This is a genomic window from Mycobacterium tilburgii (genome assembly GCF_902168065.1).
Taxonomy (GTDB): Bacteria; Actinomycetota; Actinomycetes; order Mycobacteriales; family Mycobacteriaceae; genus Mycobacterium; species Mycobacterium tilburgii.
Window position 1 is genome coordinate 1 of sequence record NZ_LR655691.1, and the last position, 57671, is coordinate 57671.

At 66.7% G+C, this 57671-nt stretch carries 42 protein-coding genes and 21 pseudogenes (1 of these 63 running past the window's edge); 37 read left to right on the plus strand and 26 right to left on the minus strand.

The window, feature by feature from the left end:
- The 5 genes and pseudogenes from FQ389_RS02535 to FQ389_RS17655 form a co-directional block, all read right to left on the minus strand.
- A partial coding sequence (locus FQ389_RS02535; RefSeq protein WP_144205913.1) for a 4Fe-4S dicluster domain-containing protein occupies positions 1-2643 on the minus strand: 2643 nt, incomplete at its 3' end.
- A 135-nt stretch (positions 2644-2778) separates the two neighbouring features.
- Positions 2779-4141, minus strand: a pseudogene (locus tag FQ389_RS02530) (LuxR C-terminal-related transcriptional regulator); the annotation flags it as partial.
- A 22-nt stretch (positions 4142-4163) separates the two neighbouring features.
- Positions 4164-4742 carry a hypothetical protein gene (locus FQ389_RS02525; RefSeq protein WP_144205914.1) on the minus strand — a complete coding sequence of 193 codons (579 nt, stop codon included), beginning with the start codon at positions 4740-4742 and terminating at the stop codon, positions 4164-4166.
- A gap of 280 nt (positions 4743-5022) precedes the next feature.
- The gene (locus FQ389_RS02520) at positions 5023-5709 is read right to left on the minus strand and encodes an amidohydrolase family protein (protein ID WP_260860407.1); all 687 of its coding nucleotides are present in this window, start codon (positions 5707-5709) and stop codon (positions 5023-5025) included.
- A gap of 138 nt (positions 5710-5847) precedes the next feature.
- Complete coding sequence (locus FQ389_RS17655; protein WP_407662722.1) at positions 5848-6162, minus strand: hypothetical protein; 315 nt, start codon at positions 6160-6162, stop codon at positions 5848-5850.
- Between the two features lie 277 nt (positions 6163-6439).
- Here FQ389_RS17655 and FQ389_RS02510 point away from each other — a divergent pair, with 277 nt between their 5' ends.
- Positions 6440-7333, plus strand: coding sequence for a LysR family transcriptional regulator (locus tag FQ389_RS02510; protein WP_144205916.1), 894 nt, complete (start codon positions 6440-6442; stop codon positions 7331-7333).
- 84 nt (positions 7334-7417) lie between these two features.
- Here FQ389_RS02510 and FQ389_RS02505 read toward each other — a convergent pair.
- Positions 7418-7600, minus strand: a pseudogene (locus FQ389_RS02505) (sulfotransferase family protein); the annotation flags it as partial.
- A 129-nt stretch (positions 7601-7729) separates the two neighbouring features.
- Between FQ389_RS02505 and dnaK the strand changes: the two are divergent.
- Genes dnaK through FQ389_RS02485 form a run of 4 tightly spaced genes read left to right on the plus strand, consistent with a single transcriptional unit; the run spans position 7730 to position 11889 of the window.
- Positions 7730-9601, plus strand: a complete 1872-nt coding sequence (gene dnaK, locus FQ389_RS02500) for a molecular chaperone DnaK (protein WP_144205917.1) — start codon at positions 7730-7732, stop codon at positions 9599-9601.
- Positions 9598-10266 carry a nucleotide exchange factor GrpE gene (gene grpE, locus FQ389_RS02495; RefSeq protein WP_144205918.1) on the plus strand — a complete coding sequence of 223 codons (669 nt, stop codon included), beginning with the start codon at positions 9598-9600 and terminating at the stop codon, positions 10264-10266. Before dnaK ends, grpE begins: the two co-directional genes overlap by 4 nt.
- A 49-nt stretch (positions 10267-10315) precedes the next feature.
- The gene (dnaJ, locus tag FQ389_RS02490) at positions 10316-11503 is read left to right on the plus strand and encodes a molecular chaperone DnaJ (protein ID WP_144205919.1); all 1188 of its coding nucleotides are present in this window, start codon (positions 10316-10318) and stop codon (positions 11501-11503) included.
- Positions 11503-11889 (plus strand): heat shock protein transcriptional repressor HspR, encoded by a 387-nt coding sequence (locus tag FQ389_RS02485; RefSeq protein WP_144205920.1) that lies wholly within the window; start codon positions 11503-11505, stop codon positions 11887-11889. Before dnaJ ends, FQ389_RS02485 begins: the two co-directional genes overlap by 1 nt.
- 54 nt (positions 11890-11943) lie before the next feature.
- On the opposite strand, the pseudogene FQ389_RS02480 reads toward FQ389_RS02485, so the two are convergent.
- The 3 genes and pseudogenes from FQ389_RS02480 to FQ389_RS02465 form a co-directional block, all read right to left on the minus strand.
- Positions 11944-12822 (minus strand): annotated as a pseudogene (locus FQ389_RS02480) (aldose 1-epimerase).
- A gap of 78 nt (positions 12823-12900) precedes the next feature.
- Positions 12901-14067, minus strand: coding sequence for an FAD-binding oxidoreductase (locus tag FQ389_RS02475; protein WP_144205921.1), 1167 nt, complete (start codon positions 14065-14067; stop codon positions 12901-12903).
- Positions 14068-14612: 545 nt separating this feature from the next.
- Positions 14613-14963 carry a hypothetical protein gene (locus FQ389_RS02465; protein WP_144205922.1) on the minus strand — a complete coding sequence of 117 codons (351 nt, stop codon included), beginning with the start codon at positions 14961-14963 and terminating at the stop codon, positions 14613-14615.
- Between the two features lie 167 nt (positions 14964-15130).
- Between FQ389_RS02465 and clpB the strand changes: the two genes are divergently transcribed.
- Entirely contained in the window at positions 15131-17683 is a 2553-nt protein-coding gene (gene clpB / locus FQ389_RS02460) for an ATP-dependent chaperone ClpB (RefSeq protein WP_144205923.1), read from the plus strand.
- An 85-nt stretch (positions 17684-17768) separates the two neighbouring features.
- On the opposite strand, the gene FQ389_RS02455 is transcribed toward clpB, so the two are convergent.
- Positions 17769-18170, minus strand: coding sequence for an enoyl-CoA hydratase/isomerase family protein (locus FQ389_RS02455; RefSeq protein WP_260860409.1), 402 nt, complete (start codon positions 18168-18170; stop codon positions 17769-17771).
- A 174-nt stretch (positions 18171-18344) separates the two neighbouring features.
- On the opposite strand from FQ389_RS02455, the gene ttfA reads away from it, so the two are divergent.
- Genes ttfA through FQ389_RS02435 form a run of 4 tightly spaced genes read left to right on the plus strand, consistent with a single transcriptional unit; the run spans position 18345 to position 21342 of the window.
- Positions 18345-19199, plus strand: coding sequence for a trehalose monomycolate transport factor TtfA (gene ttfA / locus FQ389_RS02450; RefSeq protein ID WP_144205924.1), 855 nt, complete (start codon positions 18345-18347; stop codon positions 19197-19199).
- Positions 19200-19245: 46 nt separating this feature from the next.
- Positions 19246-19785, plus strand: coding sequence for an orotate phosphoribosyltransferase (gene pyrE / locus FQ389_RS02445; protein ID WP_144205925.1), 540 nt, complete (start codon positions 19246-19248; stop codon positions 19783-19785).
- 13 nt (positions 19786-19798) lie between these two features.
- Complete coding sequence (locus tag FQ389_RS02440; RefSeq protein ID WP_144205926.1) at positions 19799-20698, plus strand: hypothetical protein; 900 nt, start codon at positions 19799-19801, stop codon at positions 20696-20698.
- A complete protein-coding gene (locus FQ389_RS02435) occupies positions 20695-21342 on the plus strand; it encodes a TrmH family RNA methyltransferase (RefSeq protein ID WP_144205927.1) in 648 nt (215 codons plus the stop codon). Before FQ389_RS02440 ends, FQ389_RS02435 begins: the two co-directional genes overlap by 4 nt.
- 7 nt (positions 21343-21349) lie before the next feature.
- Here the strand turns inward: FQ389_RS02435 and FQ389_RS18705 are convergent.
- Positions 21350-21684 (minus strand): annotated as a pseudogene (locus FQ389_RS18705) (LysR substrate-binding domain-containing protein); the annotation flags it as partial.
- On the opposite strand from FQ389_RS18705, the pseudogene FQ389_RS02430 reads away from it, so the two are divergent.
- Together FQ389_RS02430 and FQ389_RS02425 are read left to right on the plus strand one after the other, a co-directional pair.
- A pseudogene (locus FQ389_RS02430) lies at positions 21680-22279 on the plus strand (XdhC/CoxI family protein); the annotation flags it as partial. The pseudogenes FQ389_RS18705 and FQ389_RS02430 sit on opposite strands and share 5 nt — an antisense overlap.
- A gap of 67 nt (positions 22280-22346) precedes the next feature.
- A pseudogene (locus FQ389_RS02425) lies at positions 22347-23005 on the plus strand (FAD binding domain-containing protein); the annotation flags it as partial.
- On the opposite strand, the pseudogene FQ389_RS02420 reads toward FQ389_RS02425, so the two are convergent.
- Positions 22987-24310 (minus strand): annotated as a pseudogene (locus FQ389_RS02420) (ethanolamine ammonia-lyase subunit EutB); the annotation flags it as partial. The pseudogenes FQ389_RS02425 and FQ389_RS02420 sit on opposite strands and share 19 nt — an antisense overlap.
- A 157-nt stretch (positions 24311-24467) precedes the next feature.
- Here FQ389_RS02420 and FQ389_RS02415 point away from each other — a divergent pair.
- The 3 genes and pseudogenes from FQ389_RS02415 to FQ389_RS18715 all read left to right on the plus strand — a co-directional run bounded on the left by FQ389_RS02415 (position 24468) and on the right by FQ389_RS18715 (position 26753).
- Positions 24468-25598: a glycoside hydrolase family 76 protein gene (locus FQ389_RS02415; protein WP_144205928.1), complete on the plus strand. Its 1131-nt coding sequence runs from the start codon at positions 24468-24470 to the stop codon at positions 25596-25598.
- Positions 25595-26288: pseudogene (locus FQ389_RS18710) on the plus strand (CoA transferase subunit A); the annotation flags it as partial. The gene FQ389_RS02415 and the pseudogene FQ389_RS18710, both read left to right, overlap by 4 nt.
- Positions 26289-26327: 39 nt before the next feature.
- Positions 26328-26753, plus strand: coding sequence for a CoA-transferase (locus FQ389_RS18715; protein ID WP_313901942.1), 426 nt, complete (start codon positions 26328-26330; stop codon positions 26751-26753).
- Here FQ389_RS18715 and FQ389_RS02405 read toward each other — a convergent pair.
- Positions 26674-27291 carry a DedA family protein gene (locus tag FQ389_RS02405; RefSeq protein ID WP_144205929.1) on the minus strand — a complete coding sequence of 206 codons (618 nt, stop codon included), beginning with the start codon at positions 27289-27291 and terminating at the stop codon, positions 26674-26676. The genes FQ389_RS18715 and FQ389_RS02405 overlap by 80 nt on opposite strands.
- A gap of 121 nt (positions 27292-27412) precedes the next feature.
- Between FQ389_RS02405 and fbaA the strand changes: the two are divergent.
- A pseudogene (gene fbaA, locus FQ389_RS02400) lies at positions 27413-28439 on the plus strand (class II fructose-bisphosphate aldolase).
- Here the strand turns inward: fbaA and FQ389_RS02395 are convergent.
- A complete protein-coding gene (locus tag FQ389_RS02395; protein ID WP_144205930.1) occupies positions 28436-29254 on the minus strand; it encodes an Rv0361 family membrane protein in 819 nt (272 codons plus the stop codon). The pseudogene fbaA and the gene FQ389_RS02395 sit on opposite strands and share 4 nt — an antisense overlap.
- 45 nt (positions 29255-29299) lie before the next feature.
- On the opposite strand from FQ389_RS02395, the gene FQ389_RS02390 reads away from it, so the two are divergent.
- On the plus strand, positions 29300-29713 hold the full coding sequence (locus tag FQ389_RS02390) for a DUF3151 domain-containing protein (RefSeq protein WP_144205931.1): 414 nt from the start codon (positions 29300-29302) through the stop codon (positions 29711-29713).
- A 16-nt stretch (positions 29714-29729) separates the two neighbouring features.
- Here the strand turns inward: FQ389_RS02390 and FQ389_RS02385 are convergent.
- The 3 genes and pseudogenes from FQ389_RS02385 to FQ389_RS02375 all read right to left on the minus strand — a co-directional run bounded on the left by FQ389_RS02385 (position 29730) and on the right by FQ389_RS02375 (position 32110).
- A pseudogene (locus FQ389_RS02385) lies at positions 29730-30626 on the minus strand (cation diffusion facilitator family transporter).
- A 32-nt stretch (positions 30627-30658) separates the two neighbouring features.
- Complete coding sequence (locus FQ389_RS02380) at positions 30659-31441, minus strand: site-2 protease family protein (RefSeq protein WP_144205932.1); 783 nt, start codon at positions 31439-31441, stop codon at positions 30659-30661.
- A 9-nt stretch (positions 31442-31450) separates the two neighbouring features.
- The gene (locus FQ389_RS02375) at positions 31451-32110 is read right to left on the minus strand and encodes a peptidase M50 (protein WP_144205933.1); all 660 of its coding nucleotides are present in this window, start codon (positions 32108-32110) and stop codon (positions 31451-31453) included.
- Positions 32111-32193: 83 nt separating this feature from the next.
- On the opposite strand from FQ389_RS02375, the gene FQ389_RS02370 reads away from it, so the two are divergent.
- From FQ389_RS02370 to FQ389_RS02350, 5 genes and pseudogenes are all read left to right on the plus strand, one after another.
- Positions 32194-33492: an adenylosuccinate synthase gene (locus FQ389_RS02370; RefSeq protein WP_144205934.1), complete on the plus strand. Its 1299-nt coding sequence runs from the start codon at positions 32194-32196 to the stop codon at positions 33490-33492.
- Positions 33489-34128: pseudogene (locus FQ389_RS02365) on the plus strand (PaaI family thioesterase). Before FQ389_RS02370 ends, FQ389_RS02365 begins: the two are co-directional and overlap by 4 nt.
- 25 nt (positions 34129-34153) lie before the next feature.
- Positions 34154-35280 (plus strand): annotated as a pseudogene (locus FQ389_RS02360) (ATP-grasp domain-containing protein).
- A gap of 10 nt (positions 35281-35290) precedes the next feature.
- The gene (locus FQ389_RS02355) at positions 35291-35701 is read left to right on the plus strand and encodes a rhodanese-like domain-containing protein (RefSeq protein ID WP_144205935.1); all 411 of its coding nucleotides are present in this window, start codon (positions 35291-35293) and stop codon (positions 35699-35701) included.
- A 7-nt stretch (positions 35702-35708) separates the two neighbouring features.
- On the plus strand, positions 35709-36929 hold the full coding sequence (locus FQ389_RS02350; protein WP_144205936.1) for an O-succinylhomoserine sulfhydrylase: 1221 nt from the start codon (positions 35709-35711) through the stop codon (positions 36927-36929).
- 41 nt (positions 36930-36970) lie between these two features.
- Here FQ389_RS02350 and FQ389_RS02345 read toward each other — a convergent pair.
- A pseudogene (locus tag FQ389_RS02345) lies at positions 36971-37585 on the minus strand (NAD(P)/FAD-dependent oxidoreductase); the annotation flags it as partial.
- A 168-nt stretch (positions 37586-37753) separates the two neighbouring features.
- On the opposite strand from FQ389_RS02345, the pseudogene FQ389_RS23030 reads away from it, so the two are divergent.
- The 3 pseudogenes from FQ389_RS23030 to FQ389_RS02335 form a co-directional block, all read left to right on the plus strand.
- Positions 37754-37913 (plus strand): annotated as a pseudogene (locus tag FQ389_RS23030) (CDGP domain-containing protein); the annotation flags it as partial.
- Between the two features lie 218 nt (positions 37914-38131).
- A pseudogene (locus tag FQ389_RS18720) lies at positions 38132-39000 on the plus strand (MsnO8 family LLM class oxidoreductase); the annotation flags it as partial.
- Positions 38979-39709: pseudogene (locus tag FQ389_RS02335) on the plus strand (LLM class flavin-dependent oxidoreductase). The pseudogenes FQ389_RS18720 and FQ389_RS02335, both read left to right, overlap by 22 nt.
- On the opposite strand, the pseudogene FQ389_RS02330 reads toward FQ389_RS02335, so the two are convergent.
- Both FQ389_RS02330 and FQ389_RS02325 read right to left on the minus strand, forming a co-directional pair.
- A pseudogene (locus FQ389_RS02330) lies at positions 39684-40019 on the minus strand (YnfA family protein). The pseudogenes FQ389_RS02335 and FQ389_RS02330 overlap by 26 nt on opposite strands.
- Positions 40016-40780, minus strand: a complete 765-nt coding sequence (locus FQ389_RS02325; protein ID WP_144205937.1) for an MBL fold metallo-hydrolase — start codon at positions 40778-40780, stop codon at positions 40016-40018. The pseudogene FQ389_RS02330 and the gene FQ389_RS02325 overlap by 4 nt, the downstream one beginning before the upstream one ends.
- A gap of 122 nt (positions 40781-40902) precedes the next feature.
- Between FQ389_RS02325 and fgd the strand changes: the two genes are divergently transcribed.
- The 4 genes and pseudogenes from fgd (at position 40903) to FQ389_RS02305 (ending at position 46029) form a co-directional block, all read left to right on the plus strand.
- The gene (gene fgd / locus FQ389_RS02320) at positions 40903-41913 is read left to right on the plus strand and encodes a glucose-6-phosphate dehydrogenase (coenzyme-F420) (protein WP_144205938.1); all 1011 of its coding nucleotides are present in this window, start codon (positions 40903-40905) and stop codon (positions 41911-41913) included.
- Positions 41906-43876: pseudogene (gene pta / locus FQ389_RS02315) on the plus strand (phosphate acetyltransferase). Before fgd ends, pta begins: the two are co-directional and overlap by 8 nt.
- Positions 43869-45029 (plus strand): annotated as a pseudogene (locus FQ389_RS02310) (acetate kinase). Before pta ends, FQ389_RS02310 begins: the two co-directional pseudogenes overlap by 8 nt.
- Positions 45030-45170: 141 nt before the next feature.
- Positions 45171-46029, plus strand: a pseudogene (locus FQ389_RS02305) (hypothetical protein).
- Between the two features lie 81 nt (positions 46030-46110).
- Here the strand turns inward: FQ389_RS02305 and FQ389_RS02300 are convergent.
- The 3 genes from FQ389_RS02300 to glnX are packed head-to-tail and all read right to left on the minus strand — an operon-like array spanning position 46111 to position 50665.
- The gene (locus tag FQ389_RS02300) at positions 46111-48366 is read right to left on the minus strand and encodes a serine/threonine-protein kinase PknG (protein WP_144205939.1); all 2256 of its coding nucleotides are present in this window, start codon (positions 48364-48366) and stop codon (positions 46111-46113) included.
- Positions 48366-49346 carry a glutamate ABC transporter substrate-binding protein gene (locus FQ389_RS02295; RefSeq protein WP_144205940.1) on the minus strand — a complete coding sequence of 327 codons (981 nt, stop codon included), beginning with the start codon at positions 49344-49346 and terminating at the stop codon, positions 48366-48368. The genes FQ389_RS02300 and FQ389_RS02295 overlap by 1 nt, the downstream gene beginning before the upstream one ends.
- Entirely contained in the window at positions 49346-50665 is a 1320-nt protein-coding gene (glnX, locus tag FQ389_RS02290) for a protein kinase G-activating protein GlnX (protein ID WP_144205941.1), read from the minus strand. Before glnX ends, FQ389_RS02295 begins: the two co-directional genes overlap by 1 nt.
- Before the next feature lie 131 nt (positions 50666-50796).
- Here glnX and FQ389_RS02285 point away from each other — a divergent pair, with 131 nt between their 5' ends.
- Positions 50797-51438, plus strand: a complete 642-nt coding sequence (locus tag FQ389_RS02285; RefSeq protein ID WP_144205942.1) for an NUDIX hydrolase — start codon at positions 50797-50799, stop codon at positions 51436-51438.
- On the opposite strand, the gene thiE is transcribed toward FQ389_RS02285, so the two are convergent.
- Positions 51410-52102, minus strand: coding sequence for a thiamine phosphate synthase (gene thiE / locus FQ389_RS02280; RefSeq protein WP_144205943.1), 693 nt, complete (start codon positions 52100-52102; stop codon positions 51410-51412). The two genes, FQ389_RS02285 and thiE, sit on opposite strands and share 29 nt — an antisense overlap.
- Positions 52103-52257: 155 nt before the next feature.
- Here thiE and thiO point away from each other — a divergent pair, with 155 nt between their 5' ends.
- The 3 genes from thiO to thiG are packed head-to-tail and all read left to right on the plus strand — an operon-like array spanning position 52258 to position 54231.
- Positions 52258-53274: a glycine oxidase ThiO gene (thiO, locus tag FQ389_RS02275; protein ID WP_144205944.1), complete on the plus strand. Its 1017-nt coding sequence runs from the start codon at positions 52258-52260 to the stop codon at positions 53272-53274.
- Positions 53271-53468 carry a sulfur carrier protein ThiS gene (gene thiS, locus FQ389_RS02270; RefSeq protein WP_144205945.1) on the plus strand — a complete coding sequence of 66 codons (198 nt, stop codon included), beginning with the start codon at positions 53271-53273 and terminating at the stop codon, positions 53466-53468. The genes thiO and thiS overlap by 4 nt, the downstream gene beginning before the upstream one ends.
- Positions 53461-54231 (plus strand): thiazole synthase, encoded by a 771-nt coding sequence (gene thiG, locus FQ389_RS02265; RefSeq protein ID WP_144205946.1) that lies wholly within the window; start codon positions 53461-53463, stop codon positions 54229-54231. The genes thiS and thiG overlap by 8 nt, the downstream gene beginning before the upstream one ends.
- A 421-nt stretch (positions 54232-54652) precedes the next feature.
- Here thiG and FQ389_RS17645 read toward each other — a convergent pair whose 3' ends face one another.
- Positions 54653-54814: a hypothetical protein gene (locus FQ389_RS17645; protein ID WP_186296234.1), complete on the minus strand. Its 162-nt coding sequence runs from the start codon at positions 54812-54814 to the stop codon at positions 54653-54655.
- Positions 54815-55240: 426 nt separating this feature from the next.
- Between FQ389_RS17645 and FQ389_RS02260 the strand changes: the two genes are divergently transcribed.
- From FQ389_RS02260 to FQ389_RS02250, 4 genes and pseudogenes are all read left to right on the plus strand, one after another.
- Positions 55241-55660, plus strand: coding sequence for a DUF2752 domain-containing protein (locus tag FQ389_RS02260; protein ID WP_144205947.1), 420 nt, complete (start codon positions 55241-55243; stop codon positions 55658-55660).
- A gap of 20 nt (positions 55661-55680) precedes the next feature.
- Positions 55681-56762 (plus strand): annotated as a pseudogene (locus FQ389_RS02255) (M28 family peptidase); the annotation flags it as partial.
- Positions 56654-57094: an oxygenase MpaB family protein gene (locus FQ389_RS21890; protein ID WP_407662725.1), complete on the plus strand. Its 441-nt coding sequence runs from the start codon at positions 56654-56656 to the stop codon at positions 57092-57094. The pseudogene FQ389_RS02255 and the gene FQ389_RS21890, both read left to right, overlap by 109 nt.
- 28 nt (positions 57095-57122) lie before the next feature.
- Positions 57123-57311 (plus strand): hypothetical protein, encoded by a 189-nt coding sequence (locus FQ389_RS02250; RefSeq protein ID WP_144205948.1) that lies wholly within the window; start codon positions 57123-57125, stop codon positions 57309-57311.
- A 3-nt stretch (positions 57312-57314) separates the two neighbouring features.
- Here FQ389_RS02250 and FQ389_RS02245 read toward each other — a convergent pair whose 3' ends face one another.
- Positions 57315-57671, minus strand: the 3' portion of a protein-coding gene (locus FQ389_RS02245; protein WP_144205949.1) for an alpha/beta hydrolase family protein. The gene runs 264 nt beyond the window's last position; the window shows 357 of its 621 coding nt (coding positions 265-621); its start codon lies beyond the right edge, outside the window; it ends in the stop codon at positions 57315-57317.

A 57671-nucleotide genomic window follows, 5' to 3' on the forward strand; every position in this document is an offset into this window, starting at 1 on the left:
GGGTTTCGGCGCAGCGGGCGCGGCCGCTGCCTTGGTCGCGGTCGCCGCGTCAGCCTTCGGTTCGGTGTCGGTGGCCGGGGCCGTTTCCGTCGTGGCCTCGGTTGCCGGCTTAGCGGCCGGAGCCTTCTTGGCGCCGGGTCGCTTGGCACCGGCGGCCAACCCCAGGCCCTTAACGGGCGCTGCGGGTGCCTTGGGTGCCTCGGCCTCGGGGCTCGGCTGCGCCGCCGGGGTCTCCGCCGCGGGCGCTGTGGTCTCCGCGGCCGCCTTCTTGGCGCCCGGCTTCTTGGCACACCCTGCGATCCCTAGGCCCTTGGCGGGAGCCGGGGCCGCCTTGGCGGCTTCGGTCGCCGCGGGGGCTTCCGCCGGAGCCGTCACGGCGGTGGCCTTGGGCTCGGCTTTCGCGGCCCGTTCCTCCGCCCGCTTCGCGGCGGTGCCCTTCTCCGGCAGCGTCGCCTTGTCGTACTCGAGCGATCCCAGCAGGATCTGGGCGACGTCAAGCACTTCGACCCCGCTGCGGCCGGCCTCTTCCTGTCGGTCGTTGACCCCGTCAGTGACCATCACCCGGCAGAACGGGCAACCGGTCGCGATCGTCGCGGTGTTGGTGGCCAGCGCCTCGTCGACGCGTTCGTGGTTGATGCGCTTGCCGATGTGTTCTTCCATCCACATCCGCGCGCCCCCGGCGCCGCAGCAGAAGCTGCGTTCGGCGTGGCGCGGCATCTCAGTGAGGTTCGCCCCGGCGAAGCCGATCAGCTCGCGCGGCGCCTTGTACACCTTGTTGTGCCGGCCCAGGTAGCACGGGTCGTGGTAGGTGATGTCCTGCGAGACCGGCGTCACCGGCACCAGCTTCTTGTCCCGCACCAACCGGTTGAGCAGCTGGGTGTGGTGCAACACGGTGTAGTTGGCGCCGAGCTGGCGGTACTCCTTGCCGAGGGTGTTGAAGCAGTGCGGGCAGGTGACCACGATCTTGCGGTCGACGGTCTCCACACCTTCGAACACCCCGTCCAGGGTTTCGACGGCCTGCTGGGCCAGCTGCTGGAACAGGAACTCGTTGCCGGAACGGCGGGCTGAGTCACCGTTGCAGGTTTCGCCGGTGCCGAGCACCAAATACTTCACCCCGGCGATGGCCAGCAGCTCGGCCACCGCCTTGGTGGTCTTCTTGGCCTTGTCGTCGTAGGCGCCGGCGCAGCCGACCCAGAACAGGTACTCGAAGCCATCGAAGCTGTCCACGTCTTCGCCGTAGACCGGAACGTCAAAGTCGACCTCGTCGATCCAATTGGTACGGTCACCAGCGTTCTGGCCCCACGGATTGCCTTTGTTCTCAAGGTTTTTGAACAGCACCAAGAGTTCCGACGGGAACTCCGACTCCATCATCACTTGGTAGCGACGCATGTCTACGATGTGATTGACGTGTTCGATGTCGACCGGGCACTGCTCGACGCAGGCGCCGCACGTCACGCACGACCACAGCACGTCGGGATCGATCACGCCGCCCTGCTCGGCAGTCCCGACCAGCGGGCGCGCCGCCTGCTCGGGTCCATGTCCGGGCACCCGGCCAAAGCCGGATTCCGGGACATGGTGGCCCTTCTCGTGGGTGGTCTCGAGATCCAGGCCCTCCAGCGGCTCGGCCTTCTTCTCGCCAAGGATATAGGGCGCCTTGGCCATCCAGTGGTCGCGCAGGTCCATGATGACGAGCTTGGGCGACAGCGGCTTACCGGTATTCCAGGCCGGACACTGCGACTGGCAGCGTCCGCACTCGGTACAAGTGGCGAAGTCGAGGTTCGCCTTCCAGGTGAAGTCCTCGATCTTGCCGCGGCCGAAAACGTCGTCCTCGCCGGGATCTTGGAAGTTGATCGGCTTGCCGCCGGACTCCATCGGAAGCAGCGGGCCCAGGCCGTCGGGCAGGCGTTTGAACGTGACGTTGATGGGCGCCAGGAAGATGTGCAGGTGCTTGGAGTGCAGCACGATCAGCAGGAAGATCAGCGCGACCGCGATGTGGGCCAGCAGCGCGAGGGTTTCGACCCACTCGTTGACCGTGGGGCCCAGCGGCTGCATCAGCGCGCCCATCGCGTGGGAGAAGAAGGCCCCGTGGCCGTAAGGGAAGTCGCCGGTGTTGACGGCGGCGCCGCGGAAGATGGCGTAGCTCAAGATGACCAGGAAGATCATGAACAGGATCAGCCAGGCGCCGCCGATGTGCGAACCATAGAAGCGTGACGAGCGGCCGTGTTCCTTTGGCTCGCTGCGCAACCGGATGATGGTGAAGGTTGTGATGCCGGCCAGCACCGCCAGGGCGATGAAGTCCTGCAAGAAGCCCAGGGCGTTCCAGCGGCCGACGATCGGGATGTGGAAGTTGGGCTGGAACAGCGTGCCGTAGGCCTCGATGTACACAGTGATGAGGATGAAGAAGCCCCACATGGTGAAGAAGTGGGCGAGGCCGGGAACCGACCACTTGAGCAGCTTGCGCTGACCGAACACCTCGGAGACCTGCGCCCAGATGCGCGAACCGATGTTGTCGGTGCGGCCGGTCGCGGGCTGGCCCGCCATGACCAGCCGGTACAGCCACCAGACGCGTTTGAGTGCCAACGACACCACTACCGCGGTCAAGCCCAGGCCTAGCACCAGTCGTATGAGCGTCTGTGTGGTCACAGAAGGTCTCTCCCCACGCCTCGTCACCCAGCGAAAATTCGTTCGACCTTTGCTAGCTCATAGTGACATCTGCACCGTTACCGTCGCGAGAAAGGCTGACCTAACCGCCGTTGTTGCAGGTCGTTGACCAGCGGCTTAGCCGTTCGGAGCAAGCATCGCACGGATCATTAATAGAGCATCTCTGAGCGCGGCCCGGCGCCCAGTCGGCGGCGTATCCGGGCCACGTGATGCTCAACCGTTTTCGCCGAGATGAAAGTTGCGTGCCGATGTCCCGGTATGGCATACCCAGCAGCAGGAGTTCGGCAACCTCGCGTTCGCGCTGCGTCAGCGCAGACCCTGACGGCGGCTGCGCTGACGGCGAAGCCGCGCTGTGCGTTTGGTCACCGGGGGCCTCGTCCGGGGTGGCTCCGACCTTCAGGTCGCGGGCGAGCTGCAGCATCGCACCGGACACCTTGCCATCGGGTGTCTGCAGCGCGGCCTGACCAGTCAGCCGGGTGGCGTCGGAAGTCAGGCCATACGTGCGCGAGCGCGCGCCGCCGCGGTGACCTCGTCGACGTCGACCTGGATGGCCAGTACCCGCAGCCAGGTGCGGCCCGCGCCCGACAGGGTGTGCGCCAGCGTGCTGACCGCGGCCGCCGCGCCGAGGGCCTGACCGTGCGGCGCCACCAGCTCCGGCGCGTTGGCGAGGATCCCGGCGTGCACGCCCGCCAATGCAGGGGGTGGACCACAGTGCTGGATTGCCCAGCGAATCCAGCAGGGCGAACGCCCGCTCCAGGGTGTGGCGCAGCTGCTCGACCTGGCGCATGCGCACGGCCGCGACCCACAACTCGCCCAATGGCAGCAGGGCGAACAGATCGACGGAGTGCTCGGCGAGCACTTCCATGCCCGCGTACCAATGCTTGTGCAGCGCACCGGCATCCCCGCTGCGACGGGCGATGGCGGTCTGCAGCGTCGCTGCTCACAATGCGTCACGGCGGTGCAGCTGGACGGAACCGGCTGCGACGACATCCGCGCCGGCCGCTGCCAGCTGCCCGTCCTGCATTTTGATCCAGGCCCCCAGCAGTGTGTGCCGAGAGTGGAACACCGCGTCGCTGTCGGCGTGCACCGCGCGGCCGATCACGCTGCGGGCCCGGACCGGATCGCCGGCATGTATCGCGGCCAGGGTGACCAGCCTGGTGGGGCTGTCGAGCAGGACTTCGGTCATGGGTTGCGCGGACGCGATGGCCTGGCCGAGTCGCGCGATCGCTGCCGGGTAGGGCTGATCCATGGTCAGCAGCAGTCCCTCGGCGAGACCGCGCGCGGTCCGCGCGGCCATGGTTGGAGGCCCGGAATCCTTGATCTGAAAGGCATTACGTGTGGCGGCGAGGTCTCCGGTCGCGGAGAACACGATCGCTGCGGACGCGCCGGCCACAGCGTCCGGTTGCGGGCCTAGCCAGCCGAATAATTCCGCCGCTTGCGCCGCGTTGCCGTCATGTGTGGCGACGCTGGCCGCGCCACGGCACCGACCATACTGACCCGCGTCAGAACGTGGTGACCTTCTCTACGCTGACGAACATTCCGTGTCCGGTGCGCCTGTTGGTGAACTTGGTGCCGGCTTCGGAAGCGTCGATGGTCCAGCCCTGCGCGTCGTAGATCTTGTAGTCGATCGTGACGGTGGGGATCGCCCCCAAGTTGCCCAATATCCACTGCACCGTGCCGCCAGAGGTGATGTGGACGCCGTTGGCGTGTTCACCGTCCTGCATAGGTGAGTTGGTGAATGGTGCCTCGCACCCCACGCTGTCCTTGTTGATCTGGCAACGGGTTGTGCCGGACTTGGTTTCGATGAAGACGTAGCCGTTCTGGTCGGGTGGCAGCGGAATGGCGCTGGCCGGGGTGGTGGGGCTCGCCGGTGGCGCCGGAGTTTGGCTGGACGGCGGTAGGGCGCCGCTCGGCCGGGGTGTCGGGAACGCGGGCTCGGTCGGCCCGGTGCCCGGCGTGGCAACCGGCCTGCCCTCGATGACGGAGCTGCAGCCGGACGTCAGCGCGGGGCCCGCCAGCACGGCCACCAGTAGCAGCGAGCCGCCGGCCAAGCCCCGCCGTGCCTTGTGGTATAACCGCACGCGTCGCTCCCCGAAGATCTGAGATGTCAGACGTAGAGTACGCACGAGGAGGGGAAAGCTGCGGTGGCGACGCGCCCTTGAGACGCCGATGATAACGAAGCGTTATCGTCGAATCCGGGCTCGATTGCCGCGGGCCAAGCCCACTCAGAGACCGAGCAGCCGCTCGGCGTTGCGGTGGCTGATGCGCGCACGCTCGTCATCACTGAGCGGGAGGCCGTCCAGGAACGCACGGGCGGCCTTCATCGACCCGAACGGGATAGTCGGCGGAAACGCTCACCGGTCAATGCCGACCTGTGAGACCAGGTTGGCCGTAGGTGGCCTCGTTGTTGAAGTTGGCAAAGGTGTAGTTGACGTTCTTTCGCAGGTACCAGCTGACCAGGTGCTTGAGGCCGGTCAGTTCCGGCCTGAGTGTTGCGTCGAACCGCGGCAGCATGAACGACATTCCCTTGCCCATGTGGCCGATGATGATCTGCAGGTCCGGGTAGGTGTCGAATACCCCGCCGAGATTCATGCGCAGCACGCGCGTGGAGGTGTTGATGTGCCAGCCCCACCCCACGGTCGCCAGCGCGAACGTCACCTCGGGCGCGAACCCGGCGTAGCAGGACTCGATGACGCCCGCCGGCGGGATCGTCGTGTGCAAGTAGATGGGGGCCTTGAGCGTCGCCGCGCGATCGAAGATCGGCTCGAAGAACGGGTCATCCAGGTAGCGACCCTGGCTGTGCCCGTTGATGACCGCGCCGAGGAAACCGAGCGTACCTATCGCCTGCTCGACTTCCTCGGCCGCGGCATCTGGTGCACTCGTCGGCATCGTGGCGAAACCCGCCAGCCAGTCGGGGTAACGCCCGATCGCGGCGGCGAGTTCATCATTGCATTCCCGGTCCAGCTCAACGGCTTTCGGCCCGTCCAGCTGCTCGACACCGGGCGTCGCCAGCGGCAGCACCGCGAGGTCGACCTCCGCCTCATCCATCGCCGCTATGCGAGTCTCGTCCATACTCGGCGATGGCGTTCGATCACGCCCGCGCGGGACGCCAGCCAGCTACCCGGTCCACGCAGAAATCTGTCGGTGGCGAAATGCTCTTCAAGTGCGATGGTGCGCAAGACGCTCCTAACCTTCCAGCACGCGGCTGGCGGCGGTCCAGTACGGCAACTCTTCGCACTTGGCGGCCCACCGGATCGTCTTGGTGTAGGCGTATTCCGACAGCGTCTCCTCGGCGTGCTCGGCTGAAGCCGCTGTGTCCGACCCCACCGAAGCCCGTCCCGATCGCGATCCGGAAGTAGTTGTTGACGAACACGGCGCCGGCCCACCTTTCACTTGCCGGGCACCGCGTGCAGCAAGCGGTGCCCGGCAAGTAAGCACCGACTGGATCAGCTCCACCATCCGCAGCACCACCGAGGGCGTCTGCTCCGGTGGCTTCAGCACGACGGCGTTACCGACGGCGAGCGCCGGGGCGATCTTGTCCGCGGTGTGAATCGGCGGCCAACGACGAACTGGTCGTCGGTGGAAGGAGAGGACCAGCGAGTCCTGGTCCTTGTCAAGGCGGGAGCTTGCAGAGTCATTGGCACGTCCAGCAGGTTGGGGGTTTGATCATTCGCCGGGCGGTCAGAACGCTTGACGAAATCGACGCTACGATCACCTGCTGCATCTGGGCCAGCGACATGTTCTGATGGACGTTAGCACGTGCGGTGATAATAGCTGTGTGGAGCTTCGCCATCTTGAGTATTTCCTTGCGGTCGCAGATAACCGGAGCTTCACCGAGGCCGCGAAGAAATTACACGTCGTCCAATCGGGTGTGTCGGCGACGATCAAGGCCCTCGAGCGTGAACTGGGAGCGGAACTGTTCGTCCGCGGTCCGAGCGGAGTGGAGTTGACCGCGGCGGGCGTGGAGTTGCGTCCGCGCGCTCGTGAGACTCTGGACGCGGCCCGCGCCGCCAAGGACGCCGTCAACGCCACCCGCGGTTCTATTCGCGGCACGGTGACGGTGGGGGTCCTGACGTCGATCAGTGTGATCGACATGCCCACGGTGCTCGCGGAGCTGCACACCCGCCACCCCGGGGTGAATGTTCACCTGCGCGCGGCCAGCTCCGGGTCGGCCGGTTTGGCCAGCCAGCTCCGCGATGGGGATCTCGACGTGGCGTTTCTGGTCTTCACTGGGCCGCCGCCGGCCGATCTGAACGCCCGGCTGGTCGCTTCGGTTCCGCTGCTGCTGGTCGTGCCCGCTGATCATACTCTCGCCCAACGGGATTCGGTGGAGCTGGCGGAGCTGGCGGGCATGTCGTTCGTGGACGGCCCGCCGGGATACGGCACCAGAACCGTGATCGACAACGCGTTCACCGCCGCCGGCGTCGAGCGGACCGTCACGGTGGAGGTCGCCGATCTGGGCACGGCCGCGACCTACATCCGCAACGGTCTGGGCATCGGTTTTCTGAGCCGGACCATCCTGGACGAGATCGACGATTTAGGCTTGGCCACGCTGCGGGTGAGCGACCACGACCTGGAGTGGCGGCTGTTCGTCACCACGTCGGCGGCCCGGTCGATCAGCGCGGCGACCCGGGTCGTGCTGGACCTGATCGAAGAGATCGCGTCCCGCTGACTACCCCGCCAGTGCCGTCTCGGCGCACTCGATCGGCGCATCCTCGGCCGCCGCGTAGCCGTAGCGTTCGATGAACTCACCCTAGCGTTCGGTGACGACGGCGCGTTGTTCGGCCGTCAATTGGTAGCTGTTGGTCCGGTAGGTCGCCTTGTCAGACAGATACTGGCGCAGTCGCGGCAGGTACGACTCGAAGTCGCCCAGTTTCAGGTGCTCGTACAGCCAGCGCAGCTGACCCTCGGGATCGCTGATCAGGTCCTCGTAAGGCTTGATGACAAATTGAGTGTACTAGACTCAATATTGGGTTTTGACAGGTCAGCGCTCACGAGGCAGGATTGAGCGGGGTTCACTCAGCATAGTGGCACCAAAGAAGCCCTACATCAATCAGGAGGAATCACTATGGCTCGTGCGGTCGGTATCGACCTCGGGACCACCAACTCCGTCGTCGCAGTGCTCGAGGGTGGTGACCCTGTCGTCGTCGCCAACTCTGAAGGCTCACGGACGACGCCATCCATCGTCGCGTTCGCCCGCAACGGTGAGGTGCTCGTCGGTCAGACCGCCAAGAACCAGGCGGTCACCAACGTCGACCGCACCATCCGTTCGGTCAAGCGGCACATGGGCACCGACTGGTCCGTCGAGATCGATGGCAAGAAGTACACCGCTCAGGAGATCAGTGCGCGCACGCTGCAGAAGCTGAAGCGCGACGCCGAGGCATACCTGGGTGAGGACATCACCGACGCGGTCATCACTGTGCCCGCGTACTTCAACGATGCCCAGCGTCAGGCGACCAAGGAAGCCGGCCAGATCGCCGGCCTGAACGTGCTGCGCATCGTCAACGAGCCGACCGCAGCGGCGCTGGCATACGGCCTGGACAAGGGCGAGAAGGAACAGACCATTCTGGTTTTCGACCTTGGGGGTGGCACGTTCGACGTGTCCCTGCTCGAGATCGGCGAGGGTGTCGTCGAGGTCCGCGCCACCAGTGGCGACAACCACCTCGGTGGCGACGACTGGGACGACCGGATCGTCAACTGGCTGGTCGACAAGTTCAAGGGCACCAGCGGAATTGACCTGACCAAGGACAAGATGGCGATGCAGCGGCTGCGTGAGGCCGCCGAGAAGGCCAAGATCGAGCTCTCCAGTTCGCAGAGCACCTCAGTCAACCTACCGTACATCACCGTTGACGCCGACAAGAACCCGTTGTTCCTCGACGAGCAGCTGACTCGCGCCGAGTTCCAGCGAATCACGCAGGATCTGCTGGACCGCACGCGTCAGCCGTTCCAGTCGGTCATCAAGGACGCCGGCATCTCGGTGTCCGAGATTGACCACGTTGTGCTGGTGGGTGGTTCCACCCGGATGCCGGCGGTCACCGATCTGGTCAAGCAACTGACCGGCGGCAAGGAGCCCAACAAGGGCGTCAACCCCGACGAGGTTGTGGCCGTGGGTGCCGCGCTGCAGGCCGGTGTCCTCAAGGGTGAGGTGAAAGACGTTCTGCTGCTGGATGTCACACCGCTGAGCCTGGGTATCGAGACCAAGGGTGGCGTGATGACCAAGCTGATCGAACGCAACACCACCATCCCGACCAAGCGGTCGGAGACCTTCACCACCGCGGACGACAACCAGCCGTCGGTGCAGATCCAGGTCTACCAGGGTGAGCGTGAAATCGCCTCGCACAACAAGCTGCTCGGCTCCTTTGAGCTGACCGGTATCCCGCTGGCCCCGCGTGGTGTCCCGCAGATCGAGGTCACCTTCGACATCGACGCCAACGGCATCGTGCACGTCACCGCCAAGGACAAGGGCACCGGCAAGGAGAACACGATCAAAATCCAGGAGGGCTCCGGCCTGTCCAAGGAAGAGATCGACCGGATGATCAAGGACGCCGAGGCGCACGCCGAGGAGGACCGCAAGCGCCGCGAGGAGGCCGACGTTCGCAACCAGGCCGAGACCCTGGTCTACCAGACGGAGAAATTCGTCGCTGAACAACGGGGCGCAGCGGCCGAGTCCGGTGGTTCGAAGGTTCCCGAGGACACCTTGAACAAGGTGGATGCCGCGGTGGCCGAGGCCAAGTCGGCGTTGGGCGGCACCGACATTGCCGCGATCAAGACGGCGATGGAGAAGCTGGGTCAGGAGTCCCAGGCTCTGGGTCAGGCGATCTACGAAGCCACCCAGGCGGCCGGGGCGCAGGCCGGCGGTGCAGAGGCAAGCGGTACATCTGCTTCCGCTGACGATGTCGTGGACGCGGAGGTGGTCGACGACGACCGGGAGGCCAAGTGAACGAAGGCAATCCGCAAGAACCGGTGACTGTGACCGACAAGCGGCGGATTGATCCCGAGACCGGAGAAGTGCGGAACGCCCCTCCCAGCCCTGCTAGCCCGGGGCCGGGAGGGGATACACCGACGGCCGCCCCGACGGACTCCGCCGCAGATGACGGCACCAACAAGGTCGCCGAGCTGACCGCCGATTTGCAACGGGTGCAGGCTGATTTCGCCAACTACCGGAAACGGGCATTGCGTGATCAGCAGGCCGCGGCGGATCGGGCCAAGGCCACCGTGATCAGCCAATTGCTGGGCGTGCTGGACGATCTCGAGCGCGCCCGTTCACACGGTGATCTGGAGTCGGGTCCGCTGAAGTCGGTAGCCGACAAGCTGGACAGCGCACTGACCGGGCTCGGTGTCGTGGCGTTCGGTGCCGAAGGCGAAGACTTCGACCCGGTGCTGCATGAAGCCGTCCAGCATGAGGGCGATGGCGGCGAGGGTTCCAAGCCGGTGATCGGCACGGTCATGCGCCAGGGCTACAAGCTGGGCGAGAACGTGTTGCGTCACGCCCTGGTCGCCGTCGTCGACACGATCCCGGACGACGGCGACGCCGCTGTTACGGCCGAGCCCGCCGAGACCGAATCGAGCGATACCGACGAAAACGCTGCCGCCGCCGGTGAATAAGGCACAGAATCAGAACAACAGCCAGAAAGGTGGGAGGGGGTGACGCGACATGGCCCAGCGTGAATGGGTCGAAAAGGACTTCTACGAGGAGCTGGGCGTCTCCTCCGACGCCAGCCCCGAAGAGATCAAACGCGCCTATCGCAAGCTGGCGCGTGACTTGCACCCGGATGCGAATCCCGACAATCCCGCGGCCGGCGAACGGTTCAAAGCGTTGTCGGAGGCGCACAACGTGCTTTCGGATCCGGCCAAGCGCAAGGAGTACGACGAGACCCGCCGGCTTTTCGCCGGCGGGGGCTTCGGCGGTCGGCGGTTCGACGGTGGCGGCTTCGGCAGCTTCAACGTGGGCGGCTACGGCTCCGATGGCGCCGAGTTCAACCTGAACGACCTGTTCGACGCCGCGGGCCGCAGCGGCGGTGCCAACATCGGCGACCTCTTCGGCGGCCTGTTCGGACGCGGCGCGGGCGCGCGGCCCAGTCGACCGCGCCGCGGCAACGACCTGGAAACCGAAACCGAGCTGGATTTTGTCGAGGCCGCCAAGGGCGTCGCGATGCCGCTGCGGCTGACCAGCCCAGCGCCGTGCACGAATTGCCATGGCAGCGGGGCACGTCCGGGCACCAGCCCGAAGGTGTGTCCCACCTGTAATGGGTCCGGCGTGGTCAGCCGCAACCAGGGGGCGTTCGGGTTTTCCGAGCCGTGCACCGAATGTCGGGGCAGCGGCTCGATCATCGAGCACCCCTGCGACGAGTGCAAGGGCACCGGTGTCGCCACCCGCACCCGCACCATCAGCGTGCGGATCCCACGGGGAGTCGAAGACGGGCAACGGATCCGGCTGCCCGGGCAGGGTGAGGCCGGGCTGCGCGGCGCCCCGTCGGGCGACCTGTACGTGACGGTGCACGTGCGGCCGGACAAGGTCTTCGCCCGCGACGGTGACGAATTGACTGTGACCGTGCCGGTTAGTTTCAGCGAATTAGCCCTCGGGTCAACACTTTCCGTGCCCACCCTGGACGGGAAGGTCAGTGTTCGCGTGCCCAAGGGTACGGCGGACGGCCGTATCCTGCGGGTACGTGGGCGCGGTGTGCCCAAGCGTAGCGGTGGGCACGGTGACTTGCTGGTCACCGTGAAAGTCGCTGTGCCGCCGAACCTGGAAGGCGCCGCACAAGAAGCTCTGGAGGCGTACGCCGAAGCCGAGCGGGCGAGCGGCTTCAACCCGCGGGCCGGATGGGCAGGTAACCGCTGATGGTTAAGAACTCCAGGCGCGACGAGGCGCGGACCTTTTTGATCTCAGTGGCGGCCGAACTCGCCGGCATGCACGCTCAGACGTTGCGGACCTACGACCGGCTGGGGCTGGTCAGCCCGAGCCGCACTTCCGGTGGCGGGCGACGTTATTCGCAGCACGACGTGGAATTGCTGCGCGAGGTGCAGCGCCTGTCCCAGGACGAGGGTGTCAACCTGGCCGGGATCAAGCGCATCATCGAGCTAACCAATCAGGTTGAGGCACTGCAGTCGCGGGTGAAGGAAATGGCCGAGGAAATCGCAGCGTTGCGCGCCAACCAGCGCCGCGAGGTCGCTGTGGTACCCAAGAGCACGGCGCTGGTGGTGTGGCAGCCGCGTAAGGGTCGCTGACCCGCGGATGCGCTGGTTCACCTGCCGCGGCGCGGCTTTCAGCGGTCGGCGGGGTCAGGCGACTCGGACGGAGAACTGAGCGACTGCCGGTTCGCCGGGGCGGGCGGTGGATAGCCGCCACGGCTGAGCGCCGCGGTCGGCGCCGTTCATCGGCTCGAAGCACACCACTTCCTCGCTCGGCGGTGCGAAGATCTGGGCCGCCGAATACCCTTGCTCGAAGTGCACTTCCAGCCAGCGCCCGCCACCGGACACCGCGAACACGGCACCGTCGGATACCTGGTCGTAGGCGTCGTCAAAGGTGTTTTTGCCCAGCAGTTCTCGTGTGGCGGGCTGCTCCGACGATTGTCCGGTGGGCAGGCCGCGTCCGTCGAGGCTCAGATGCAGCAGCGGCGGGGTCTCGATGAGCCACTCGCCGCGGGCCGCCTCCGGCACCTGCAGGTAAGGATGAAAGCCGTAGCACAGCGGGACGGCGGTGTCGCCGGTTGCGTGACGGTCGTGCGCACCGTCACCGCCCGGTCGGCCAGCCGCATGTCCACTGTGAGCAAGTGCGGGTAGGGGAAGCTGGCCAGCAGTCGCCGGTCGGCACCGAAGTCCACCTCGGCTGTGAGCTCGTTGGTCGACTGGGTGATCACCCGCCATCCCGGGTAGGCGGCCAGGGCGCCGTGAATGGGTAGCCCGTTGGTGTCCGCCCGGACGCCGTTATCGCCCGGCGTCAGCTCGGCGGTATAGGTGTTGGCGCTCAAGCGATTCGCCCAGGGATACAGAATCGGAACGCCCATCGTCTTGCTGGCGTGCAGGTAGCCGTCCAGGCCTCGCCGCTGGCCGAGCAACTCGACGCCGTCGTCGGTCAGCGAGGTGCCGATCATGCCGTCGTCGGGGCGCGAACTGCGCGGCCAGCGAGGAGGTGGGGTCCCGCAGGGTCACCACATGCACAGGGTCAGCCTAGCGGCGATCGCAAGTGCGGCGTGGCCGCGCGCGGCGGGTCGTCGCCATCAAACCTAGCGGTCGGGCCTAGCGACTCAACGGATCGTGCTGAATGCGCTGCGGCGGAGCGCCTTTGGCCAGCAGCGCGTTTTTGGTGACCTGCACCATGGCGGGCCCACCGCAGATCAGGATCTGCCTGTCGCCCCATCCGCCGTACCGGGTCACCACCCTCGGCAGCCGGCCGACTTGATGCACATGCAGACCGCGCGGCGGCGTCACATCGGGATAGTCGGCGGCCCAGGCCGGGTTGTTGTTGTAGTCCGATACGGGCGAGACCGACAGCCACGGATTGTGCGCGGCGATCTGCCACAGCGTAGGCAGGTCGTACAGCTCGCAGCGGTACCGCGCGCCGAAAAACAGGTGCACCCGCGGGTTTTCCGCGTACCGGCACAGGTCCATGATCAGCGTCCGCAGCGGCGCCAAGCCGGTGCTCCCGGCGACCATCAGGACGTCGCCGCCGCCCCGGTCGACGTGCAGGCCGCCGTGCGGGCTGGACAGTCGCCACCGGTCGCCCGGCCGCGTCTCGTTGACGATCGCGCTGCTCACCAGCCCGCCGGGGACCTGGCGGACGTGGAATTCGATGCCGCCGTCGGGGCCGGCCGGGATGGCGGGGCTGAGGAATCGCCAACGCCCTGGGCATTGCGGAACATGGACGTCGACGTATTGGCCGGGGTGGTAGTGCATGGGGTGGTCCAGTCGCAGTCGGACGACGGCGAGGTCCCGCGAAACCCGATGGTGTTCGACGACGGTGCCGTCCCACCAGGCGGGACCCTCCTCGGCGTCGGCGGCACCGCTCATCACGCCGGTGATCAGGTTGAGCGATTGGTGGGCCGCATCGTCGACGGCATCGGTCCAGGCGTCGCCGACCTGCCTGCGCAATGCGGCCAGTAGGGCGGCCCGCAGCGATTCGTAATGTCTTGGCAGCACACCGTATTTGCGGTGGTCCCGGCCGAGCTGGGCTAGGAAGGCCACCGGTTCCTGAGCGCGCTGCGCGACCAGCTCACCGTAGACCCAGTGCAACGCGTGACCGAAAGCTGCCCGCTGAGCGTCCATTTCGGGTGGGAACAGGTCGCGTAGCGAGACGTTGAAGGCGAACCACTGGGTGTAGAAATGGCGCACGAGTTCGGCGCCCGCGGCGTTGGGGGCCAGGGCGTCGCGCAGCACTTGCAGGGCATCGGAGTCCTCTAAGCCCACGGGGCCCGATTCTAAGTCGGCTGGCAGCGCCGCCGTTAGCCCTGACGGACGGTGTTCGACCTGCCGGTGTTGGCGATCGTCGGTGAACCCCAGTGGTAGGTGATCACGTTGCCGGTGCCCGAGATGCTGATTGCGTCGACGGTGAGGCGATTTTCTTTGCCGGCAACGGCGACGCTGGTGCAGGTGACCGGTGACGGTGTCCATGTTGGCCACGCCGCTGACCGACAGGTAGCCCCCGTTGCACTGCACCGTTCTCGTCATGCCGGACCCACTGACCTGCAACGTGCCGGCGGCGGGCACGTTCTCGGCGGGGGTGTCGCCGACGAGGTTGGTGCGGAATCCGGCGGCCGCCAGCCCGGCCAGGGGCAGCAACCCCACCACGATGACCAACCAGCAGGACATTCCCACCAATAACCTGGGCCGCAGCGCGCCGATCCAGTTGCCGGTCCGGTCGAGGTCGTAGGCAAACGCGCTCACGCAGCGGGCGCGTGCCGGATTGCGCTGGTCGGCGAGGATCACCCCGTCGACGTATTCCCGCCCGCGCATCACCAGAGCGCCGCGGTGGCCGTCGAGTGTGAACGACACCGTCGTCTTGGTGTTGGGGCCGCTCCAGCGCAGCCGGGTGACGGTCCACTCCCGCGCGATCGGTAGTCGAGTATTGAAATACTGTGCTCGGGAAGGCTTTCGATGCCGGTGACGGTCGCGACGCGCCCCCACTTGAGCAGCCCGAGCCGAATACGCGCGCCGTAGAGGTGAACGGCGTAGATCTCGGCCAGGGTGATCACCGCGGTGGCGGCAAAGGCCGTCAGTAGTTGCAGCCACAGCGCGATCGGCGCGATCGCGACGACGAACAGCGTCCAGACGTACCGCCAGCGAAACGGGAGCAACTCAGCCACCCAAAAGGTGACCGGAATCCGCCGGGGCGGCGGCGCGAGGCGGAGTCGTCGCCTCCCTCGTGCAAAATTCCTCCAAGAAATCTAGACTTGAGCGAAACAGACTCAACCTTGACGACGTTGAACATCGCGAGAAGCATTTTCCCTATACCCGAACGGAGGTGTCTCGGTTGGCCAGCGACTCTTTCAACCCGACCACCAAGACGCAAGCAGCTCTGACGTCAGCCTTACAAGCGGCCAGCGCTGCCGGTAACCCCGACATCAGGCCCGCACATTTGCTGCTGGCGTTGCTAACCCAGAACGATGGAATCGCCGCGCCGCTCCTGGAAGCTGTCGGTGTCGCGCCCGGGACCATTCGGACCGAAACCGAGCACCTGCTCGAACGGCTGCCCCGCGCGAGCGGCTTCAGCTCGCAGCCCCAGTTGTCGCGTGAATCGCTGGCCGCCATTACCACCGCCCAGCAGCTGGCCACCGAGATGGACGACGAGTACGTCTCCACTGAGCACCTGTTGGTGGGCCTGGCTACCGGCGACTCCGACGTCGCCAAGCTGCTCACCGGCCACGGCGCGTCCCCCCAGGCTCTACGGGACGCGTTCGTCAAGGTGCGCGGCAGCACCCGGGTCACCAGCACCGACCCCGAAGCGACGTATCAGGCGCTGGAGAAGTACTCCACCGATCTGACCGCCCGCGCTCGGGAAGGCAAGCTCGACCCGGTCATAGGGCGCGACAACGAGATCCGTCGCGTTGTGCAGGTGTTGTCCCGGCGCACCAAGAACAACCCGGTGCTGATCGGTGAACCCGGCGTCGGCAAGACCGCGATCGTCGAGGGCCTGGCCCAGCGCATCGTGGCCGGCGACGTTCCGGAGAGCCTGCGCGACAAGACCGTCATCGCACTCGACCTCGGGTCGATGGTCGCCGGCGCGAAGTACCGCGGCGAATTCGAGGAGCGGCTCAAGGCCGTGCTGGACGACATCAAGAACTCCGCGGGCCAGATCATCACGTTCATCGACGAGCTGCACACCATCGTCGGTGCCGGCGCGACCGGCGAGGGCGCGATGGACGTCGGCAACATGATCAAGCCGATGCTGGCTCGCGGCGAGCTGAGGCTGGTCGGCGCCACCACCCTCGACGAGTACAGCAAGTACATCGAGAAGGACGCGGCGCTGGAACGCCGGTTCCAGCAGGTGCTGGTCGGCGAGCCGTCTGTGGAGGATACCGTCGGCATCCTGCGCGGCCTCAAGGATCGCTACGAGGTGCATCACGGGGTGCGGATCACAGACTCCGCGCTAGTGGCGGCGGCAACCCTGTCCGACCGGTACATCACCGCCCGCTTCCTGCCGGACAAGGCCATCGACCTGGTCGACGAGGCCGCCAGCCGGCTCAAGATGGAGATCGACTCCCGGCCCGTCGAGATCGACGAGGTCGAGCGGCTGGTGCGCCGCCTCGAAATCGAGGAGATGGCGCTGGCCAAGGAGGAGGACGAGGCGTCCAAGGAGCGGCTGGATAAGCTGCGCTCGGAGCTGGCCGACCAGAAAGAAAAGCTGGCCGAGCTGACCACCCGGTGGCAAAACGAGAAGAACGCCATCGACACCGTGCGCGAGCTCAAGGAACAGCTGGAGGCCCTGCGGGGCGAGTCGGAGCGCGCCGAGCGCGACGGCGACCTGGCCAAGGCCGCGGAGCTGCGGTACGGGCGCATCCCGGAGGTCGAGAAGAAGCTCGAAGCGGCACTGCCGCAGGCCGAGGCGCGGGAAAATTGGATGCTAAAGGAGGAGGTCGGTCCCGACGACATCGCCGATGTGGTGTCGGCGTGGACCGGGATCCCCGCCGGCCGGATGCTCGAGGGTGAGACTGCCAAGCTGCTGCGCATGGAGGACGAGCTGGGCAAGCGCGTCATCGGCCAGAAGAAGGCGGTGACCGCGGTTTCCGACGCGGTGCGTCGGTCCCGGGCCGGCGTCGCCGACCCCAACCGGCCGACCGGGTCATTCATGTTCCTCGGCCCGACCGGTGTCGGTAAGACCGAGCTGGCCAAGGCGCTGGCGGAGTTCCTGTTCGACGACGAACGCGCCATGGTCCGCATCGATATGAGCGAGTACGGCGAGAAGCACTCGGTGGCCCGCCTGGTCGGCGCCCCGCCCGGCTACATCGGCTACGATCAGGGTGGTCAGCTCACCGAGGCGGTGCGGCGGCGCCCGTACACCGTGATCCTGTTCGACGAGATCGAAAAGGCGCACCCCGATGTGTTCGACGTGCTGTTGCAGGTGCTCGACGAGGGTCGGCTGACCGACGGGCAGGGCCGCACGGTCGACTTCCGCAACACCATACTTATCCTGACGTCCAATCTCGGGTCGGGCGGCAGCGAAGAGCAGGTGATGGCGGCGGTCCGCTCGGCGTTCAAGCCGGAGTTCATCAACCGGCTCGACGACGTGATCATCTTCCAGGGCCTGGAGCCCGGCGAGTTGGTGCAGATCGTCGACATCCAGCTGGCTCAGCTGCAGAAGCGGCTGGCGCAGCGCCGCCTCACGCTGGAAGTGTCGCTGCCGGCCAAGCAGTGGCTCGCCCAGCGCGGGTTCGATCTCGTGTACGGCGCTCGGCCATTGCGTCGGCTGGTCCAGCAGGCCATTGGGGACCAGTTGGCCAAGCTGCTGCTGGCCGGCGACGTCCACGACGGCGACACCGTGCCGGTCAACGTCAGCCCGGGCGGCGACAGCCTGATCTTGGGCTGACGCCGCGCCCCCGCGCCGAACGTGCACTGATAGCGAGATTTCCGCGATTTTTCGCGCTGAGTGCACGTTCGGCGCTCGCAGGACGCTATTGGCGCCGGTCGCCCAGCTCGCAGTCACGAGTCTGGGCGCCGGCGGGCGCCACCTCCGGGTGACCCAGCACGGTCGTGCCGAGCGCGGCAAAGCGCATGTCGAATGCCATTGCGAACTCGCAGCCACCGCCGCGGCAGACCCCCTGGATGACCGCGACGGTCGCCATCGGCAGCGTCCGCACCTGCTCGGTCACCGCGTGAAACAGTGACAGCTCCGGGTGCGGGCCGAGGTCCTCGCTTGTCGTGAAGGCGGGCAGATCCAGGATCAACTCCACGTCAGCGTGGGCGATGAATATCTCCGGATCGGTCGAATCGACGACCAGCACGCGCACCGCGTCATCGGCTGCGACCTCGCGCGTCAGCCGGTCGATCTTGTGCAGCAGCGACGCGTCCAGCAAATTGATCGGGGGTGGTCGATGGTTGCCCGGCAAACACTGTCGGCCGCCGCGACGCGAATGAACTGGAAGCCGTCGTAGGCCATGCGGGAAACCCTACGCGTATCAGCAAACTTAATGTGGTTGTGACCTGGTCGCATTCTCGGTTCCGGTCCGATAGCGGATACGCTACTTAGGATGGTCCCGCTTTGGTTCACGCTCTCCGCGCTGTGCTTCGTCGGTGCGGTGGTGCTGCTGTACGTCGACATCGATCGACGCCGCGGGCGCAGCAGACGGCGTCGATCCTGGGCGCGCTCGCATGGATTCGATTACGAGCGCGAGTCGACCGAAATCCTCAAGCGCTGGAAGCGCGGCGTGATGTCGACGGTCGGCGATGTTCCCGCCCACAACGTCGTGCTGGGCCAAATCCGTGGTGAGGCAGTGTACATCTTCGATCTTGAGGAAGTCGCCACCGTGATCGCGCTGCACCGCAAGGTGGGCACCAACGTTGTCGTCGACCTGCGGCTCAAAGGTCTCAAAGAGCCGCGCGAAAGCGACATCTGGTTGCTCGGCGCGATCGGTCCGCGGATGGTGTACTCCACCAACCTGGACGCCACCCGCCGGGCCTGTGACCGCCGGATGGTCACCTTCGCGCACACCGCGCCGGATTCCGCCGAGATCATGTGGAACGAGCAGAACTGGACGCTGGTCGCGATGCCGGTGTCCAGCACGCGCACCCAGTGGGACGAGGGTCTGCGGACCGTGCGCCAGTTCAACGACCTGTTGCGGGTGTTGCCGCCGGTGCCTGCCGAAAGCGACGAGCCGGCCGGGCCGCGCGCCGCCGCGCCGAGCCGACCGCTGCCCCCGGCCAGCCGCGCCGAGTTACCGCCCCGGCGTTCGGCCCAGGATGTGTCCGGGCTGGTGGGCTCGGATCCGCAGGTCGCCCGCCGCGCCGCGGAGCCCGGCCCCTGCGACGAGGGGCGTACCGAAGCGATCCGGCGCCCACCGTCGACCGAGCGCAACGGCCAGCAGGCCCCCAACTTCCATCACTGAATCCTGTTGCGCTGCAACGGTAAACACACAAAGGGTAAATAAGGCCGTGTCCGAATCTGACCGCGCGGAACTGGCAGATCTGGTGCGACGACTGTCGGTGGTGCATGGCCGCGTCACGCTGTCGTCCGGCAAGGAGGCCGACTACTACGTCGACCTGCGCCGCGCCACCCTGCATCACCGGGTCGGTGCGCTGATCGGTGTGCTGATGCGGGAACTCACCGCTGACTGGGATTACGCCGTCGCCGGGGGCCTGACCCTGGGCGCGGACCCGGTCGCGACCGCCATCATGCACGCACCCGGTCGCCCGATCGACGCGTTCGTGGTGCGTAAATCGGTGAAAATCCATGGCCTGCAACGTCTTATCGAAGGATCCGAGGTTTCCGGGCAGCGGGTGCTGGTGGTCGAGGACACCAGCACCACCGGGGGGTCGGCGCTGACCGCGGTGCACGCCGTCCAGGACGCGGGCGGCGAAGTGATCGGCGTGGCCACCGTGGTGGACCGCGCTACCGGCGCCGCCGAAGCCATCCAGGCGGAGGGCCTGCCGTATCGCAGCGTGTTGGGTTTGGCCGATCTGGGGTTGAGCTAGGACCGTCACCGTTGTGCGCACTTTCCTGGCTATAGCAGCCTGTTTGGTACTCTGCCTGGCGGGCTGCTTGGGTTCCGGCCGTGTCGCGGCGCCATATGGCGCGCAGTCGACGCGGTTGGGCGAATCGCTGGCGGTGCTGGGCTGGAACATCTCGGTATCCAATTTGCGCTGGGGCGGCGACTACGTGCTGGTCGACGTCGAGGCGTCGCCGACGGACCCGAAGGCGCCGCACACCAAGCCGGAGGACATTCGCTTCGGGTTGTACGGCGCGCTCGCCCACCCGATGGAGTCGGACGGGTTGGGCAGCTGTGACACCGCGATGACGACCGTGCACGACATCCCGTCGCCGCTGAAGGCGCCGCCCGGACGGCTGACCGGCACCGTGTGCCTCGGCCCGCTAAAGGACCGCAGCCAGGTGCGCGGCGTGTACAGCTACTCGACACGCGACCGGATCCCCGACACTTCCGCGGCCTACCCGGCCGCGTTCCCGGTGGGCCTGATGCCGACCAACGTCAACGACACCGGCCTGGTCGTCAAGACCACCAGCCTGTCGGCCTGGCGGGCCGACGGCACGCCGGTGACCCGGGCGCAACTCGGCGATCCGGGGGCCTTCACCGGCAACGGCTACATGCTGCTCGGGCTGGACGCCGAGGCCGTCGCGGCGCGCTACCGTGACGACTCCGCCCGCCGCGGCGGCCCGATGATGTTGCTCGCGTCGCCGACGCTGCCCGCGCCCGGCCTGGACCCGGCGTGCGCGGTGTACGGGTCGTCGGTGCTGATCTTGCCCGAGGCGTCGCGGGACGCCGTGCACGTCTCCGCGTCGTTGTGCACCCAGGGCGAGATCAATCAGGCTCTGCTCTATGCGACGGTGGCGATCGTCGGTACGCACGCCGGGGTGTGGACCCAGCGATGACCGAACCCGGCCCCACCGAATGGGCGGCGCAGCCGGCCGCCGGCGTCGGTCCCTGGCCGGGGGAGCTTCCCGACGGCCCGCGATACGACCCAATGTTGTTGCGCGACGGCGATACCCGCAATGTCGTCGACGCCTACCGGTATTGGACCCGGGAGGCGATTATCGCCGACATCGACCGCCGCCGCCATCCGCTGCACATCGCGATCGAGAACTTCGGGTACGACGTCAACATCGGTTCGGTAGTGCGCACGGCCAACGCCTTCGCGGTGGATACCGTGCACATCGTGGGTCGGCGTCGCTGGAATCGCCGTGGCGCCATGGTGACTGACCGCTATCAACGGTTGTGCCATCACGACAGCACCGCGGAATTGATGGAGTTCGCCCGGGCCGCGGGGCTGGGTGTGGTCGCGGTGGACAACGTGCCTGGGGCGGCGCGGCTGGAGGACACCGCGCTGCCGCGGGAGTGCCTGCTGGTGTTCGGCCAAGAGGGGCCGGGGATCACCGACGACATCCGTTCGGCCGCGGCGATTACGGTCTCGATCGCGCAGTTCGGCTCGACCCGCAGCATCAACGCCGGCGTCGCCGCGGGAATCGCGATGCACGCCTGGATCCGCCAGCACGCTGACCTCGGCTCCGCCTGGTAGTGCCCTGCGGCTGTCGCGACGCCGGCGCCGGCGTCGCCGCACACCACTCACTCGCGCGGTCTAGGCCCGGCCCGTTGACGTGCACCAGCCGCCCAGCGGCGAGGTCCTTGGTGACCGAGAAACCGATGGTCAGCGTGACCCCGCCGACGCGTTGCACCTCTTTCAGCGCGGCGTCATCACTCTGAAAAATCCGCTGCTGAGATTCGGGAATAGCCAAGTCGCGCAACATGGCTGCGATCTCGCGTCCACGCTGCCCGCCGACGGTCCCAGCATCCACTGCTGTTGGCGCAACAGCACCGGGGACAGAATACCCACGGCCAGTGGACTGTTCGGCGCGACCAAGACGACCTTTCCCAAACTCGGCGCGATCGCCGACGACAACGACGCGCACCGGCCGGTGGCGGTCGCGACCGTCATCGCGCACCGCGACGACGCCTGGATCGGCCGCCGTCTCGTCGTCCGCCCGGATGCGGTGGCGGCGTCACTGGGATCGGCGCGTGCCGATGCCGCGGTCGCCGACGATGCCCGCGGCTTGCTCGCGTTGGGCCGCGGCGAGGTTCTCACCTACGGGCCGGACGGCCAGCGGCTCGACGAGGGCATGGAGGTCGGCACGGCAAGGCGCCTTCCCTGGCTGCCGGGTCACCGTGTGCGACGCCCGCGCGGTGTTCGCCACGACCGCCCGTTTCCCGGCGGCCGAAGAGGTCGTCGTCGACTGGCAGCATCGCTATCTCGCCGCCCAGGCCGACGCCAGCGCCATCGACGACAGCACGGTGATCTGCGTGCTTACCCACGACGCCAAGTTCGATGTCCCGGTCCTCGCGAGGTGGCGCTGCGCCTGCCGCGTGTCGGATACGTCGGGGCGATTGGCTCACGTCGCACGCACGACGACTGGATGGCGCGGCTGCGGGTTCGAGACGACTTCAACGATCGCTTAACTCGTTCTTGATGCGCAGGTCAGAGGGGGTCGACACCGGGTCCGCCCCCTGCCCAGTGAGGTGCGTCACATGCAAGTATCCGGTCCCTTCGAATACGAGCGCACCACCAGTGTTGACCACGCCATCGGCCTACTCGATCGGCTGGGCGACGGCGCGCGAGTGGTCGCCGCCGGGCACAGCCTGCTATCCTGAATAATTCACTGTGCCAAACCGATCCGGACCGAAGACCTCTCGACGGTCTGCGAGGCGCTGGACGCGGTATGCCTGGCCCGCGGCCCGTCGAGGGAACGCGAGATACCGATCGACGACTTCATCCTCAGCCCGTACGAAACGGCGCTGGCCTTCAACGAGATGCTGGTAGTGTTCCGTATTCCGTTGTGGCACAAGATATCCAGCGCCTACGCGAAGGTGGAACGACGAGTGGATGACTGGGCCGTGGCGGCGGCCGGCGCCTCGCTGACCCTCGACGGCGCCGCGATCGCCGCGGCGCGGTTGGGCCTGACCGCGGTCAACGTGGACCGCGAGGCGCTGGCCAAAGTCGCCGCGTCGCTGGCCGGTCAGCCGGCCACCGACGAGGTCTTCGCGGACGCGCCGCGCAGGCCTGCGACCCGGTCACCGATGTCCGCGGCACCGCCGAGTACAAGCGGCATCTGGCGTCCGAATTGACCGTCCGCACCTTGCGCACAGCCGCCGAACGAGTACGGGCAGCCATGCCCAGGCCGGCCAGCCAGGCTTCGAATTCAGGTGCGGGCCGCAGCCCCAACACCTTTCGCGCATACAGCACGTCGTGGAAGGACAGGCTCTGGTACCCGAGCATGATGTCGTCGGCGCCCGGAACGGCGATGACGAACGCGGTGCCCGCTGCGCCCAGCAGGGTCAGCAGCGTGTCCATGTCGTCCTGGTCGGCCTCGGTGTGGTTGGTGTAGCAGACGTCGACGCCCATCGGCAGGCCGAGCATCTTCCCGCAGAAGTTGTCTTCGAGCCCGGCGCGGATGATCTGCTTGCCGTCGTAGAGGTATTCCGGGCCGATGAAGCCGACCACGGTGTCGATCAGCAGCGGCTGCAGCGCCCGGGCCACCGCGTAGGCCCGCGCCTCCAGCGTCTGCTGGTCGACCGGCTGGTTTCCCACGCCCAGATGCGCCTCCGCCGACAGCGCCGCGCCCTGGCCCGTCTCCAGGTACATGACGTTGTCGCCGACGGTGCCGCGGCGCAACGACCGGGCGGCCTCGTTGGCCTCCTGCAGCATCGCGATGGACGTGCCGAACCCGGCGTTGGCGCTCTCGGTGCCCGCGATCGACTGAAACACTAGGTCGACGGGTGCACCGCGGTCGATCAGGTCCATCGTGGTGGTGACATGGCACAGCACGCAGGACTGGGTGGGGATCGCGAACCGCTGCCGAATGTCGTCGAGCAGGCGCAGCAGCTCCCCGGCCGCGGCCGGGGAGTCGGTCGCGGGGTTGATGCCTATCACCGCGTCGCCGCAGCCCATCAGCAGCCCGTCGAGCATCGCCGCGGCGATCCCGCGCGGGGTCGTCGGTGGGATGGTTGGGCTGCAGTTGGGTGGCCAGCGTGCCCGGCAGTCCGATCGTGGTGCGGAACGCGGCGGTCGACCTCGCCGCCGCGGCCACCAGAATCAGGTCTTGGTTGCGCATGATCTTGGACGCCGCGGCAACCATTTCCGGCGTCAGCCCGGGCGAGACGGCGGCAATGCGTGCGGCGCCGTCGTCGCGCGACGCGGTGTCCAGCAGCCAGTCGCGAAAACCGCTTACGGTCAGATGCGCGATCGGGCCGAAGGCCGCGCGGTCGTGGCTGTCGATGATCAGCCGGGTGAACTCGTCGGTTTCGTACGGCACGACGACGTCGTCCAGAAACGTCGTCAGCGGTATGTCAGCCAGCACCCAGGCGGCCGCGGCGCGCTCGGCGTCGCATCCGGCGAGCTGATCACCGGAGCGCAGCGGCGTGGCCTTGGCCAGCACGTCGACCAGCCCGGTAAACGAATGCGTGGTGCCCGCAATGGTTTGCCGGTAGCGCATATTTCAGTATGAGGCGGCACAACTGACTTGGCCATCTGCGGTGTTGAGGTGTGCGTCCAGCGCGACGACACGCGGGCGTGGGCCGCCCTGGACGCACAGCTGAGTCCGCAACTGCACACTCGGCGCTCGAACAACGATGAGGCTAGGGTCGGCACGTATGGATCAGCTATGGGCCAACCGGGCCGCCAGCGCCGAAGCCGCTGTCGCGCACCGGCACCTGAAACGGTTGTGGGGGTTACCCGGAACGCAGCTGGGTGTGGTGGTCTGGCCGCCGACCCGGCGCGACCGGCTGTTCGGTACCTGGCATTACTGGTGGCAGGCGCATCTGCTGGACTGCCTGGTCGACGCGCAATCGCGTGATCCGCAGCCGAAGCGGCGGGTCAGCATCAACCGTCAGGTCCGTTCACACCGGCTGCGCAACAACTTTCGCTGGACCAACAGCTACTACGACGACATGGCGTGGCTGGCCATCGCGCTGGAACGGGCCGCGCGGCTCGCCGGCGTCGAGCGCAGCCGCGCACTGCCCAAACTTGCCGCCCAGTTCGTCAAGGCCTGGGTGCCCGAGGATGGAGGCGGCATCCCGTGGCGCAAGCAGGATCAGTTCTTCAACGCCCCGGCCAATGGACCGGCCGGAATCTTTCTGGCGCGCTACGGCGACCACGTGCGGCTCGCGCAGCAGATAGCTGACTGGATCGACGAGACCCTGATCGACCCGCAGACCCACCTGGTGTTCGACGGGATCAAGGCCGGCTCGCTGGTCCGCGCCCAGTACACCTACTGCCAGGGCGTGGTGCTCGGCCTGGAAACCGAACTCGCGGCCCGCACCCATGACGACCGGCACGCCCCGCGGGTGCACCGTCTGGTCGCCGCCGTCAGCGAGCACATGGCGTCGTCCGGCGTGCTGAAGGGCTCCGGCGGCGGTGACGGCGGGCTGTTCGCCGGGATCACCGCCCGCTACCTGGCGCTGGTAGCGACCGCGCTGCCGGGTGCTTCCGCCGACGACGTGCTGGCCCGCGACACCGCCCGCACGATCGTGCTGTCCTTGGCGAAGTCCTCCTGGGAGTACCGGCAAACCGTGGACGGGCTGCCGCTGTTCGGAGCGATCTGGGATCGCGACGCCGAACTGCCGACGGCCGGTGGCGCCCAGGCACAATTCGTCGGGGGCGCGGTGCACGCGTCGGAGATCCCGGAGCAGGATATGTCGGTCCAACTGTCGGGGTGGATGCTGATGGAAGCCGCATGCAAGGTTACTACCGAATCGTCGTCTCAGGACAGTAGCATGCCGTGAGTAAAGTCCACCCCGACGCCCAGTCGGCTCTAGGAGACCTGCTGAAGGACGGAATCACCATTGCCGCAGGCGGTTTCGGGCTCTGCGGCATACCCGAGAACCTGATTCAGGCGCTGGTGGACAGCGGCGTCAGGGACCTCACGATCGTCGGAAACAACGCCGGCGTCGACGATTTCGGCATGGGTTTGTTGCTGAAGGGGCGGCAGGTCAAGGAAGTTATTGCCTCCTACGTATGGAGAAAACAAGGAATTCGAGCGCCAGGTGCTCGCCGGCGAATTGGATCTGGTGTTCACCCCGCAGAGCACGCTGGCCGAGAAGTTGCGCGCCGGTGGCGCAGGGATTCCGGGCTTCTACACCCGCACCGCGTTCGGCACTCAACTCGCCGAAGGCAAGGACATGCGGGTTTTCGACGGCACCGAATACGTGCTGGAGGAAGGAATCCAGGCCGACGTCTCGATCGTCAAGGCCTGGAAGGGCGACACGGCGGGCAACCTGATCTATCGGAAAACGGCCCGCAACTTCAACCCCATGATCGCCACCTGCGGCAAGGTGACCGTCGCCGAAGTGGAAGAACTGGTTGAGGTCGGCGAGCTGGATCCGGACCAGATCCACACCCTCGGCATCTACGTGGACCGCATCATCGAGGGCCCCGGCTGCGAGAAGCGCATCGAATTCCGCACCATCAGCGCCGGCGCCGAGGCCAAGAAGGACAGCCCGATCCGCGAGCTGATGGCCAGACGCGCGGCGAAGGAGCTGCGCGACGGCTACTACGTAAACCTGGGCATTGGCATTCCGACGCTGGTCGCCAACTACATCCCCGACGACATCAACGTCACGCTGCAATCGGAGAACGGCTTGCTCGGGATCGGGGCCTATCCGACCGAGGATGAGGTCGACCCCGACCTCGTCAACGCCGGCAAGCAGACCATCACCACGCTGAAGGGCTCGAACTTCTTCAGCAGCGCCGAGTCGTTCGCGATGATCCGCGGCGGCCACATCGACCTGTCCATCCTCGGCGGCCTCGAGGCGGCCGAGAACGGCGACCTGGCCAACTGGATGGTTCCCGGGCCGGGGCCTAGGGCCGTCGTGCCAGGTAGCTCCGGGTCGCGGCGATCAGCGCGGGCAGCAGCGACACGAACAGAATGCTCAGGATGATCTTTTCCAGGTTCTGGTGCACGAACGGAATGTTGCCCAGGAAGTACCCGGCCACCGTCACGCCGCCACCCCACAACACCCCGCCGACGATGTCGAAGCCGAGGAACAGCGGGTAGCGCATGTAGGACACCCCGGCGACCACCGGCGTGAACGTTCGCACGAACGGCATGAAGCGGGCCAGGATGATCGCCATAGGTCCGTATTTTTCGAAGAAGGCGTGTGAGTCGGTCACGTAATGCTGCTTGAAGAAGCGGGAGTCTTCCTTCTTGAACAGCGCCGGACCTATCCGGCGGCCAATGAAGTACCCGGTCTGGTCGCCCGCCACCGCGACCACGGCCACCGCGGGCGCCAGCACCCAGATGTTGAGCTTCCCGTGCGCGGCCAGCAGGCCACCGGTGAACAGTAAAGATTCGCCGGGTAGCAGGGGGAACAGCAGACCGGTCTCGACGAAGACGATGACCAGGATGGTCGGCAGCACCGCGGAGGCGAACAAGCCCTGCGGCCCAATCCAAAACATCGGGTCGACGATGTCGGGCATCAAAACCACTCAGCCGTCGCGGCGATGTTCATGGGGTCCAAACATACCGGCACATGGAGGGCTGCCCCGCGCGCACGGCGGGTTGCGATACTAAGCCGACTCAGTCTTCAGGAGGAATGTCATGCCCATCGCCACCCCCGAGGTCTACGCCGAGATGCTGGCACGCGCCAGGGAGAACGTCTACGCGTTCCCTGCGATCCACTCTGCACCTTGTCGGAGACCGTGAACGCCGCCATCAAGGGCTTCGCCGACGTCGGCAGCGACGGCATCATCCAGTTCTCCACCGGCGGTGCGGAGGTCGCCTCGGGTCTCGGCGTCAAGGACATGGTCACCGGCGCCGTCGTGCTGGCCAAGTTCACCAGCACCATCGCGGCCAAGTACCCGATCAACGTCGCCCTGCACACCGACCACTGCCCGAAGGACAAACTGGCCTGCTACGTGCACCCGCTGGTGGACATCTCGGCGCAGCGCGTCGCGGCCGGTAAGGACCCGCTGTTCCAGTCACACATGTGGGACGGCTCGGCGGTTGCCGCTCGACGAGAACCTCATCATCGCCAAAGAGCTGTTCAAGGCGGCGGCCGCGGCCAAGATCATCCTGGAGATCGAGATCGGCGGGGAGGAGAACGGCGTCGACAACGAGATCGACGACAAGCTTCTACACCACTCCGGAGGGCTTCGAGCAGACGATCGAGGCCCTCGGCACCGGTGAGCATGGCAAAGTACCTGTTGGCCGAGACGTTTGGCAACGTCCACGGCGTCTACAAGCCCGGCAACGTCAAGCTGCGGCCCTACATCCTGGCGCAGGGTCAGAAGGTGGCGGCCAAGCTCGGTCTGCCCGACGACGCCAAGCCGTTCGACTTCGTCTTCCACGGCGGGTCGGGCTCGCTGAAGTCGGAGATCGAGGAGGCGTAGCGCTACGGCGTGGTGAAGATGAACGTCGACACCGACACCCAGTACGCGTTCTCCCGTCCGATCTCCACGCACATGTTCACCAATTACGACGGCGTGCTCAAGGTCGACGGCGAGGTGGGCAGCAAAAAGCTCTACGACCCGCGTAGCTACCTCAAGAAGGCCGAAGCCGGGTGACCGAGCGGGTGATCGGCGTGTGCAACGACCTGCACTGCGTCGGAAAGTCGATCGGCATCTAGCCGCTGGGGGCTTGGCAGATCTTCCACTGATCGTCGCGGTACTGCAGGTCGAGGCTGCGCGTCGACCGCAGTTGCGGGTCGTAGGCCATGAACGTGGTAACGTTGGCCTCGGCGTGCTGGCCGTTGATGACGATCTGGTCGACGCTGGCGATCACCGGGTATTGCTTGGCCGCCGAAACCCGTTGGTACGTCTCGGCCCATGAGCGTTCGTCGTAATCGACGTAACCGTCACGGGTGGTGCCGCAGGTGATGCTGCGCAGCTGGGTGAGGTCTCCGCGCTGTACCGCGCTGTCGAAGTTGTGGATGGCCTGACGTACCAGGTCTTTTTGCGAGACGTGGGTGTGCCTTCCGCGGGTGAGCAGCACGGTACCCAAGATCGCGATGGCCGTCAGCGCCAACACGATCACGGTGATCGCCAGCACCCAACCCCAGTTGAAATTCTGCGACGCAGGACGTGGCTTGTTTCCGTCGTGTCCCGGAATAGATTGCGGAACAGCCGGTTTCGGTTGAGGTGGAGGTTGTCCCGGCGGTCCGGGTTGTCCGGGGGCGGTGTTGAACACCTCGGTCGCCGGCTCGGCAGTGGTCGCGATGATCGCGGTTTCCTTCGCGTCGAAGCCCGGTGCGGTGAAGCGGCGTTCGCCCTGCTGCTGGTCCGGGTCGGTCTCGGGATCGGATTTGTCGATCACCACGGTCTCGGTCTCCGGGTGGGTCGGAACGAGCGGGTAGGCCTCGGTGGCGTTATCTTCGGCCTGTTCCGCGCCCGGGTCTTCACCTGGCGGGGTGCTTCCGCGGTTGGGCTCCGGTGGGTTAGGCATGAGTTGGAGCTTAGCGACCCGCGGCGGGACGGCAGAATGGAACTTATGACACCAATGGGTGATCTTCTGGGACCAGATCCGATCCTGCTGCCCGCCGACAGCGAAGCGGAAGCCGAGTTGCTGGCTAACGAGAATCCGGGCATCGTCGCCGCGGCGCATCCGGCGGCGTCGGTGGCCTGGGCGGCCCTCGCCGAGGAGGCGCTGGCCGAGGACCGGGCCATCACCGCGTACGCGTACGCCCGGACCGGTTACCACCGGGGCCTGGACAAGCTGCGCCGCAACGGCTGGAAGGGCTTCGGGCCGGTGCCCTATTCGCACGAACCCAACTGCGGCTTCCTGCGGTGCGTGGCGGCGTTGGCCCGGGCCGCCGACGCGATCGGCGAGGCCGACGAGTACGGCCGCTGCCTGGACCTGCTCGACGATTGCGACCCGGCGGCCCGTAAGGAGCTGGGGCTCTAGAGCTCCCCAGAACGCCTCAGAAGTCCTCGGCGCAGTAAATGTTGCCGTTCTCGACCTGGACGGTGGCGTGCTCGAGGCCGCGTTCGTGCAGCACGGCACGCGCGGCGCTGAGCACCTGCGCGGAATCGTGCGGGCGGCGCTGGTCAGGTGCACGGTGCACATGTCCCTGCCCGGCGACAACGTCCACACCTGCAGATCGTGCACTTCGGTGACACCGTCGACCGCGCGCAGTTCCTCGACGTCGATGTGGGCCGGCGACGTCTCGGACACCGCATCGCCGCGCGCGCCAGCGAGAACGCGTGTGGCAGCACCCACATCGCGACCAGCAAGGCCACCACCACGTCGGCGTAGGACCAGTGCGTCGTGACGGTTACGACGCCGGCGATCAGCACGCCGAGGCTGCCGACGGTGTTGGTGACAACCTCCATGTAGGCACCCTTGACCGCGAGGCTGCCCCCGGAGTGGTGACCGCTGCAGCATCGCCACCACGAGGTTGGCGCCAACCCCGGCCAACGCCACCACGGTCATCGGGACACCGTGCACTACTTCCCCTGTACCGAGCCGGTCGATCGCCTCGACGAGGATGAACACCGCCACGCCGACCAGCAACGCGGTATTGGCTATCGAGGTGAAGACTTCGGCGCGATGCCAGCCGTAGGTGCGATTCGGCGATGTACTGCTGCGCCTGGCCAGGATCACCGCGAGCCAGCCTCATGAACACCGCGACCACGTCGGTGAGCATGTGACCCGCATCGGCCAGCAGCGCAAGGGAATTGATCAGCAGAGAGGTGGTCAGCTCCACCACGAAGAAGACTGCCAGGATCCCGGCGGCCATGGATCTGCGCGGAATCATTCGAGAAGCGGAGGCCCCATCCGAGGCCTCCGCAGGGGGGTGGCTGTGTCCGGCGCCCATGCCGCCAATATATGCAGGAAAGCGCATATATTTCAGGGTCGGATCCAGCGGCTCCAGAAGCGGGTCAGCGAATTCCCGGCGCTGGCGAGCAGGTGCGGTATCCCGGACAGGTCGAAGAACCAGGCCACGATCCCGAACAACCATTGGTTGATCACCGGCGCCAGCAGCAGGAACAACATGATGAACACGCCATACTGTTTGGCCGGCGCGACCGCGCGCTGCGTGTCCGGACTCAGGTGCGGTTCCAGCGCGTCGTAGCCGTCCAGCCCCGGGACGGGCAGCAGGTTCAGCATCACCGCCATGATTTGCAGGAAGCCGAGAAACGCCGCCCCGGCCCACAGCACCCAGTGGTCCGGGTCGAAGAACAGCCGCGTCAGCGTCAGCAACAGCACCGCCAGCACCAGGTTCGCCGCCGGGCCGGCCAGACTGACCAGCGTGCGGCGCGTCGGCGTCCTGAACCAGCTGCGCACATAGACCGCGGCGCCGGGCAGACCGATCCCGCCCAGCGCGATGAAAACCATCGGCAGCAGCAACGACAGGCCGGGGTGCGCGTACCGCCGCGGATCCAGCGTCAGGTAGCCGCGCACCGCCTCGTCATGATCCCCGAACCGCCAGGCCATCATCGCGTGGCCGAATTCGTGCAGGCACAGCGACACCAGCCAGCCGGCGATCACGAAGATGAACACTCCGGCGTAGGCCATCGGACGCACTGTCGTTCCGGCCAGCCACGCCAACACGCCGCCGGCCGCCGTCAGCGCGATCAGGGTGAAGAAGATCGGGCTGGGTCGCACCGAAGCACGCCCGTGTGAGTCCACCGGTCGAAACTACCGGACTAGCAGCCAGCCTTCGACGTGGCGGTAGAACGTCGACCGGCGCGCGGGACGGGGCGCGGCGACCCCGTCGCGGATCACCACGACACCGGTGCTGCCCAGCTGGACGGCGCGCCCGGTGATCCATCGCCGCCAGGGTGGGCGCAGCGCGGCCCGCAGGCCCGGCATGGACAGTGTCGGTTCGACGTCGGCGCCGGTGACGTCGCCGTCGAACAGCTGGGTGTCGTCGACGACGGCCTCACCCCTCAGGCGTTGCACGTCGGCCGGTGGCCGCCAGCCGGCCCGGCCCACGATCACGGAACCGGTCTCGTCGCGCACCAGCGTGACCCGCTGCGCCGCACCGCGCCGCGCTCGGCGCGCCGCGCGACGGCCCGCCGGCACGCGGTAGATCCGGGTGGCCCGGGTGCGCCGTGGTGGCACGTAGGCGACCTCGACGTCGAGGCGTTCGGCGCGCATCAGCCGGCTCAGCACGGCGGCCAGCTCGGCGTCGGCGCCGACCACCGCCAACCGCCGATACGGCCCGATCGCCGCGCCGATCGCCGCGGCGGCGGCGCGGTCGACTTGGTGGATCGGCAGCCCGCGCAGCGGCGCGGGGAGTCGTCGCCCGCCGAAGCGCAACACCGCCACGCTCGACGTGTCGGCGGCGATATTCATGAGCTCCTCACGACCCTACTGAGATATGGTTGTTTCCCGGCTGGACCACAATAAGCAGGCGAGACCAGGCGGGAGCGTGCCACATGCCGGCAATCGTCCTCATCGGCGCCCAATGGGGCGACGAGGGCAAAGGTAAAGCCACTGACCTGCTTGGTGGCCGCGTGCAGTGGGTGGTGCGCTATCAGGGTGGCAACAACGCCGGGCACACGGTCGTCTTGCCGACCGGCGAGAATTTCGCCCTTCATCTGATCCCGTCGGGGGTCCTGACTCCCTGTGTGACCAACGTCATCGGCAACGGCGTGGTGATTGATCCCGGCGTCCTGCTCGACGAGCTCAAGGGGCTGCAGGATCGCGGTGTCGACACCTCCAGGCTGCTGATCTCCGCCGACGCCCACCTGTTGTTGCCTTACCACGTGGCCATCGACAAGGTGACCGAGCGCTACATGGGCAACAAGAAGATCGGCACCACTGGTCGCGGCATCGGGCCGTGCTACCAGGACAAGATCGCCCGCCAGGGCATCCGGGTGGCCGACGTGCTCGACCCGGAGCTACTGGCCCACAAGGTCGAGGGCGCCCTGGAGCTCAAGAACCAGATTCTGGTCAAGGTCTACAACCGCAAGGCGCTCGATCCGCAGCAGGTGATCGAGGCGCTACTGGAACAGGCCGAGGGGTTCAAGCACCGCATTGCCGACACCAGGCTGCTGCTCAACACCGCGCTCGAGGCCGGCGAAACCGTGCTGCTGGAAGGCTCGCAGGGCACGCTGCTCGACGTCGACCACGGCACGTATCCCTATGTGACGTCGTCGAATCCGACGGCGGGCGGCGCGGCCGTCGGGTCCGGCATCGGTCCCACCCGCATCACCACCGTGCTCGGGATACTCAAGGCCTACACCACCCGCGTCGGCTCGGGCCCGTTCCCGACCGAATTGTTCGATGAGAACGGCGCATATCTGTCCAAGACCGGCGGCGAATTCGGCGTAACGACCGGTCGGCGCCGCCGCTGCGGCTGGTTCGACGCCGTCGTCGCCCGCTACGCCACCCGGGTCAACGGCATCACTGACTACTTCCTGACCAAGCTCGACGTGCTGTCCAGCCTGGAGACGGTGCCGGTATGCGTGGGGTATCGCGTCTACGGCACCCAGACCAACGAGATGCCGATGACCCAAAGTGACCTGTCGCGGGCCGAACCGATCTACGAAGAGCTGCCCGGCTGGTGGGAAGACATCTCCGACGCCCGCGAGTTCGACGACCTGCCCGCTAAGGCGCGTGACTACGTGTTGCGTTTGGAAGAGCTTGCCGGAGCGCATGTTTCGTGCATCGGGGTGGGGCCGGGCCGCGACCAGACCATCGTGCGCCGCGACGTGCTGGCGGCCCGCCGGTGACCGACCCCGACCCCAAAGAGCTCGACCCCGACTACGAACACCACGGCGGTTGCCCGGAATACGGTCCGGCTACCCCCCGCCCAGGCTTCGGCCGGTTCGTGGCGACCATGCGCTGGCTGCAGGACCTTGCCGTGTCCGCCGGCCGAGCGACGACGTCTGGGACGAGGCGGCCGATCGTGCCGCCGCCCTGGTGGAGCTGTTGAGCCCGTTTCAGGCCGACACGAGGGTCAGGCCCCGGCGGGGCGGACGCCCGATCTGCCGGGCATGGGCAGCATGCTGTTGCCGGCCGTGTACGTTGACCCGCTACCAGCCCGACGGCTTCGAAATGACCCGCCAGTTCACCCGGTCCACGTTGGCGGCAACTACACGGTGCACGGGGGTGTGCTGCCGCTGCTGTTTGATCACATGTTCGGGATGATCTCGCACGCCGCCAACCGGCCGATCAGCCGCACGGCCTTCCTGCACGTCGACTACCGCAAGATCACCCCGATCAACGTTCCGTTGCGGGTGAGCGACGGGTCACCAGCACCGAGGGAGGAAGGCCTTCGTCGCCGCGGAGTTGGTTGATGCGGACGGCGCACTGTTGGCGGAGGCCAACAGTTTTTGATGGTGCGTTTGCTGCCTGGCCAGCCCTGACGCGCGCGGCACATATCCTTGGCTGGTGACTGACGGCGTTACCGAAGGACCGCCCGCGCCCGCCAGCGGGCCCCGCGTGCTGTTGCTGGGTTCCGACGAAGCTCAGCGGGGACCTCGCGATCGCCCTGCGCCGCCTCGGTGCGCAGGTGGACGAGCATCGCGACGTCGTGACCGACGCGGTGGCGGGGGTGATCGACCGGCTGCGCCCGTATGTCGTGGTGACCGCCACCTCGGCGGTGTCGGGTCGGACCCTCGACGTCCTCGCCGCCCGCGCCGACGAGGGCACCCTCGAGCTGGTGCCCAATGCCCGGACGGTGCGGCTGACGAGCGACCGCGAGGCATTGCGCCGGGCTGGCCACCGATCGATTGGGCCTGCCGACCGCGCTGTTCTGGTTCGTCGGGTCGGTCGACGAATTGCGGGCGGTCGCCGCGCACGGCGGCTACCCCATGCTGGTCGAGTCGGTGAGCGGCCCAGCCGGGCGATCCATGGTGGCCGGCCCGACGAGGTCGAGGCGGTCTGGCATCGCGCCATCGGGCAGAGCGAGACGCTGCGCGTGCTCGCCGAGACCGTGGTCGAGGTCGAGGTTTGCTTCACACTGCTCGCAATCCGCACCGAGGGGCCCGGCGGGCCGGTGATCGAGTTCTGTTCGCCCATCGGGCATCGCCGCGCCGAGCAGGACGTGCTGGAGTCCTGGCAACCGCAGCCAATGAGCCCGGCCGCCCTCGACGCGGCCAAGTCGATCGCGGCGCGCATCGTCAAGGCGCTGGGTGGCCGCGGTGTCGTCGCCGTCGAACTGATGATCCACGGCGACGAGGTGTACTTCGCCGCTGTCGGGGCGGTGCTGCCGCAGAGCGCCTGGGTAACTCTGCGCAGTCAACGGATTTCGGCGATCGAACAGCAGGCGCGGGCGATTCTAGGGCTGCCGGTGGACGCGCTGATGATCTCACCGGCGGCCGCCCGCTCGACCCGTCCGGCGACCACCGCCGCGACGCTGACCGCGGCGGTGGCCATCCCGGAGACCGACCTGCGGGTGTTCTGGTCGCGGGCCGGACCCGCGGCGGGGCGTGGCGCTGGCCACCGCACCGGAAGTGGCGGCCGCCCGGGACCGCGCTCGCGATGCGGCCGCAGCGGTGTCCGAGGACCGCCACTAGACTCACGCTGATGAGCTACGCAGGAGACATCACACCGCGCGAGGCCTGGAGGTTGCTCAGCGACAACCCGCAGGCGGTGCTGGTGGACGTGCGCACCGAGGCTGAATGGCGGTTCGTCGGAGTGCCCGATCTGTCCAGTCTCGGCCGCGACCCGGTCTTCATCGAGTGGACCACGGCGGCCGGTCAGCCCAACCAGAACTTCTTGGCCGAACTGAAGGAGCGGGTTGGGTCCGAGGCGGGCCCGGTAGTGTTCCTGTGTCGTTCCGGCAACCGCTCGATCGGCGCGGCCGAGGTCGCGACCGAGGCGGGTATCACGCCGTCCTACAACGTGCTGGACGGTTTCGAGGGGCACCTTGACGAGCAGGGGCATCGTGGTGAAACCGGTTGGCGTGCAGTCGGATTGCCATGGAAGCAGGGATGAAACAACAATGACCGACAAGCCTTCGGTGCGCATTTCGAAGGTCCTTCCCGACGGTGTAGGCCAAGCCACGATCGGCGTGCGCGGGGGACTATTGCGGTCGGCATTTGACGAGACCGCCGAGGGGATGTTCTTAAGTTCCGGCTATGTCTATCCGTCCGCGGCGGAGGCCGAGCAGTCGTTCTCGGGGGATATCGACCGCTACGTGTACTCGCGCTACGGCAATCCCACCGTGTCGATGTTCGAGGAACGGCTGCGGCTGATCGAGGGCGCGCCGGCGGCGTTCGCGACGGCCAGCGGCATGGCCGCGGTGTTCACCTCGCTGGGCGCGCTGCTGGGTGCCGGCGATCGGTTGGTGGCCGCGCGCAGCCTGTTCGGGTCATGTTTCGTGGTTTGCAACGAGATTTTGCCGCGCTGGGGCGTGAAGACGGTCTTCGTCGATGGCGACGATCTCACCCAGTGGGAGCAGGCGTTGTCGGTGCCCACCCAGGCGGTGTTCTTCGAGACGCCGTCCAATCCGATGCAGTCGTTGGTGGACATCGCCGCGGTGACCGAAATGGCGCACGCCGCGGGAGCAAAGGTGTTGTTGGACAACGTCTTTGCCACTCCACTACTGCAGCAGAGCTTTCCGCTGGGGGTGGATGTCGTGGTGTATTCCGCCACCAAGCACATCGACGGTCAGGGCCGGGTGCTGGGCGGCGCCATCCTCGGCGACCAGGAGTACATCGACGGTCCGGTGAAAAAGCTGATGCGCCACACCGGCCCCTCGATGAGTGCGTTCAACGCCTGGGTGCTGCTGAAAGGCCTTGAGACACTGGCGGTTCGGGTGGAGTACAGCAACGCCTCGGCACATCGGATTGCGGAGTTCCTCGAGGAGAATCCGGCGGTGCGGTGGGTGCGCTACCCGTATCTGTCGTCCCACCCGCAACACGTCCTGGCGAAACGCCAGATGTCCGGTGGCGGAACGGTTCTCACTTTCGAGCTGGACGCGGACGCCGCCGTCGTCAAGGACCGGGTCTTCCAGGTGCTGGACAAGCTGCGGATAATCGACATATCCAACAACTTGGGCGACGTGAAATCGCTTGTCACACACCCGGCTACGACGACGCACCGGGCGATGGGGCCGGAGGGTCGCGCCGCGATCGGGCTCGGTGACGGCGTGGTCCGCATCTCGGTCGGTCTGGAGAACACCGACGATCTGATCGCCGACATCGACCAGGCCCTGAGCTAACTGGCGGCCTGCTTTTCGGCTTGTTCGGCCTGGGTGAGTGCTTACATCCAGTTCCGGGTCACCACCCTGGCGTAGATCATCTGAGTGATGATGGCCATCTGGCTTCGGCCATCGCCCAGGAAGGTGGTGAACCAGGCGACGACGGCGGTGAACCGGTTCTTGAGGCCGACCAGGTAAAGCAGGTGCAACCCCAGCCAGGCCAGCCAGGCGATGAAGCCGCCGAATTCCAGCTTGCCGACCTGCGCGACGGCGCTGAACCGGGAGATGGTGGCCATGCTGCCCTTGTCGAAGTAGCTGAACGGCTTGTGGGTGGCCGGGTTGTCTGTGCCCTTGACCATGGCTTTGATTCGGTAGGTGGCATAGTGTGCGCCCTGGGCCATCCCGGGCACGTTGGGCACCGACATCAGGTCACCGACGACGAAGATGTTCGGGTGTCCCTTGATGGTCAGGTCGGGCTCGACCACCACCCGTCCGGCCCGGTCGATCTCGGTGCAGTCGGACTGGTCGGCGAGGATCTTGCCCAGCGCGCTGGCTTGCACGCCGGCCGCTCACACCTTGCAGGCGCATTCGATGCGGCGCTTGGTGCCGTCCTTCTCCTTGATCGTGATGCCCATGTAGTATACGTCGTCGACTATCGCGTTGAGCTGGACTTCGACCCCCCCCCCTTCTCTCCAGCCTCTTTCAGGTCTGCAGATCCTTCTGGCTTTCTCCGTAGCGCATACCCACCCTAATAACGTCGCCTCGCGCGGTGTCGCGCGTTCACGGAGTCGGCGCGGGCCATCGCCACCCGCAAACTCACAATCAACGGTAGTGTTCCGATAGCCATGAAACAATTCGTCGTTGCAGGACTGGCGGGCGGCCTCACGGTCGGCGCGCTACTCGCCTTAGCACCGCCGGCCAACGCGGGTTGCCAGTTCGGCCGGAGTCGCGTTCAGCAAGTGCGACGGACCAGTTCAGCCCTACGGAACCTGGCAGCGGTGTGTCGTGTTCCCGCCCGCTCGCAGTCACTGATATTGGCTGCGGCAGTGATGAATTGAGCCGTGTCCTGCCCATCGGATTCTTGGGCGTCGGGTCGTTGAGACTCTTGAGTTGCTGGGACAGCTGCGGCGCCGCACCCGACTCGCCGATGACCGGTCCAGCGTTGGTGGTGGTCATCGGCGGCAGCGTGGCGTTTGCGCCCTGTCCGGCCAGCCTAATGCACCGAGGCCTGGGGCTTTCGGCGTTACTGGGTCGCCGAGCAGCACTTCGTGGCCGTCGCCAGCGCCGCGCCGGCGGTGCTGATCGGATAGATCGCGGCCGCTACCAACACGATTCGAGTTGGCGCCGCGGCTGTGCAACTGGGCTACACCACCACCATCGCGGTGGTCGAGAGTTTCGGCATGCCCGAAGCTTTCTACCCGGGGCGCATCGATCTGGGGGTCGGACGGTCCGGGCAGCGACGCGCCGAACAGCACAAGCCGAAGAAGCCGACACAACGACGGCATACTGGCCCTGCTCGACGGCACGTACCGCGCGGGAAAATTCGACGTGCACGCGGTGCATGGAGAAGGAAGTAGCTTGCGGCCTCGGGTCTTTGGCAGCACCGGGGTCAAAGTGCGCGGGTGGTCGGGGTGCGGGGGCTGTCGTTCGTCGCGAGCTACCACATCACGCCCGCCACCGCTCTGGAAGCGTCGAGGCCTACCGCGAGACGTTTGTGCCGTCGGCGGCGCTAGCGCGACTCTACGTGGTGGTGTCGGCGGACATCGTCGTCGCCGACGACAGCGACACCGCCCAACGGCTGGCCGCCGGGTACGGCTACTGGGTCTACTCGATACGAACCGGTGTCGGCGCCATGTCCTACCCCGAACCCGGAAACTGTCCGCCACTGACCGAAGAGCAGCTGGTCCTGGTAAAGGATTGGACAGCAACGCAATTAGTGGGAACCTCGGGTGAGGTTGCCGAGTGGTTGCGGGCGTTGCAGCGGGTCACCGGCGCCGACGAACTGGTCATCACCTCGGTGACCCATCGCCACAAGGACCGGTTGCGCTCGCACGAGCTGATCGCGCGGGAGTGGGCAGCCAGATCGAATTAGATTCGTTCGTCCACCTCGCCCGCACCGCCGAACGGGGAATTTTCGACCTCTTCTTCCTCGCCGATGGCCTGCGGCTGCGCGAGCACCGCGGACGCATCTACGACCTCGACGTGGTGGGACAGCCGGACACGTTCACCGTGCTGTCGGCGCTGGCCGGTGTCACCGATCGGATCGTCCTGACCGAAACGATCAACACCACCTTCAACGAACCATTCAAGGTGGCAAGACAATTCGCCACGTCATCATCAGGTCAGCGGTGCCACCGCAATCGCCATGCTCGAACAGGTGTGGGGGCGTGAACTCTATTGATTTCGACCCGGACGGTCCGCTGCCCGAGTTCGATCCGGTCGTAGACAGCGACATCACCCAGGGCCGGGTACGCCACGTCGACCCCGTCGCGGTCGCGACCCATTGGCGGCAGCGCGTCGAGGCAGAAACCCTCTCGATCCGAGAGCTGATCATCACCGTCACCAGCCGGGAGCAGTTCGTCGGCACCGCCGCCCGAATCGCCGACGAGATCGACGAATACATCCAGGCCGACGCCTGCGACGGGTTCATCCTGGTGCCGTATTTGACGCCGCACGGTTTCGACGAGTTCGTCGACCGGGTGGTACCGCTACTACAGGAACGCGGCGCCTATCACACTGAGTGCGTCGGCGAAAATCTGCGAGATCATTTTGGGCTCAGCGAGTTCGCGGCGCGTACATGATCACCGCCACGCCGATCAGGCATATCAAACGCGCCGGCGACATCCCAGCGGTCGGGCCGAAACCGGTCAAAAGCCATGCCCCACAACAGTGAGCCCGCCACGAAGACGCCCCCGTACGTTGCCAGGACCCGACCGAAATGGGAGTCAGGCTGCAAGGTGGCGACGAAGCCGTAGGCGCCGAGGGCGACGACGCCCCAGCCCGCCCACACCCAGCCGCGGTGTCGCGGATGCCCTGTCACACCAGCCAGGCGCCGCCGATCTCGAGCAGCGCCGCCAGGGCGAACAGTGCGACCGACTTGGCGGCCGTCACCGAACACTCGCTTGTTTCGACGCCTTCGCCAGCGCCGCGTCGGTGGCTTCGCGGATCGGGCCGCGCCACAACGGACCGTGCCCGGGCGCCAGGAGCTCGGTCTCCAACAGCGCCAGCGCGGAAAGAGTGCGGATACAGTCCTCCTGGCTGTAACTGAAGATCGCCGGCAGCAGCTGCGGCCCGTCATGACGGATCAACGGGTGCCCGGTGATCAGCGCGTCGCCGCTGACCAACACATTGTCGACCAGGTACGAGTAATGACCGTGGGTGTGGCCGGGGCTGAACACCGGCCGCGGGTGTCCAGGCAGCGCCGCGGCGCTCTCGGGTGTCAGCGGCTTGGTGGTCGGGATGCCGTCGCGTAACAGGCCGCCGCTGCGCACCACGTGAGCGGTCCACACCGCCCAGCGCGGTCGCCAGAGCCGCAGCGCGAGATCGACGGGCGACACCTGCTCGAGGTATTCGCGCTTGGCGTGGCCGACTTCATCGGCGTGGCAGTAGACCGGTGTGCCGTGCTCCGTGGCAAACCAGATGGCCGAGCCCAGGTGGTCGATGTGGGCATGGGTGAGGAGGATGGCGCGCACGTCGCCAGGGCCGTGGCCGAGCCGGCGCAGCGAAGACAGCACCGCTTCGCGGTCGCCGGGATAGCCCGCGTCGATCAGCAGCACGCCGGTGTAATCGGTGACCAGTGTCCAGTTGACCGCCTCACCCTCGACGAGGTGAACGCTGTCGGTGACTTGGACAAGAGCTCGCGCCGTTCCCATGCGGGCGAGTCTAAAGCGATCGCAGGTTCGGCAAAGCCGCGCGCGGCGCTTCGAGATCCGGACGTCGCGGGTCGCGACTGACAACGTATGGAGTACAAAGAATATTGGAGTACAAAGAACGAGTGGCCGAACTGAAGCTTGGATATAAGGCGTCCGCTGAACAATTTGCTCCGCGTGAGCTCGTCGAACTTACTGTGGCCGCCGAAGAACACGGCATGGACAGCGCTACGGTCAGCGATCATTTTCAACCCTGGCGGCACGAGGGCGGGCACGCCCCGCTCTCGCTGGCGTGGATGACCGCCGTCGGCGAGCGCACCAAACGACTCCAGCTGGGGACGTCGGTGCTCACCCCGACGTTCCGCTACAACCCCGCCGTCATCGCGCAGGCGTTCGCGACGATGGGCTGCCTCTACCCGGACCGCATCTTCCTCGGTGTCGGGACCGGGGAATCGCTCAATGAGATCGCCACCGGGTACGAGGGCGAATGGCCGGAGTTCAAGGAGCGCTACGCCCGGCTCCGCGAGTCGGTGCGGCTGATGCGTGAGCTGTGGCTGGGCGATCGGGTCGACTTCGAGGGCGAATATTACCACACCAAGGGCGCTTCCATCTATGACGTGCCCGAGGGCGGCATCCCCATCTACATCGCGGCGGGTGGTCCGCAGGTCGCCAAGTACGCCGGCCGCGCCGGTGACGGCTCCATCTGCACCTCCGGCAAGGGGGAGGAGCTGTATAAAGACAAGCTCATTCCCGCGATGCGGGAGGGCGCCGAAGCGGCGGGCAAAAATCCTGATGACATCGACCGGATGATCGAGATCAAGATCTCCTACGACACCGATCCCGAGCGGGCGCTGGAAAACTGCCGGTTCTGGGCACCGCTGTCCCTGACGGCCGAACAGAAGACCAGCATCCACGACCCGCTCGAGATGGAGAAAGCCGCCGACGAGCTGCCGATCGAACAGGTCGCCAAGCGGTGGATCGTCTCCTCGGACCCCGACGAGGCCGTCGAAAAGGTCGGGCAATACGTGGAATGGGGCCTCAACCATTTGGTGTTCCACGCACCAGGACACGATCAGCGCCGGTTCCTCACCCTCTTCGAGAAGGACCTGGCGCCCAGGTTGCGACGACTTGCCTGACACCGCGCCAGCCGCTTCGGCGATCTACATCGCGGCGCCCGAGCCGGAGACCGGCAAATCGACGATCGCGTTGGGATTGCTGAATCGGTTGACCGCAACGGTCGCCAAAGTTGGTGGGTTCCAGCCGATTAAGCGGGTTTCCGGTGTCGGTGGGTCGCCGGAGCAGCGCCACTACATCTTGGAGCTGCTGCTGACGCGTACCACCGCGGACCTGTCCTACGAGCAGTGCGTGGGCGCCACCTACCAGGACATCCATGCCGAGATCGACGCCGCGCTCGCCAACATCGTCGATGCGTATCACGCCATGGCGCAGGCCTGTGATGCGGTGGTGATCGTCGGCAGCGACTACACCGATGTCACCACGCCCGCCGAGCTTTCGGTCAATGCCGCGCATCGCGGTTAATCTCGGTGCCCCCGTGCTGCTGGCGGTGCGCGCGAAAGGGCGTTCGGCCGAGCAGACCGCGACGGTCGTCGGGGTGTCTCTGGCCGAACTGGCCACCCAGCGCGCGCACACTGCGGCAATGGTGGCCAGTCGGTGCGAGCCAGCCGAGATGAGCGTGGCCGCCGAAGCGCTCGGCAGATTAGAGCCCACCCAGCTATGTGATGCCGGACGATCCGGTGCTCGCGGCGCCGACCGTGGAGGAGCTGCGGCAGGCCGTACGCGGGACGCTGGTCAGCGGGGACACCGAGTTGGTCGAGCGTGAGGCGATGGGCGTGCTGGTGGCCGGTATGACGGCCGACCACGTGCTGGAGCGGTTGCGCGACGGCATGACGGTGATCACCCTGGGCGACCGCTCCGACGTCGTGCTAGCCGCCGCGAGTTCCCATGCGGCCGAAGGGTTTCCATCGCTGGCGTGCATCGTGTTCAACGGTGGCTTCCAGCTGCACCCGTCGATCGCGGCGCTGGTCGCCGGGCTTAGGCTGCGCCTGCCAATCATCGGGAACGACCCGGGGACCTACGACACGGCCAACGCGGCGTTCCTGGCGGGGGCGGGTCACCGCTGGCTCGCAACGCAAGATCTACACCGCGCTGGAGTTGATGGAGCATCACTTCGACATCACCGAGCTCGTTGCCCAGCTTGCCATTCCTATCCCGACGGTGACGACTCCGCAGATGTTAACTTATCGGTTGACCCAGATGGCGCGGGCGGACTGCCGGCACATCATGCTGCCCGAAGGCGACGACGACCGAATCCTCAAGGCCGCCGGTCGGGTGCTCAAACGCCGCATCGTCGACCTGACCATTTTGGGCGATGAGGGCCGAATCCGTTTACGCTCAGCAGAACTCGGTGTCGCATGCACGATGCGACGATCCTCGATCCGTACGACGAGGACTTGTGCAACCAGTTCGCCTGCAGATACGCGGAGCTGCGTAAAGCCAAAGATATCACCTTAGAGCATGCCCACGAGTTCATGCATGACGTCTCGTATTTTGGCACCATGCTGTTCTACAACGGCACGGTGTCCGGTGCCGCCCACACCACCGCCCATACGGTGCGCCCGGCGTTCGAGATCATCCGGACCGTCCTGGACGTCTCGACCGTGTCGAGCATCTTCCTGATGTTCCTGCCCGATCGGGTGCTCGTCTACGGTGACTGCGCGATCGTCTCGGACCCCGCACCCGAACAGCTCGCCGATATCGCGATCAGCTCGGCGCGCACCGCCGCGTGGTTCGGCATCGAGCCGAGGGTGGCGCTGCTGTCCTATTCCACCGGCGATTCGGGAAGTGGGGCGCTGCTCGCCGGTGGCCGGTCACGCGACGGTGCTGATTTTTCCCAACCTCAATACCGGCAACAACACCTACAAGGCGGTGCAGCGCAGTGCTGGGGCCATCGCGATCGGACCGGTGCTACAGGGTCTGCGTAAGCCGGTGAACGATCTGTCCCGCGGTGCGCTGATTGAAGACATCGTCAACACCATTGCGATCACCGCTATCCAGGCGCAGGGCGTCGGCCATGACTGATCGCGCCAACCGCCCTGTGCTGGTGATCAATTCGGGGCCATCGTCGCTGAAGTATCAGCTGGTCGATCCGGAATCCGGCGTTGCGTAGGCCGGTAGCGGCATCCAGCAGATCGGCGAACCGTCATCGCGGGTGGCTTCCCACGAGGAGGCGTTGCGTCTGGCGTTCGAGCAGATGCGCGAATCCGGGGTTGACCTGCGCTCGGGCGGACTGCTGGCGAGTCGGACACCGGGTTGTGCACGACGGCAAGGAGTTCTATCGTCCGACGCTCATCGACGATGCGCGGATCGTCGATCTCGAGAAGTTGTCGCAACTCGCCCCGCTGCACAATCCCCCGGCGATCGAGGGCATCAAGGTGGCACGCCAACTGCTGCCGGACGTCGTTCACATCGCCGTGTTCGACATGGCGTTCTTCCATGACCTGCCGCCCGCGGCCGCGACCTATGCGTTGGACCGGGACGTGGCCGAGCGATATCAGATCCGCCGTTACGGGTTTCACGGCACGTCGCATGAGTATGTGAGCCAGCAGGCGGCCGCGTTCCTGCACCAACCGTTGGACGAGCTGAACCAGATCGTCCTGCACCTGGGCAACGGCGCGTCGGCGTCGGCGATCGCCGCCGGCCGGCCGGTGGACACCTCGATGGGCCTGACCCCGCTGGAGGGGCTGATGATGGGCACCCGCAGCGGCGACGTGGACCCGGGTGTCATCAGTTACCTGCGGCGCACCGCGCACATGGATGTCGACGCGGTCGAGTCGATGCTCAACAATCGCTCCGGTGTCTGTGGCTGGTCGATGAGCGTGATTTCCGCAAGCTGCACGCGATGATCGAATCCGGTGACAGCGCAGCACGATTGGCCTACGACGTGTTCATCCACCGGCCGCGCAAGTACATCGGGGCTTATCTGGCAGTGCTGGGCAGCACCGATGTCATCACCTTCACCGGGGGCATCGGCGAAAACGATGCAGCGGTGCGCCGCGACGCGATGGCCGGGCTGGATCGGCTGGGTATCGTCCTCGACGAGGGCCGCAACCTCTCGGCCGCCAACCGCGCGTCGCGGATCTCTGCCGACGATTCGCCGATCGCCGTGCTGATGATCCCGACGAACGAAGAACTCGCCATTGCCCGTGACTGCGCGAACCTCCTGGCCGGCTGACCCCGCTTGAGTGTGCACTTGCGGCGTTGAATGTTTTGTCCAGGGCGGGGCGCATCGGCGTGTCGCCGCCGCACACGCACACGCAACGCCCCTGTGCATAACTGAATTCACGGTCGGGACCGCTGTGCCAGGGTTCCCGTCATGTGGGATCTGAGTCAGCCGTTCATCGGCAGCGAGGCATCGGCGTCCGGCGTCCTGAACTGGCCTCAATTTGCGCACGCGCTACCGCGCGGTGTTCTCCAACGTCTATCTGTCCCGGCACGTCGAGGCGTCGCTTCAGTCGCGCACGGTCGCGGCCTGGCTGTGGTCGAGGCGTCGCGGCATCGTCGCGGGGTCCGCCGCTGCGGCATGGCACGACGCAGGTGGATCCCCGACGGCGTCCCGATCGAACTGCTCCATGCCAGCACACGCGCTCCCCACGGTATCCTCTCGAGACGGGATACGCTGCTGGACAACGAATTCAGGTCGTCGGTGGGCTGCACGTCACCACGCCGGAGCGGACGGCCTTCAACATCGTCCGTCGCGGGGCGATTCGATTGCGATGGTCCGGTTGAATACGCTTGCGCAGGCAACGGGTGTCAAGGTAGACGACGCGCTTCGCGTCGCGAGCGATCACCTGCGCTCACCGGGGCTGCGCCGCCTCGAGTCGCTAGAGCTGGTTGATGCGGGCGCTCAGTCGCCGCGCGAGAACTATCTGCGGTTGCTGCTGATCGACGCGGGTCTGCCGCGGCCGCGGACTCAGATCCCGGTCGTCGGGGTGGACGGCATGCTGGTGGCCTACCTCGATTTGGGCTGGGAGGACTGCATGGTAGGGGTGGAATACGACGGCGAGCAGCATCAAACGGATCGACGGCAATATCTCAAGGACATCCGCCGGCTGGAAACCGTCGAGCAGCTGGGCTGGACGGTCGTTCGGGTGGTGGCTGAGAACCGGCCCGCCGCGATCGTGAGGCGGGTTCGTGCTGCTCTCGCCGCCTCGAGTGTGCAGCAACGGTTTTGAGTGTGCACTGGCGGCGGGGTGTGCGGGCGTGTCGCCGCCGCGAGAGCACACTCAACGTCGCAGACGCACAGGGCCGCACACCTAGAAGGTGCTGGTTGGGCGCACCTTATTGGCCATGTCGACCAGCGTGTAGCGGTGCCGCTGCGTCGGCGCAACCCGGGCCAAGCTACGCAACGACGCCTCCACACCCAGCCGCAACCCGTGCTGGGTGAACGGGAAGCCGAGGATGTGGTTGGTGCTGGCCTGGTTGTCCTGCAGCCAGTCCATCGCGGCGCCCAGGACCAGCGCGCGGATCTGCAGCACCCGCGGCTCGGTGGGCGGCAGCGCCTCGACTCGCCGGGCGGCGTCGCGAATCTGCTCCTCGGTGATCTCGCTGCTCGATCGGCCGGACAGCAGCGTCACGGCGCTCGTCAGCCGGGCGGTGGTGAAATGCCGAGACGTCGGCGGGACCTCGTCGAGGGTGCGCACCGCACGCATCCGATCTCCCGCCGCGGAAAGGGATCTCGCCAACCCGAACGCCGCCGAGATCACGCCGTCGTTGGTGCGCCACACCGTTTCGTAGAACTTGTTCACGTCGACGTTGCCGGCGAGCTCGCCGGTCGCGGCCAACGCCAGCTTCGGCGCCAGTTCGCCGGGGAAGATGTCGAGCACCTCGGTGAAATGCTTGATCACGGAATCGTAGTCGCCGGTGAGCAATTCGGCGACGGCGCGGAACCAAACAAGCCGCCAGCGCCACCCTACCCGCTCGGCCAGGTCGTCGAGCTTGCGGGTCGCCTTGGCCACATCGCCTAGGTCGAGCAGCGCGCGGACTTCCATCAGCGGCAGCTCGACGGACTCCGAGACGTCGATACCCTCGGCGGCCAGCGAACCGTGCCGCGCTGCACGCAGCGAGTCCAGGGTCTGCACCGGCTGAGACAGCACGGTGGCCTGCAGCACCGGGGCGGCGACGTCGGTCGGATCGACCAGCGGCACCGACAGCGCAGTCACGATCTCGCGCGCCGTCAGCTTCTCCGAATGCACCTGGCCGTCGAGATACACATCGGTGTGCGCGACCGACAGATCCACCCCGAAGGTGGATCGGCTGGGGCTGAACAGTGTCGACAGCCCGGGCCGCGGCACGCCGGAGTCCTGTGCGACCACTTCGCGCAGCACGCCCATCAATTGCGTGGACATCTCCTCGGCGGAGGTAAACCGGCGCCGCGGGTCCGGGTCGATGGCGCGGCGCAGCAGCCGGCCGAACGAGTCGTAGGTGGATAGCACCGGATCGTCTTCGGGCAGCCCGTCGACGTAGCGTCCGTTGCGGGTGCGCAAATTCAGCGTCAGCGCGGCCAACGTGCGGCCCACCGTGTAGATGTCGGTGGCGATCGTCGGCCCGGTGCGCACGATCTCCGGTGCCTGATAGCCCGGTGTGCCGTAGAGGTAGCCGAACGAGTTGATCCGCGAGACCGCGCCGAGGTCGATCAGCTTCAGCTGCTCCTCGGTGAGCATGATGTTCTCCGGCTTGAGGTCGTTGTAGACCAAGCCGATCGAATGCAGATAGCTCAGCGCCGGCAGGATTTCCAGCAGGTAGGCGATGGCTTCGGCGACGGGCAGCTTTTTGTCCTTCTTCCCCCGCTTGAGTGACCGACCGCCGATGTACTCCATGACGATGTAGCCGACCGGGTTGCCGTGCCGGTCGGTGTGCTCGACGAAGTTGAAGATCTGCACGATCTGCGGGTGGACGACCTCGGCGAGGAATTTCCGTTCGGCCATCGCGATAGCCTGCGCTTCGGCGTCACCAGAATGCACCAGCCCTTTGAGCACCACCGGCCGGTCGTTGACGTTGTGGTCGACGGCCAGGTACACCCAGCCCAGCCCGCCGTGCGCAATGCAGCCCTTGACCTCGTACTGGTTGGCGACGATGTCGCCGGCGTTGAGCTGGGGCAGGAACGAATACGGACTACCGCACGACGGGCACTTGCCCTCCGATGCGCCCTTACCCTCGGCGCTCGACCGGCCCACCGGCTTGCCGCAGTTCCTGCAGAACCGTTTGCTCTCCGGCACCACCGGATTGGTCATCAGCGCCTCGAGCGGATCGATGTCGCGGACCCGCGGGATCTCCACCAGCCCGCCACCGAGCTGCCTGGTGGGCGGCAGCACGCGGGTCGCGACCGTCATCCGGTCTTGCGGTTCGCTGTTAAGGTTGCCCAGCGCGACGTGAGGCAGGTCGTCGTCATCGTCGTCCCAGTCGGGACGGAACAGCGCCTGGGTGGCGTGTATGCGGCCCGTGGTCGCGCCGGTTTGTGCGTCCTGGGTGCCGGGGTCCATGTCCTCGGCGTCGTGTTCGGATTCAGACATCAGTTCACATACCTCGGTACAGGGGGCGCCGGCGCCGGACCCAGAACCGTTAACCACTTGCGGTACAACGTGTTCCAGGTGCCGTCGCGGCGGATGCGCTCCAGTGTGCCGTTGACGAACCGGACAAGTCCCGTGTTGTCCAGGTTGATCCCGATGCCGTAAGGCTGGGTGGCCATGTTCGGTCCGACGATGTGCAGGTAGGGGTCTTCCTCGACCAGCCCGGCAAGAATCGAATCGTCGGTGCTGACGGCGTCGATCTCCCGCTGCTGCATGGCGACCAGGCAGTCCGCCCAGTTGACGACGGAGACGATGATCGGAGGTGGGTCGATCTGGCGGATGCGGTGCAACGACGTGGTGCCCCTGGCCACGCAGACCCGCTTGCCGGACAGGTCGCTTACTTTGGTGATCGGAGAATCACGCGGCGCCAGGATGCGCTGATTGGCGTCGAGGTAGACCGTGGTGAAGTTGACTAGTTTGCGGCGCTCGCAGGTGATGGTCATCGTCTTGACGACGACGTCGACCTCGGAGTGCTGCAGGGCGGTGATGCGCTCGTCCGACGACAGGATCCGGTACTCGACATGCGACGGCGCACCGAAGATGTCGCGCGCGATCTCCCCGGCGATATCCACGTCGAAGCCGGTGATCTCGCCGGTGATGGGGTCACGGAAGCTGAACAGGTTACTGCCGATGTCGAGGCCGACGATCAACCGGCCACGGGCGCGGATGTTTGCCACGGCCGCGTCGGCCTCGGACTTGGTGGCGAACGGCCGCAGGCTGGCGGTGGCGTCGCAGTCCTCCTGGCCGGCGGCGTCCGGCGGCTGGGGCGGCAGTTGCTGCATGCCGACCGGGGTGGGCGGCGGCAGCGTGGGCGCCGTGGCGACGGTCAGCGATTCGGTGTGCCCACAACTTGCCAGCAGCATCGCCGCGGCGAGTGGCCCGAGGTAGGCGCACGCCCGGCGGGTCCTGGGCGGGCGGTTCATTATCGATACTCTTTCAGCCGCGGCCACAGGCCCAGGGCGACCGCGACGGCCGCGCCGAGGCTGAGCACCACGCCGCCGACCTGGGCGCCGGACAGTCCGCTGCGTGCGTTGACCACGTCGTTGCGCAGGCGGGTACGGCTCTGCGTCATCGCCTTGCCCAGCTGATCCTCGAGTTTGTCGAACGCCGGGGTCGAGTCGTCCTCGGCGCTGCCCAGTGCGATCTGGGTGGCGGCGCGGTAGTTGCCGACCGAGATGTAGGAGTTGATGCGATCGTTGGCCTGACGCCACCGCACCAACAGCTCGTCGGCGCCTTGCAGATCGGCTTTGTCGACGGCGTCGTTGCGGGCCATGTAGTGGTCGATCTGCTCGTGCATGTAGTCGATGCGCTGATAGAACGACTGCTTGCGGATCTGCTCGTCGCCGCGCCGAATCAGCGACAGCGTTTCGTCGGCCCGGGCTTGCTGGGCGGTGATCGCCACGTTGGTCGCGGTCTTCAGCGACGCGGCCGCCGTGTCCTTTGCGCTTCGACTGGCGGCCGTGGAGATTGTCAGCGCGGTTCCGACCCAGACCACCATGACGAGAATACCGAGAGCACCCACCACCAGGCCCGGGTTGATTCGGCGCCGGGTCCGCCGGGCCAGCCAGCGATGCGAGAACAGACCGAACGCCACCGTGGTGGCGACGACCAGAATGACCGGGGCCGGGAAGTGCGTGGACGCAGTGGTTTCCGTGTCCACCCGCTCCGAGGTCGCCCGGTACAACTGGGCGGCGTCCGGCAGGATCGTCGACTGCATCAGACCTGAGGCTTCCGACAGATACGACGACCCCACCGGGTTGCCCTCCCGGTTGTTGGTCCGCGCGATCTCGATCAACCCCGTATAGACGGCCAACTCGGCGTTGATCTTGCCGAGCAGCTGCACCAACGGTTCATCGGTCAGCCCACTCGATGCCCGGGTCACGGCCACCGCCGCATCGGTGATGGCCTGCTCGTACCGCAGCCGCACCGGCCACGGCTCGGCCTGGGCGATGAACGCGGTGGCCGCCGCGGCGTCGGCCACCGACAGCGTGGTGTAGAGCCGTCCGGCCGCAAAGGCCAGCGGCTCGGTGTGGTTGAGCACGGTGGTCAGCACTTGCTGGCGATGGTTGATGGTCGTCGAGGTGGCGAACGCGCTCGACACACCGAGTGCCGCCAGCAAAATGCCGATTGTCAGGATGCGTCCTGGGGTCGTCGAGAAGAACCACCAGCGAGGGTGGGCCGGTTCGCCCGGCGACCGCGACCCCAGCGGCTCGGTCGACGGATGCGCCAGCTCAACCGTCACGTGTCTGCAGACCTCAACTTTCGGCCACCGGAGTGCACTGTTCGAAGGCGTATAAGCAAATTCTAAGAGCATGTCGGGACTGATGGGGGAGGCAGACCCAAGTTCGCTGATCGCCTGCATATCCTGAACGCGTGCAAGGCGACGGCGACGGCTGGGTGATCTCCGACAGCGGCGCCCACTACTGGGGTCGGTACGGCGCGGCCGGTCTGTTGTTGCGGGCGCCCCGCCCCGACGGCACCCCTGCCGTGCTGCTGCAACACCGGGCGATGTGGAGCCATCAGGGTGGCACCTGGGGTTTGCCGGGCGGCGCTCGGGACAGTCACGAAACCCCAGAGGATACCGCGGTTCGCGAGGCCCACGAGGAGGCGGGTCTGCCCGTCGAGCGGTTGGCGGTGCGGGCCACGGTGGTCACCGCCGAGGTCGCCGGGCGCGGCGGCACCCAATGGAGCTACACCACAGTCGTCGCCGACGCTGGCGAGTTGCTGCACACCGTGCCCAACCGGGAGAGCGCCGAAATGCGTTGGGTCGCCGAGGACGAGGTGGCCGAGCTGCTGTTGCACCCCGGTTTCGCGGCGAGCTGGCAACGGCTGCGCACCGCGCAGGCGCGGGTGCCACTGGAGGACACCGACGAACGGCGTCAGCAGCTGCCGCGCACCCTCGAGATCGAAGCCGGCGTCTTCGTCTGGTGCATGCCGGGCCCGCGGCTGCGGGCCGATGAGCCGCCCTCGCAGCTGAGCCCGCAGATCAGCTCGCTGCTAGAAGCGCTGACCTGAGCTTTTCTGCCGCCGCGCGCGGGTCCTCGGCCGTGGTGATCGCCCGCACCACCACGATCCGCCGGGCGCCGGCGTCCAGCACCTCGGGCAGCCGCCGCGCATCGATGCCGCCGATCGCGAACCACGGCTTGTCGCCGTCGGCGCTGGGGTTCTGTTGCGCGGCGGTGCGGATCAGTCCCAGACCCGGCGCGGTTCGGCCGGGTTTGGTGAACGTCGGCCAGCACGGCCCCACGCACAAGTAGTCGACGTCGCCGGCCGCGCCGATTCGGGCGGCCGCGACCTGTTCCGCGTCATGCGTGGACAGACCGATCAGCGTGTCCGGGCCGGCGATGTCGCGGGCCACGGCCGGCGACAGGTCGCCTTGGCCCAGGTGCAGAACGTCGGCGCCGGCGGCGCGGGCGATGTCGGCGCGATCGTTGACGGCGAACAGCGCGCCGTGCCGGTGGGCCGCGTCCGCGAGGATTTCGCAGGCGGCCAACTCGTCGCGGGCCTCGAGCGGCCCGAACCGCTGCTCGCCGGGCGACCCCTTGTCACGCAGCTGAATGATGTCCACTCCGCCCGCCACCGCCGCCTCGGCGAACTGGGCCAAATCGCCGCGCTCGCGCCGCGCGTCGGTACAGAGATAAAGTTTTGCGGAAGTTAGTCGGGTAACACGTGGATGCACACAATGACGCTAGCGCGCTAGCGTGGTACCCGGACAATTTTAGAGACACGGGAGTCCCGGGTGATTGCGGGGCTGAGAATGGGCACATCCAGAGCCACCGGACCTGCCCTTACCGTCACACCTGATCCGGATCATGCCGGCGAAGGGAGCTGGGGATGATTTCAAGCAAACAGACGCTGGCCGTCATTGGCGGCGGTGTCATTGGGCTGTCCGTGGCGCGTCGAGCGGTTCAGGCCGGCTGGTCGGTGCGGGTGCACCGCACCGACGTGCGGGGCGCGTCCTGGGTCGCCGGGGGCATGCTGGCGCCGCACAGCGAGGGCTGGCCGGGCGAGGAGCACCTGCTGCGATTGGGCCTTGACTCGCTGCGGCTGTGGCACGAGGGCGGTTACCTGGATGGGTTGCCGCCGGGTGTGATCACCGCGCGGGAGTCGCTGGTGGTGGCCGTGGACCGGGCCGACGTCGCCGATCTGCGCACGGTCGCGGAGTGGCTGGAGGCCCAGGGCCATCTGGTCATCTGGGAGTCGGCGGCGCGTGACGTCGAACCCCTGCTGGCGCAAGGTATCCGACACGGTTTTCGGGCGCCCACCGAGATGGCCGTGGGCAACCGCGCCGTGGTGGATGCGCTGGAGGCGGACTGCGAACGTCGTGGCGTCACGTGGGCGCCGCCGGCCGAGGACCTGTCGCGGGTGGAGGGTGACGCGGTGGTGATCGCCAACGGTATCGACGCACCGACGTTGTGGCCCGGCCTGGCGGTGCACCCGGTCAAGGGTGAGGTGCTGCGACTGCGCTGGCGCAAGGGGTGTATGCCGTTGCTGCGCAGGGTTGTTCGCGCCCGCGTGCACGGACGCCAGGTCTACGTGGTGCCGCGCCCGGACGGGGTGGTGGTCGGCGCGACGCAGTATGAGCACGGCCGCGACACCGCCCCGGTGGTGTCCGGCGTACGCGACCTACTCGACGACGCGTGCGCGGTGCTGCCGGCGCTAGGTGAGTACGAACTGGCCGAATGCGCGGCCGGGCTGCGCCCGATGACGCCGGATAATCTGCCGCTGGTAGGCCGCCTGGACAAGCGCACGCTGGTGGCGGCCGGGCACGGCCGGTCGGGTTTCCTGCTGGCGCCGTGGACAGCGGAACAGATCGTCGGCGAACTTGCTCCGGTCGGGGCGCGCTCATGATCGTCATGGTCAACGAGCAGGCGGTCGAGATCGACGGGCAGACCACGGTCGCCGGTTTGCTGCAATCGATGGGCTTTCCGGAACGGGGCATCGCGGTGGCGGTGGACGACGCGGTGCTTCCCCGATCTAGCTGGACGACAACACTTTCCGATGGTGCTCGGGTTGAGATAGTGACGGCGGTGCAGGGTGGCTGATTCCAAATTGACGATCGCGGACCGCAGCTTCGCGTCGCGACTGATCATGGGGACCGGGGGAGCGACGAACCTGGCGGTGCTGGAGGCGGCGCTGGTCGCCTCGGGCACCGAGCTGACCACGGTCGCGATGCGCCGCGTCGACGCCGACGGGGGCACCGGTCTGCTCGACCTGCTCAACCGGCTCAACATCACCCCGCTGCCCAACACCGCGGGGTGCCGCAGCGCCGCCGAAGCGGTGCTCACCGCCCAGCTGGCGCGCGATGCCCTCGACACCAACTGGGTCAAACTCGAGGTAATCGCCGACGAGCGTACCTTGCTGCCCGACGCGGTCGAGTTAGTCCGGGCGGCAGAGCAATTGGTCGACGACGGCTTCACCGTGTTGCCCTACACCAACGACGACCCGGTGCTGGCCCGCCGGCTCGAGGACACCGGCTGCGCGGCGGTGATGCCGCTGGGCTCGCCGATCGGAACCGGCTTGGGGATCAACAATCCGCACAACATCGAGATGATCGTGGCGCGGGCCGGGATCCCGGTGGTACTCGACGCCGGCATCGGCACCGCCAGTGACGCCGCGCTGGCGATGGAATTGGGTTGCGACGCCGTGCTCTTGGCCAGCGCCGTGACCCGCGCCGCCGATCCGCCTGCCATGGCCGCCGCGATGGCGGCCGCCGTCACCGCCGGTCATCTGACCCAGGGCGCCGGACGGATCCCGAAGCGGTTCTGGGCGCAAACGTCCAGCCCACAGCGCTGGCCAATGTATTGACATCGGATGAACTGCCGGTGGTATCCACCGTAGCGGTGGCGGCACCGATGCAGCAAAACCTGCAGTGAAGGCGGTTACGGTCGCGACTCGCAGAGTGGAAGTGAGGTAAGGCATCGTCAACTCCTGAAAATAGTTCAACCGCTCAGCGGGCCGCGCTGACGATATTCGTGTTGTGAGAATGATCGTAGGGATAAACCCCCGGACGCAACCCATTCCGCCGAATACCATTTACATCGGCATCATTTGGTGTGGGTCAGCCGTTATTTCGCCACGATTTGGTACAGCGCGGGCACATCGGCCCCGGCGGTGCGGATCACGCCCACAGCATGTTCTTGCCGGTGTTGGCCCAAATGATCTCGGCGTGGTTCTGAAAGGTCCTCCACGCAATTGATCCCGCGGTCGTGGTCGAGCTGCCCTGATGTCAGAGCGTGGGCGCGGGCTTGTCCCCGCAGTTGCTCAGGGTGTCGCCGCCGATGAGTGCATTAAACGAGCTCGTGGGACCGTCGTCGCCGAACAGTAAGTACTTGGCCAGGATCGGCTCGGTCAGGTCGGGGCTCGTCCCGCACCAGGTAGGCCAGTGCACCGCGGGGAACCGGCTGGGTGGTGCAGTTGTTCAGCCCATACCCTTTCGAGAGCACGCTGGCCAGTGTGTTCTCCGCCGCATTGCCGGTGTCGGGATCGGCCGCCACGGGGGCGGCCGATCCCGACCGTGGGGGCCGCCGCCCCTCGCGCCACCGTGGCTAGGTAACCCATTCCGCGCGACCGTAGGATCGTGCGTCGGTCGGTCAATACAATCCGTTGGTGAGCGGGTTGTGAGCACAGGGCCAGTAAGGCGAGGCGCAGGCGGCCGCCGATGCCGCCAAGGAGTGGGTGAAGTGGTCGCTCATCGCCGTGTTCGTTAGCGCCGTCCTCTACGCCATCGTTCTGGGAATCATCGCCCTGACCGTTGACACCTCGACATCTACTACCCTGGCCGCGATGCGCTGAAAAGCGGGCTACGCTCGCGGTCATGCGCCAGGGACATGTTGCGGTTAAACTCGGCGCCCCGCTGGTGGTCGCCGCGTCCGCCACGTTGGTGTGCGCCGCGACCTGGCTGGGCGACCCGACCACGCCGGGTGGGCCCCTGCCGGTATGCCCCACCAAGGCGCTGCTCGGCATCGACTGCCCAGGCTGCGGCAGTCTGCGAATGCTGTATTCGCTGCTGCACGGCAACCTGATGGCCGCCGCCAGGTTCAATGCGTTGGGTCTGGCGGCGGTCGTGCTGTTGGTGTGGGCGTATGCGGTGTGGACCTACGGTCAAGTCAAGGGCCGGCACATCCGAAGCTGGCAGCACCAGCGCTGGTCAGCCGCGGTGGTGCTGTCGTTGGTCATGGTTTGGTTTGTGGTGCGCAACATTTCGTTTGCCCCATTTAGCGGGCTGTATGTCTGAAACGTCTAACCTTAGACGCGATGGTGAACAAATCCCGAGCGTTGGCGGCGATCCTTGCCGCGGTCGCCCTCGCCGCGACGCTGAGCGGCTGCTTCCATCGGTCGGCGAACTCGCAGCCGGCCAGTAACCCGCGGCGGCGGAATTCGCCGGGGCGCTGCACAACAAGGTCACCGCCGACGCCATGATGGTGCATCTGACGAAGCTGCAAGACATCGCGAACGCCAATAACGGCACCCGAGCGGTTGGCATCCCCGGCTACTTCCCGCAACACGTCGAATCGCTGAACCTCGATGGACAGGGGACACCGGGCTATGACGCCAGCGTCGAGTATGTGGAAAAAGCCTTGCGGGACAAAAGCTTCGACGTCGCCACGCCCTAGTGCTACCGGCTGTACGCCGTGTCACCGGGCAAGCCGTCGCTGACAATCGCCGGCAGCACCTATTCGGTGGACCAGGCCTCGCTGCTGGTCCGGACGCCGCGCGACGGTCTGACCGGCCCACCGGTGCGTCCTGGGCAACCGTAGGGTTACGCTGTGGGCGATTATCCGGCGACGCTGCCCGCAGGGGCGATCGCCGTCGTCGACGACGCTCGGTGCTCGGTGGTCGACAAGCAGAACAGCGCGAAGGCCAGGGGCGTGGCGGCGCTGATCGTGGTGAGCGCGCCCAGCGGTCAGGGTGCCCCGCCGAACTTGTTTCAACCCCTGACGATGCCCGTGGCCGTGGTCGGTAGTTACGGCGGCAACGCGCTGGCCCGCACCACCGCATCGGTACGCCTGGTGCTCGACGCCGAGAACATCAACGTGACCACACGAAACGTTCTGGCGCAGACCAAGACCGGCTCGACGAAAGACGTCATCATGGTCGGCGCCCATCTGGACGGACCGTGCACCGGACCAGGCATCAACGACAACGGATCCGGCGTGGCCGCCGTGTTGGAAACCGCGTTACAGGTCGGCCCACTGGCGCCGGTGAACAACGCGGTGTGGTTCGTGTTCTGGGGAGCCGACGAGGATGGCCTCAACGGGGTGCTGGATTACGTGTTCGGTCTGAACGACGAGCAGCTCAACGACATCGCGATGTACCTGAACTTCAATCTGCTCGGTCTGGTCGGCTTGAAGATGGTCAATCCGCTGCTTCGGCTGCCGTTCGACCCCTGCTACGCTTTCTCACGGTCGGTTTTCTGGCGCCGGTCTTCCGCGACGCGCTGGGCCTCACTTGGACCGAGGTCGAGCAGCGGCGCTTTGAACGGTTGTTCTTTTTGGTCGCTTTCGTGAACCGATTCATTCCCCCGTTCCTGTACCAAGGGGGAAGCCATGTACTGCTGGCGGGATGTCCGAGCGCCGGGTCGAGCGACGCGAACCGCTGCTGTAGTCGCCGGGTGAAGATGCGAGGCGGGTCATGGAGCCGTTACGACGTATTCTGTAGCGCGGGGTGACCGTCGGCGCGCTGCTGGAGATCGCGCTGTGGCTTGCCGTGCCCTACATCGCGGCGGCGTCTGGGCCGCGATCCATCCCGAACGGCTGCACGAGCTCGAGGCGGAGTGGAGCAAGATGGTGCCGGCCGGCGCGAACATGGCCGCCCTTGGCGAGGTGATCGTGTTGTGGCCCGTGGTGTTGCTGCTCCCCACCTCGTGCATGCTGCCGGGGTCGTGACGGCTACCCCAACATCCGCAGCGCCGCGTCAACCGCGAGCGCGGGTACATCGAGGGTGCTGGAACGCAAATCGTGTCGCGCGCCGGTGATTTCGATGACTTCGGTCGGCGCCGCGATCAGCGCCGCAGCATCGCGCACCTCGACGGGTGTACCGAATGGATCCGAGGTGCCGTGGGTGAACACGGTCGGCACCCGGATGTCGGGCAGGTGTTCGGTGCGCAGCCGCTCCGGCTTCCCCGGCGGGTGCACCGGATAGGAGAACAGCGTCAGGACGTCGATGTGCGGTGAGTTCGTTTCGGCCACCACCATGGAGGTCTGCTGGCCTCCGTAGGAGTGCCCGCCCGCGATTAGCGGGCGGTC

Coding starts and splice junctions, on each gene's coding strand:
- FQ389_RS02300 (WP_144205939.1), bottom strand. CDS start 48,366: ATGTCTGAATCCGAACACGACGCCGAGGACATGGACCCCGGCACCCAG.
- FQ389_RS02370 (WP_144205934.1), top strand. CDS start 32,194: ATGCCGGCAATCGTCCTCATCGGCGCCCAATGGGGCGACGAGGGCAAA.
- FQ389_RS02390 (WP_144205931.1), top strand. CDS start 29,300: ATGACACCAATGGGTGATCTTCTGGGACCAGATCCGATCCTGCTGCCC.
- FQ389_RS02375 (WP_144205933.1), bottom strand. CDS start 32,110: ATGAATATCGCCGCCGACACGTCGAGCGTGGCGGTGTTGCGCTTCGGC.
- FQ389_RS02395 (WP_144205930.1), bottom strand. CDS start 29,254: ATGCCTAACCCACCGGAGCCCAACCGCGGAAGCACCCCGCCAGGTGAA.
- FQ389_RS18715 (WP_313901942.1), top strand. CDS start 26,328: ATGGCCAGACGCGCGGCGAAGGAGCTGCGCGACGGCTACTACGTAAAC.
- thiO (WP_144205944.1), top strand. CDS start 52,258: ATGATTTCAAGCAAACAGACGCTGGCCGTCATTGGCGGCGGTGTCATT.
- FQ389_RS02325 (WP_144205937.1), bottom strand. CDS start 40,780: ATGGGAACGGCGCGAGCTCTTGTCCAAGTCACCGACAGCGTTCACCTC.
- FQ389_RS02485 (WP_144205920.1), top strand. CDS start 11,503: ATGGTTAAGAACTCCAGGCGCGACGAGGCGCGGACCTTTTTGATCTCA.
- FQ389_RS02350 (WP_144205936.1), top strand. CDS start 35,709: ATGACCGACAAGCCTTCGGTGCGCATTTCGAAGGTCCTTCCCGACGGT.
- dnaK (WP_144205917.1), top strand. CDS start 7,730: ATGGCTCGTGCGGTCGGTATCGACCTCGGGACCACCAACTCCGTCGTC.
- dnaJ (WP_144205919.1), top strand. CDS start 10,316: ATGGCCCAGCGTGAATGGGTCGAAAAGGACTTCTACGAGGAGCTGGGC.
- FQ389_RS02520 (WP_260860407.1), bottom strand. CDS start 5,709: ATGGATGAGGCGGAGGTCGACCTCGCGGTGCTGCCGCTGGCGACGCCC.
- thiS (WP_144205945.1), top strand. CDS start 53,271: ATGATCGTCATGGTCAACGAGCAGGCGGTCGAGATCGACGGGCAGACC.
- FQ389_RS02405 (WP_144205929.1), bottom strand. CDS start 27,291: ATGCCCGACATCGTCGACCCGATGTTTTGGATTGGGCCGCAGGGCTTG.
- FQ389_RS02295 (WP_144205940.1), bottom strand. CDS start 49,346: ATGAACCGCCCGCCCAGGACCCGCCGGGCGTGCGCCTACCTCGGGCCA.
- FQ389_RS02435 (WP_144205927.1), top strand. CDS start 20,695: ATGACCGAACCCGGCCCCACCGAATGGGCGGCGCAGCCGGCCGCCGGC.
- FQ389_RS02415 (WP_144205928.1), top strand. CDS start 24,468: ATGGATCAGCTATGGGCCAACCGGGCCGCCAGCGCCGAAGCCGCTGTC.
- FQ389_RS02355 (WP_144205935.1), top strand. CDS start 35,291: ATGAGCTACGCAGGAGACATCACACCGCGCGAGGCCTGGAGGTTGCTC.
- ttfA (WP_144205924.1), top strand. CDS start 18,345: ATGGTCCCGCTTTGGTTCACGCTCTCCGCGCTGTGCTTCGTCGGTGCG.
- FQ389_RS02260 (WP_144205947.1), top strand. CDS start 55,241: ATGCGCCAGGGACATGTTGCGGTTAAACTCGGCGCCCCGCTGGTGGTC.